This is a genomic window from Salinicola lusitanus, assembly GCF_003206045.1.
Classification (GTDB): domain Bacteria; phylum Pseudomonadota; class Gammaproteobacteria; order Pseudomonadales; family Halomonadaceae; genus Salinicola; species Salinicola lusitanus.
Window position 1 is genome coordinate 113,926 of the sequence record NZ_PZJM01000002.1, and the last position, 57,081, is coordinate 171,006.

54 protein-coding genes (1 of these 54 only partly in view) are annotated in these 57,081 nt (G+C 61.9%); 29 read left to right on the forward strand and 25 right to left on the reverse strand.

What is annotated here, in order from left to right; translation table 11 throughout:
- Window positions 1-315, forward strand: the 3' portion of a protein-coding gene (locus tag DOM45_RS02330; RefSeq protein ID WP_110597913.1) for a winged helix-turn-helix transcriptional regulator. Its footprint begins 114 nt before the window's first position; 315 of the gene's 429 nt are visible here — the last part of the coding sequence; its start codon lies beyond the left edge, outside the window; it ends in the stop codon at window positions 313-315.
- A gap of 69 nt (window positions 316-384) precedes the next feature.
- Here the strand turns inward: DOM45_RS02330 and DOM45_RS02335 are convergent, their stop codons facing one another.
- Both DOM45_RS02335 and DOM45_RS02340 read right to left on the reverse strand, forming a co-directional pair.
- Entirely contained in the window at window positions 385-2,157 is a 1,773-nt protein-coding gene (locus DOM45_RS02335; RefSeq protein WP_110597914.1) for a DUF748 domain-containing protein, read from the reverse strand.
- Window positions 2,158-2,217: 60 nt separating this feature from the next.
- Window positions 2,218-2,742, reverse strand: a complete 525-nt coding sequence (locus tag DOM45_RS02340) for a YgjV family protein (RefSeq protein WP_110597915.1) — start codon at window positions 2,740-2,742, stop codon at window positions 2,218-2,220.
- Window positions 2,743-2,952: 210 nt separating this feature from the next.
- On the opposite strand from DOM45_RS02340, the gene DOM45_RS02345 reads away from it, so the two are divergent.
- The gene (locus tag DOM45_RS02345; RefSeq protein WP_110597916.1) at window positions 2,953-3,678 is read left to right on the forward strand and encodes a dienelactone hydrolase family protein; all 726 of its coding nucleotides are present in this window, start codon (window positions 2,953-2,955) and stop codon (window positions 3,676-3,678) included.
- A gap of 66 nt (window positions 3,679-3,744) precedes the next feature.
- Here the strand turns inward: DOM45_RS02345 and DOM45_RS02350 are convergent, their stop codons facing one another.
- A complete protein-coding gene (locus DOM45_RS02350; protein WP_110597917.1) occupies window positions 3,745-4,698 on the reverse strand; it encodes a TIGR03571 family LLM class oxidoreductase in 954 nt (317 codons plus the stop codon).
- 208 nt (window positions 4,699-4,906) lie between these two features.
- Here DOM45_RS02350 and DOM45_RS02355 point away from each other — a divergent pair, with 208 nt between their 5' ends.
- A complete protein-coding gene (locus DOM45_RS02355) occupies window positions 4,907-5,155 on the forward strand; it encodes a GlsB/YeaQ/YmgE family stress response membrane protein (protein WP_110597918.1) in 249 nt (82 codons plus the stop codon).
- Window positions 5,156-5,267: 112 nt separating this feature from the next.
- Window positions 5,268-5,888, forward strand: a complete 621-nt coding sequence (locus DOM45_RS02360; RefSeq protein WP_110597919.1) for a flavin reductase family protein — start codon at window positions 5,268-5,270, stop codon at window positions 5,886-5,888.
- A gap of 63 nt (window positions 5,889-5,951) precedes the next feature.
- Here DOM45_RS02360 and DOM45_RS02365 read toward each other — a convergent pair whose 3' ends face one another.
- The 3 genes from DOM45_RS02365 to DOM45_RS02375 are packed head-to-tail and all read right to left on the reverse strand — an operon-like array spanning window position 5,952 to window position 9,154.
- Window positions 5,952-7,547: a sensor domain-containing diguanylate cyclase gene (locus tag DOM45_RS02365; protein ID WP_110597920.1), complete on the reverse strand. Its 1,596-nt coding sequence runs from the start codon at window positions 7,545-7,547 to the stop codon at window positions 5,952-5,954.
- Window positions 7,548-7,551: 4 nt separating this feature from the next.
- Window positions 7,552-7,980 carry a hypothetical protein gene (locus tag DOM45_RS02370; RefSeq protein WP_110597921.1) on the reverse strand — a complete coding sequence of 143 codons (429 nt, stop codon included), beginning with the start codon at window positions 7,978-7,980 and terminating at the stop codon, window positions 7,552-7,554.
- A gap of 10 nt (window positions 7,981-7,990) precedes the next feature.
- A complete protein-coding gene (locus DOM45_RS02375) occupies window positions 7,991-9,154 on the reverse strand; it encodes a porin (RefSeq protein ID WP_110597922.1) in 1,164 nt (387 codons plus the stop codon).
- Between the two features lie 242 nt (window positions 9,155-9,396).
- On the opposite strand from DOM45_RS02375, the gene DOM45_RS02380 reads away from it, so the two are divergent.
- The 7 genes from DOM45_RS02380 (at window position 9,397) to DOM45_RS02410 (ending at window position 18,068) form a co-directional block, all read left to right on the forward strand.
- Entirely contained in the window at window positions 9,397-10,959 is a 1,563-nt protein-coding gene (locus tag DOM45_RS02380) for a bifunctional GNAT family N-acetyltransferase/carbon-nitrogen hydrolase family protein (protein WP_110597923.1), read from the forward strand.
- Between the two features lie 3 nt (window positions 10,960-10,962).
- On the forward strand, window positions 10,963-11,808 hold the full coding sequence (locus tag DOM45_RS02385) for a M90 family metallopeptidase (protein ID WP_110597924.1): 846 nt from the start codon (window positions 10,963-10,965) through the stop codon (window positions 11,806-11,808).
- A gap of 425 nt (window positions 11,809-12,233) precedes the next feature.
- Window positions 12,234-14,255: a DNA/RNA helicase domain-containing protein gene (locus DOM45_RS02390; RefSeq protein ID WP_110597925.1), complete on the forward strand. Its 2,022-nt coding sequence runs from the start codon at window positions 12,234-12,236 to the stop codon at window positions 14,253-14,255.
- Window positions 14,256-14,737: 482 nt separating this feature from the next.
- On the forward strand, window positions 14,738-16,030 hold the full coding sequence (locus tag DOM45_RS19950; RefSeq protein ID WP_157958329.1) for a HEPN/Toprim-associated domain-containing protein: 1,293 nt from the start codon (window positions 14,738-14,740) through the stop codon (window positions 16,028-16,030).
- 134 nt (window positions 16,031-16,164) lie between these two features.
- The gene (locus DOM45_RS02400; RefSeq protein WP_110597927.1) at window positions 16,165-16,398 is read left to right on the forward strand and encodes a hypothetical protein; all 234 of its coding nucleotides are present in this window, start codon (window positions 16,165-16,167) and stop codon (window positions 16,396-16,398) included.
- Between the two features lie 102 nt (window positions 16,399-16,500).
- Window positions 16,501-16,914, forward strand: a complete 414-nt coding sequence (locus tag DOM45_RS02405; RefSeq protein WP_157958330.1) for a GNAT family N-acetyltransferase — start codon at window positions 16,501-16,503, stop codon at window positions 16,912-16,914.
- A gap of 287 nt (window positions 16,915-17,201) precedes the next feature.
- Entirely contained in the window at window positions 17,202-18,068 is an 867-nt protein-coding gene (locus tag DOM45_RS02410; protein WP_110597929.1) for a sirohydrochlorin chelatase, read from the forward strand.
- Window positions 18,069-18,297: 229 nt separating this feature from the next.
- On the opposite strand, the gene DOM45_RS02415 is transcribed toward DOM45_RS02410, so the two are convergent.
- Window positions 18,298-19,239, reverse strand: coding sequence for an AraC family transcriptional regulator (locus DOM45_RS02415; protein ID WP_110597930.1), 942 nt, complete (start codon window positions 19,237-19,239; stop codon window positions 18,298-18,300).
- A gap of 100 nt (window positions 19,240-19,339) precedes the next feature.
- Between DOM45_RS02415 and DOM45_RS02420 the strand changes: the two genes are divergently transcribed.
- On the forward strand, window positions 19,340-20,104 hold the full coding sequence (locus DOM45_RS02420) for an SDR family oxidoreductase (RefSeq protein ID WP_110597931.1): 765 nt from the start codon (window positions 19,340-19,342) through the stop codon (window positions 20,102-20,104).
- Here the strand turns inward: DOM45_RS02420 and DOM45_RS02425 are convergent.
- Window positions 20,094-20,438 carry a hypothetical protein gene (locus DOM45_RS02425; protein ID WP_110597932.1) on the reverse strand — a complete coding sequence of 115 codons (345 nt, stop codon included), beginning with the start codon at window positions 20,436-20,438 and terminating at the stop codon, window positions 20,094-20,096. The genes DOM45_RS02420 and DOM45_RS02425 overlap by 11 nt on opposite strands.
- A 5-nt stretch (window positions 20,439-20,443) precedes the next feature.
- Complete coding sequence (locus tag DOM45_RS02430) at window positions 20,444-20,740, reverse strand: YciI family protein (RefSeq protein ID WP_110597933.1); 297 nt, start codon at window positions 20,738-20,740, stop codon at window positions 20,444-20,446.
- A 169-nt stretch (window positions 20,741-20,909) separates the two neighbouring features.
- Between DOM45_RS02430 and ltaE the strand changes: the two genes are divergently transcribed.
- Window positions 20,910-21,923 (forward strand): low-specificity L-threonine aldolase, encoded by a 1,014-nt coding sequence (ltaE, locus tag DOM45_RS02435; protein WP_110597934.1) that lies wholly within the window; start codon window positions 20,910-20,912, stop codon window positions 21,921-21,923.
- A gap of 10 nt (window positions 21,924-21,933) precedes the next feature.
- Here the strand turns inward: ltaE and DOM45_RS02440 are convergent, their stop codons facing one another.
- Window positions 21,934-22,374 (reverse strand): hypothetical protein, encoded by a 441-nt coding sequence (locus DOM45_RS02440; RefSeq protein ID WP_110597935.1) that lies wholly within the window; start codon window positions 22,372-22,374, stop codon window positions 21,934-21,936.
- Between the two features lie 68 nt (window positions 22,375-22,442).
- Window positions 22,443-23,318 (reverse strand): LysR substrate-binding domain-containing protein, encoded by an 876-nt coding sequence (locus DOM45_RS02445; protein ID WP_110597936.1) that lies wholly within the window; start codon window positions 23,316-23,318, stop codon window positions 22,443-22,445.
- Window positions 23,319-23,537: 219 nt separating this feature from the next.
- Here DOM45_RS02445 and DOM45_RS02450 point away from each other — a divergent pair, with 219 nt between their 5' ends.
- Both DOM45_RS02450 and DOM45_RS02455 read left to right on the forward strand, forming a co-directional pair.
- A complete protein-coding gene (locus tag DOM45_RS02450) occupies window positions 23,538-24,779 on the forward strand; it encodes a TauD/TfdA family dioxygenase (protein ID WP_240612265.1) in 1,242 nt (413 codons plus the stop codon).
- A 131-nt stretch (window positions 24,780-24,910) separates the two neighbouring features.
- On the forward strand, window positions 24,911-25,870 hold the full coding sequence (locus tag DOM45_RS02455; protein ID WP_425353322.1) for an ABC transporter substrate-binding protein: 960 nt from the start codon (window positions 24,911-24,913) through the stop codon (window positions 25,868-25,870).
- A gap of 291 nt (window positions 25,871-26,161) precedes the next feature.
- Here the strand turns inward: DOM45_RS02455 and DOM45_RS02460 are convergent, their stop codons facing one another.
- A complete protein-coding gene (locus tag DOM45_RS02460; protein ID WP_110597937.1) occupies window positions 26,162-27,076 on the reverse strand; it encodes a LysR family transcriptional regulator in 915 nt (304 codons plus the stop codon).
- Between the two features lie 114 nt (window positions 27,077-27,190).
- Here DOM45_RS02460 and DOM45_RS02465 point away from each other — a divergent pair, with 114 nt between their 5' ends.
- On the forward strand, window positions 27,191-28,072 hold the full coding sequence (locus tag DOM45_RS02465; protein WP_110597938.1) for an alpha/beta fold hydrolase: 882 nt from the start codon (window positions 27,191-27,193) through the stop codon (window positions 28,070-28,072).
- Window positions 28,073-28,079: 7 nt separating this feature from the next.
- Entirely contained in the window at window positions 28,080-29,174 is a 1,095-nt protein-coding gene (locus DOM45_RS02470; protein WP_110597939.1) for a tartrate dehydrogenase, read from the forward strand.
- A gap of 75 nt (window positions 29,175-29,249) precedes the next feature.
- Here the strand turns inward: DOM45_RS02470 and DOM45_RS02475 are convergent, their stop codons facing one another.
- The 10 genes from DOM45_RS02475 to DOM45_RS02520 all read right to left on the reverse strand — a co-directional run bounded on the left by DOM45_RS02475 (window position 29,250) and on the right by DOM45_RS02520 (window position 41,330).
- Window positions 29,250-30,023 carry a PEP-CTERM/exosortase system-associated acyltransferase gene (locus DOM45_RS02475; protein WP_157958331.1) on the reverse strand — a complete coding sequence of 258 codons (774 nt, stop codon included), beginning with the start codon at window positions 30,021-30,023 and terminating at the stop codon, window positions 29,250-29,252.
- Window positions 30,013-32,859 carry a bifunctional diguanylate cyclase/phosphodiesterase gene (locus tag DOM45_RS02480; RefSeq protein ID WP_110597941.1) on the reverse strand — a complete coding sequence of 949 codons (2,847 nt, stop codon included), beginning with the start codon at window positions 32,857-32,859 and terminating at the stop codon, window positions 30,013-30,015. The genes DOM45_RS02475 and DOM45_RS02480 overlap by 11 nt, the downstream gene beginning before the upstream one ends.
- A 24-nt stretch (window positions 32,860-32,883) precedes the next feature.
- Window positions 32,884-34,077 (reverse strand): hypothetical protein, encoded by a 1,194-nt coding sequence (locus DOM45_RS02485; RefSeq protein WP_240612266.1) that lies wholly within the window; start codon window positions 34,075-34,077, stop codon window positions 32,884-32,886.
- Window positions 34,070-34,498: a type 2 periplasmic-binding domain-containing protein gene (locus tag DOM45_RS02490; RefSeq protein WP_240612267.1), complete on the reverse strand. Its 429-nt coding sequence runs from the start codon at window positions 34,496-34,498 to the stop codon at window positions 34,070-34,072. Before DOM45_RS02490 ends, DOM45_RS02485 begins: the two co-directional genes overlap by 8 nt.
- Window positions 34,499-34,907: 409 nt before the next feature.
- A complete protein-coding gene (locus DOM45_RS02495; protein ID WP_110597943.1) occupies window positions 34,908-36,074 on the reverse strand; it encodes an alpha-hydroxy acid oxidase in 1,167 nt (388 codons plus the stop codon).
- Between the two features lie 62 nt (window positions 36,075-36,136).
- The gene (locus DOM45_RS02500) at window positions 36,137-37,057 is read right to left on the reverse strand and encodes a dihydrodipicolinate synthase family protein (RefSeq protein ID WP_110597944.1); all 921 of its coding nucleotides are present in this window, start codon (window positions 37,055-37,057) and stop codon (window positions 36,137-36,139) included.
- Window positions 37,058-37,119: 62 nt separating this feature from the next.
- Window positions 37,120-38,241, reverse strand: a complete 1,122-nt coding sequence (locus tag DOM45_RS02505; RefSeq protein ID WP_110597945.1) for a mandelate racemase/muconate lactonizing enzyme family protein — start codon at window positions 38,239-38,241, stop codon at window positions 37,120-37,122.
- A 29-nt stretch (window positions 38,242-38,270) separates the two neighbouring features.
- A complete protein-coding gene (locus tag DOM45_RS02510; protein ID WP_110597946.1) occupies window positions 38,271-39,779 on the reverse strand; it encodes a tripartite tricarboxylate transporter permease in 1,509 nt (502 codons plus the stop codon).
- Window positions 39,780-39,837: 58 nt separating this feature from the next.
- Window positions 39,838-40,317 carry a tripartite tricarboxylate transporter TctB family protein gene (locus DOM45_RS02515; RefSeq protein ID WP_110597947.1) on the reverse strand — a complete coding sequence of 160 codons (480 nt, stop codon included), beginning with the start codon at window positions 40,315-40,317 and terminating at the stop codon, window positions 39,838-39,840.
- Window positions 40,318-40,349: 32 nt separating this feature from the next.
- Window positions 40,350-41,330 (reverse strand): tripartite tricarboxylate transporter substrate binding protein, encoded by a 981-nt coding sequence (locus DOM45_RS02520; protein ID WP_110597948.1) that lies wholly within the window; start codon window positions 41,328-41,330, stop codon window positions 40,350-40,352.
- Between the two features lie 333 nt (window positions 41,331-41,663).
- On the opposite strand from DOM45_RS02520, the gene DOM45_RS02525 reads away from it, so the two are divergent.
- The gene (locus DOM45_RS02525; protein ID WP_110597949.1) at window positions 41,664-42,392 is read left to right on the forward strand and encodes a GntR family transcriptional regulator; all 729 of its coding nucleotides are present in this window, start codon (window positions 41,664-41,666) and stop codon (window positions 42,390-42,392) included.
- 28 nt (window positions 42,393-42,420) lie between these two features.
- On the opposite strand, the gene DOM45_RS02530 is transcribed toward DOM45_RS02525, so the two are convergent.
- Window positions 42,421-44,181, reverse strand: a complete 1,761-nt coding sequence (locus DOM45_RS02530; RefSeq protein ID WP_110597950.1) for an IlvD/Edd family dehydratase — start codon at window positions 44,179-44,181, stop codon at window positions 42,421-42,423.
- A 211-nt stretch (window positions 44,182-44,392) separates the two neighbouring features.
- Between DOM45_RS02530 and DOM45_RS02535 the strand changes: the two genes are divergently transcribed.
- From DOM45_RS02535 to DOM45_RS02580, 10 genes are all read left to right on the forward strand, one after another.
- Window positions 44,393-44,833 carry a hemerythrin domain-containing protein gene (locus DOM45_RS02535; protein WP_110597951.1) on the forward strand — a complete coding sequence of 147 codons (441 nt, stop codon included), beginning with the start codon at window positions 44,393-44,395 and terminating at the stop codon, window positions 44,831-44,833.
- A gap of 122 nt (window positions 44,834-44,955) precedes the next feature.
- Window positions 44,956-45,540, forward strand: coding sequence for a lipocalin family protein (locus DOM45_RS02540; RefSeq protein ID WP_110597952.1), 585 nt, complete (start codon window positions 44,956-44,958; stop codon window positions 45,538-45,540).
- Window positions 45,541-45,639: 99 nt separating this feature from the next.
- Complete coding sequence (locus DOM45_RS02545; RefSeq protein WP_110597953.1) at window positions 45,640-46,671, forward strand: SMP-30/gluconolactonase/LRE family protein; 1,032 nt, start codon at window positions 45,640-45,642, stop codon at window positions 46,669-46,671.
- Between the two features lie 229 nt (window positions 46,672-46,900).
- Window positions 46,901-47,896, forward strand: coding sequence for a succinylglutamate desuccinylase (locus DOM45_RS02550; RefSeq protein WP_110597954.1), 996 nt, complete (start codon window positions 46,901-46,903; stop codon window positions 47,894-47,896).
- 318 nt (window positions 47,897-48,214) lie between these two features.
- Window positions 48,215-48,985, forward strand: a complete 771-nt coding sequence (locus tag DOM45_RS02555; protein WP_110597955.1) for an ABC transporter ATP-binding protein — start codon at window positions 48,215-48,217, stop codon at window positions 48,983-48,985.
- A 13-nt stretch (window positions 48,986-48,998) separates the two neighbouring features.
- Window positions 48,999-49,715, forward strand: a complete 717-nt coding sequence (locus DOM45_RS02560) for an ABC transporter permease (RefSeq protein ID WP_110597956.1) — start codon at window positions 48,999-49,001, stop codon at window positions 49,713-49,715.
- Complete coding sequence (locus tag DOM45_RS02565) at window positions 49,703-50,434, forward strand: ABC transporter permease (RefSeq protein WP_110597957.1); 732 nt, start codon at window positions 49,703-49,705, stop codon at window positions 50,432-50,434. Before DOM45_RS02560 ends, DOM45_RS02565 begins: the two co-directional genes overlap by 13 nt.
- A 68-nt stretch (window positions 50,435-50,502) precedes the next feature.
- Window positions 50,503-51,324 (forward strand): transporter substrate-binding domain-containing protein, encoded by an 822-nt coding sequence (locus DOM45_RS02570; protein WP_110597958.1) that lies wholly within the window; start codon window positions 50,503-50,505, stop codon window positions 51,322-51,324.
- 67 nt (window positions 51,325-51,391) lie between these two features.
- Window positions 51,392-52,510 carry a succinylglutamate desuccinylase/aspartoacylase family protein gene (locus DOM45_RS02575; protein ID WP_110597959.1) on the forward strand — a complete coding sequence of 373 codons (1,119 nt, stop codon included), beginning with the start codon at window positions 51,392-51,394 and terminating at the stop codon, window positions 52,508-52,510.
- A gap of 163 nt (window positions 52,511-52,673) precedes the next feature.
- Complete coding sequence (locus tag DOM45_RS02580) at window positions 52,674-53,444, forward strand: ABC transporter substrate-binding protein (RefSeq protein ID WP_110597960.1); 771 nt, start codon at window positions 52,674-52,676, stop codon at window positions 53,442-53,444.
- Between the two features lie 130 nt (window positions 53,445-53,574).
- Here DOM45_RS02580 and DOM45_RS02585 read toward each other — a convergent pair whose 3' ends face one another.
- Window positions 53,575-55,056 (reverse strand): amino acid permease, encoded by a 1,482-nt coding sequence (locus DOM45_RS02585; RefSeq protein WP_110597961.1) that lies wholly within the window; start codon window positions 55,054-55,056, stop codon window positions 53,575-53,577.
- Between the two features lie 412 nt (window positions 55,057-55,468).
- Here DOM45_RS02585 and DOM45_RS02590 point away from each other — a divergent pair, with 412 nt between their 5' ends.
- On the forward strand, window positions 55,469-55,834 hold the full coding sequence (locus DOM45_RS02590) for a hypothetical protein (RefSeq protein ID WP_110597962.1): 366 nt from the start codon (window positions 55,469-55,471) through the stop codon (window positions 55,832-55,834).
- A 123-nt stretch (window positions 55,835-55,957) separates the two neighbouring features.
- On the opposite strand, the gene DOM45_RS02595 is transcribed toward DOM45_RS02590, so the two are convergent.
- Window positions 55,958-57,058, reverse strand: coding sequence for an AbrB family transcriptional regulator (locus DOM45_RS02595; RefSeq protein ID WP_198655691.1), 1,101 nt, complete (start codon window positions 57,056-57,058; stop codon window positions 55,958-55,960).
- Window positions 57,059-57,081 lie beyond the last annotated feature (23 nt).

Here is a 57,081-nt window from a genome sequence, read left to right on the forward strand (position 1 = left end):
CTGCGCTTCAACGCCCTCAAGCGCCGGTTGGAAGGCATCACCCAGAAGGCGCTGAGCCATACGCTGCGGCGACTGGAACGCAATGGTATCGTCGAACGCCGCGTGATCGCGTCGGCGCCGGTGGCCGTGGAGTACCGGATCACACCGCTCGGCCGGACGCTCAAGGCGCCTTTCCAGGCGCTGCATCAGTGGACGCTGCAATACCATCACCAGGTCGAAGCGGCCCGAAGGGATTACGATGCGCGCCAGCAGGCGCCGGAGAGTGAACCCGAAGACGTTGGTGACCGGCGGGTTCTCGGCGCTCGCCGCCGGTAGACGCTGCCAGGGACCCCTCCAGCGACGACATCTTCGAGTGACGATCGTCGGTCGGTGCTTATCACCGATTCAACCGTCACCTCCTATCAGCGCCTGCAGGGAATCGATCGGCGAAGTGACGATGTTGCTGAGCGACTCGGTCAGCGCCTGCCACACCACCTTGCTCATATCCACCTGGGTGTTCCCGTCGATGGTCGTCTCGATGGGAATGTCCAGGTTGATCACTCCCGTCTCGGCCTGCAGCAGCCCGATCAAATTCTTCAGCGGCAGCGAGGTCGCGTCTTCGTCGATCTCCTTGCCCAGGTCCAGCTGCTTGAGAATGATGTGATTCTGCGCGGTCAAGGTACCGCCTTGCAGACGGTAGTTGAGCTCGAGGTCCGCGGTGCCCTGTTCGATGCGATAGCCGGCGAAACGCTGGATATAGGGCGCGAACAGCGAGAGTGCCAAGTGTTGAGTGGTCAGGCGCATGCGACCGCCGGGTGCATCGCCGAGGCTGGCGCTCCCTTCGATCACCACCGGCGTGCCGTCACTCTCCCTGCCATCGAAGCGATAGTGCGCCGGCTCGTCGCTGCGGGTATCTAACCGAGTGAGCTGGCCGTTCAACTCGCCGACATCGAGCGAAACGGTCGGCGACATGCGCCGATCTTCGAAATCGAACGTCCCTCCCTCGACCTCGAGACGATGCAGGGCGACGGCCGGCCCCTTGGCCTGGACCTTCTCTCCGCTCCCATTCTCGCCTTGATCGGAAGAATCGTCGCCTCGGGGGGCGGCCCCAGCATCGCCGCCCTCACGTCGCGAAGCGTGGGTTCCCGACTCTCGCTCGTCGTCGTTGGGGTTGGCCGTCGAGTGACTGTCTTGCCCGCCGGCAAAGGACGCTGCGAGATTGAAACGTCCGTCATCGCCGATCAGCGCTGTCAGTGTCGGGGCGGCGAGATGCGACGAGTCGATCACGAGATGATCGCCGGTGGCGTAATCGACACCCTTGAAGACGCCGCGATCCAGCGAGAATAACGGCTGGTCCTGCTGGCCAACCGTGGAGAGCCCCTCGAGCGTCACCTGCCCCCGGTAGGCGACCGAGGCGCTCGCGGCTGCGCCGAAACGGAGCTGCCCATCGAGGTCGACGCGACCCTCGTCGATCCGCGCCGGCATCGCTGCCGTCAACCAGGGATCGATGGTGGAAGCGGCCAGCCGCTGCGCCGTCACCGCCAAGTCGCCGGTCAACGGCATGATCCCGAAGCGCCCTTCGAGATCGACCTGACCACCGCCGAGCTTGCCGGAGGCTTGGCCCTGCATTGGCGAATCGCCGGAACGCTGATAACCGGTCAGCGTGACGCTCACCTCCGTGGCAGCCAGCGACGGCTCTCCGGAAACCCGACGACCCTGCCAGTCGATCCGGCCGTGGCTCGCCTCGATGCGGTCGATGGTGAGCGATGACCCGTCATGGGACGCGGTATCGCGCGACGACGAACGGCTGCCCAGCGTCGCCAGATTGAGCGGCCCGGATGGTGGTGAAATCAGGTGGAGGCGAGGGGAGTCGAGACGTACCGCCGAGATATGAATGCCGGGGTGCCAGAGCGTCGACCACGAGAACACGACCTCGCCCGAGTCGACCGAGATCATCGGGGTGTCGGAATCGCCGATTCGCAGCGTCGAGAACGCCGCGGTCGCAGTAAACGGGTTGAAACTGACGCGTTCGATCCGGACGGGCTCCCCCAGCGATCGGGTGAAGCGACTTTCCGCCCACTTCGTCAGCGCCCAGGGCCCGACGACGCAGACCGTGAATGCCAGTACGACGACCAGACAGAACACGCCCGCCCTCAGGCCCCGAGTCGAGTTGAACATGGATGCACTCCCTTGCGTTGAGACGGACGGTTTCTGAAAAGCGGGTCTCGCACCTCGTGGTCAGCCTGACTCGGATCGGCGCTTGGCGCGATGGATTCGCCACATGGTGACAAGGTTGGTACCCAGCGCCAGCAACTCGGCGATGAAGCCACCGATCGAACCGATGATCAGCGCGTTGGCGAGCCAGCACAGCGCCACACCCGCCAGCAGCACCCGCATCGGCAGGCCGCGCAGCAGAAACATCGCCAGGGTGCCGAAGACGGCGGCGAGCAGCGGGAAGATGTCGTACCAGGCGTGCCAGGTCGCCACGGCCACGGTCCCCGTCGCGATCAGCACCAGCCACATGAGCGGCTGGCGTCGCGGAAACCGCCGCGCCAGCCAGATCCTGACGACGACCAGGACCGACATGCCGGCCGCGACCGCCTCTCCGAACAGCATAAAATGCACGGCGAAGGCGACGTTGGCGAAGATGAGATAGAGCAGCAGCCGATCGTCCTGGCGGCTGGCGAACGCCGCGATGATGAAGCCGAGGGCGACGAACCCGCCGATTTGAGCGGCGATCCAGGTCGGGCTGTGTGCGTACATGCGACTCCTGACGGCCAAGTTCGGGATAAAGGGCGGAGCGCCTAGCGTAGGCGCAATGGCTGCACGTTTCACGCCGAGACGTTTGGCGTCTCCGCTTCGTCATGTCACGCGTCGGGTTCGCGCGGCAAAGTGTCGTTGCCCTGCTAAACTTCCTCCTTCGGGCTTCACCATTCATCTCAAGTTCAGCCAACCGCCCATCAGGAGAACCCCATGTCTCAGAGCGATTCCCAGACGAACATCAAGACCGAATGGATCGAGATCACCGCCGAAGACGGCAAGACCTTCAAGGCGTACCAGGCCCTTCCACACAAGGGCAAGGGCCCCGGGATCCTGTTGATCCAGGAGATCTTCGGCGTCAATGGCCATATTCGCGGCGTCGCCGAGCAGTACGCCATGGATGGCTATACCGTGATCGCACCGGACATGTTCTGGCGCGACGAGCCGGGCGTGGAACTCGGCTACGACGGTGACGACTGGAAAGCGGCGGTAGCCCACAAGCAGGCGCTGGACTATCCCACGGCGATCAGCGATCTCCGCGCCGCGGTCAAGGCGCTGCGCGCGAGCCCCACCTGCGACGGCCCGATCGCCTCGGTCGGCTACTGCATGGGCGGCGTGCTCTCCTACCTCTGCGGCCTGGATGCCGGCGTCGATGCGGCGATCTGCTACTACGCCGGCGGAGTGACCGAATACCTGCCGCGTGCCGACGAGCTCAAGGTCCCGGCCCAGTTCCACTTCGGCGCCGAGGATGACCACATCCCGCTGGAACACGTCGAACAGACACGCCAGGCCTTTGCCGGCAACACGGATATCGAGGTCCACCTCTACGGCGGTGCGGAACACGGCTTCAACTGCTGGTCGCGGGCCAGCTACAACCAGCATGCGTCCGCGCTGGCCCATGGCCGCACGCTGACGTTCCTGGCCAGCCACTCCGAATAGGGCCGCACCCGGGCGTTCCGGCGCGACGCTTGAACGGTCTGAGGCTGATGAGCCAAGGCCGATGCATCAGGGCCGATGAAAGTGCGGCAGCACGTGAGCGGCCAGCTCTTCGATGATGGCGTCGGCCGGCCGCTCCTCGAGACCTAGATTCAGCGCCACATGGTGAACGCCCATCTCTCTGAGCGCGTCCAGCACCTCGACGAGGGCGTGACGGCCGGCACGGTAGCCCAGCTCGATCGGCGTCGCCGGCGCGCCCGAATCGGCGTCGAGCTCGAGACGCATCGCCTCGCCGAATCCGCGGAACTCGCCAGGCACGCTCCGCTCTACCGCCGCACGCCACATCCGGTAGCGATCGAGCTGCTGGGCCGGTTCACGATGATAGGTCATCCAGCCGATCGCGTGGCGGGCGATCCAGTTGACGCTCTGGCCACCCGAACCGACCGCCAGTAGCGGCACGGGCGCCGGTGGCTGCGGCCGCAGCTGAAATTCGGGAGAATTCGTCTCGCGGCGGTCGGGGACGACTCGCTGCGGCGAGCCCAGCGCTTCCGCCACGACTTGCCAGTGATCCGCGAACAGCCGCCGCCGCTCGCCGACGTCCTCGCCGAAGGCGGCAAACTCGGGCGGCCGATCGCCGGACCCCAACCCCAGGATGAAGCGACCCTCCGAGAGCGTGGCGACCGATGCGGCTGCCTTGGCGATATGCAGGGGGTGCCGCAGCGTGAGCACGATGGCGCCACTGATCAGTGCGACCCGACTCGTTTCCACCGCCAACGCACCCAACCAGCTCCACGGGTCCAGATGGCCGACCGGATCGGGATAGTCGCGACTGTTGAGCGGCACGTCTCGAATCCACAGCGCGCGAAACCCGGCATCGTCGGCGAGTCTGGCCAGACGCCGCTGTTCGACGACATCGACCACTGCCTGGCCGCGCGGCATCAGCGGCAGCGTCAATCCGATCGACAACCGATCCGGCGTCCACACCCGCCGAACGATCGCCTGTTCGACTCCGCCTGCAGACATGACTCCCTCCCCGTCGATTGGCATTTGGAGGTGCCTCCCGCCAGCGCGACCTCTGCACCATGATGCCCGGAAACCGAGCGCAGAACATGATGATAGCCACGATCTCGCTTGTCGTTTCGCCGATCTACGACTAGGTTCCGAGAAGGCATGTCAGGATGGCATGCCGCTGGCATGAAAGACTTACCATGAATCAACAGGGATAGACGCCATGGGAATTATTGCGTGGATCATCTTCGGCCTGATCGCCGGGGCCATTGCCAAACTGATCATGCCGGGCAAGGATCCGGGTGGCTTCATCGTCACGATCATCCTCGGGATCCTGGGTGCGGTCGTCGGCGGCTGGATCGGCACCGCACTCGGTTTCGGTGACGTTTCCGGTTTCAACTTCGGCAGTTTCGTGATCGCCGTGATCGGCGCGATCGTGCTGCTCGGCATCTATCGTATCGTGCGCAAGTGACCGACCTGCGCTCGTGAAACCGAAGTCCGGTCGGTGGCGTTCGTCGCCGCCGACCGTCGTTTGCCTAGACTCGCCCCCTCAATGACAGCCTACCCTCAGTAAAAGACGTCCGATGCCTACCGATGCTCACTTCTACGAACCCGCCCTTGGCCATGGCCTGCCCCACGATCCGTTCAACGCCATCGTCGGCCCCCGTCCCATCGGCTGGATCTCCTCCCGCAGCGCCGCGGGCCACCTGAATCTCGCGCCGTACAGTTTCTTCAACGGTTTCAACTACACGCCGCCGATCGTCGGCTTCGCCAGCGTCGGTTACAAGGACAGCGTGCGCAATATCGAAGCCACCGGCGAGTTCTGCTGGCAGCTGGCGACTCGGGCGCTGGCGGAGCCAATGAACGCCAGCTGCGCGGCGGTGGAACCCGAGGTGGATGAATTCCAACTCGCCGGGCTGACGCCGGCCGAGTCGCGCGTGGTGAGCGTCCCGCACGTGAAGGAAGCCCAGGTCGTGTTCGAGTGCCGCCTGACCCAGACGCTGCAGCTCCAGTCCGCCGCTGGCGACAAGCTGGAAACCTGGATGGTGCTGGGTGAGGTGGTCGGCGTGCATATCGATCCGACACTCCTCGAAGACGGCGTCTATCAAACCGCCGCCGCCCGGCCGATCCTGCGCGGCGGCGGCCCGGCGGACTACTTCGAGATCAGCCAGGAGCAGAACTTCAAGATGTACCGGCCGAGCTGACGGGCAGAGGCCAAGGGAAACGTCGTGAACCCCGGCAGTTGGTGATTCTGGCCAAGGAATGAATCAGGACTGGGTGACGGGCTCGTAGAACCGCCAGGTATTGCGACCGGCACGCTTGGCGGCATACATCGCGATGTCGGAGAATCGAACCGCCTGCTCGGCATCCTCGGTATCCAGCCCCACCATGGCGATACCGATACTGACCCCGATTACGATCTCGATATCGCCCTCCACCTCGAACGGTTTCCGGAGGCGGTCGAGAAAGCGCTCCAGCACCACCTCGACGTCACTGCGCTGGTCGCACCCTTCCAGCAGCACGACGAACTCGTCGCCTCCCAGGCGGGCGACGTAGTCGCGCTGACGCATCAGCCCGGCCAGAATGCCACCGACATGGCAAAGCGCACGATCGCCGACCTGGTGACCGTAGGTATCGTTGATCTGCTTGAAATGATCGAAATCCAGCGTGATCAGCGCATGGCAGCGCTCCGGATACAGCCGATGGTGACGCGCCATCACCGCCAGGCGGTGGTCGAAGCCCCGACGGTTGCCCAAGCCGGTCAAGGGGTCGGTCATCGCCATTTTCTCGGCAGCATCCGCGGCTTTCTTGCGCTCGGTGACGTCGTGCGCCACCCCTTGCAGCCGCCCCGTCTCGAGCGGGCTCAGGATCAGGCTGATCCAGCGCTGCCGCTCGCCGCTGTCCAGCGCCACTTCCCACTGGCGCTCGTAGCCGCCGGCCTCGTCGTCGACCGCGAAAGCGTGCGTGGCACCGTCGCCATCGCCGACCAGCGCGGCAAAAGCGACCGGGTGACGTTCCAGATCGGTGCCGGTCGCCATGTCGAACAGCCGCCGGAACGCGGGGTTGGCCGAGCGGACGAAGCCGGCGCTGTCGAGCTCGAAGATCCCCGCTTCCACATTGTCGAAGATCGCCCGGTAGCGACGCTCCTCGACCTCGCGCTCGAGCCGTAGCCGACGCTCCTCGCCCAGACTCTGGACCAGGTTGTCGATCATGGCGTTGACGCTGATGACGAGTTGGCCGATCTCGTCGTCCCTGTTGCCGCGTGGCGCCTGCAACTGCTGCCCGGTCTCCGCCTCCAGCTCGCTCAGCCGATGCGAGAGACCGGTGATCGGCCGGGTAACGAACCGCACCACCACCAGCACGACACAGAGCCCGATACCGACCAGCTGCAGCAGCAAGGCGCCGCCGATGAAAGTCGAGGCCTGCGACACGAGCTTGTCGATGAAGTCCTGATCCGGCGCCACCGTGATCCGGCAGACCGACGTTTCCGGCTCGAAGGGTGAGAAGATCTCCCGGACGACACTGTCCGCCGGCTCCCCTTCCGGATCGGCGCGACCGCTGGCGAGCGTCGTGCCGTCGCTGGCATCGATACTCACGGCGCTGACGATATTGTTGCTGAGCAGGCCATCCGTCACCTCCTGCGCCAGATGCCGGTCGCCCAGAAAGCAGCCGATCTGCGCGGTTCGCTCCACCGTCGTCAGCAGTTCCTGAATCCGTGACTGCTGCTCCCGCTGAACGCTCTCCGCCCGCAGGTAGACGGCCAGGGCGAGGAACACGACGCCCAGCAGCGTGACGATCATCAGGATGATCGCGGTCGTACGCAGCGCCAGCCGGGTGTGCAGCAGCAGCAACAGGCGAGACATGCGATCACTCGCTCAACATCAGCACGACGTGCATGTCGTCGGGTACCTGGCCACCATCGACGTAGCTCAAGGCATTCATGTTCTGGGTCACCAACTGGTGCACGTCGTCGATGGTGGCGATCTGCTGCGGCGGCGATGCCTCGCCGGAAAACACCAGCCGGGCCCAGTAGGAGTTGATCTCGGCCAGATCCTTGTTGACCAGCGCCCGGTAGAATCGCGCCTTGAGCGTGGTGGAATCCACGGGCAGCGCAACGTTGCCGGTGGGAAGCTTGCGGTAGCGCCCCATGAAGATATTGACCACGTCGCTCTGGGTCAGCCGATCGATGCCGCTGCCGGCGTTGCCCACTACCGCGATGTCGGCGCTGACGGGAACGGCAACGACCAGGGTGGCGGAGAAGGTGGAGGCGATGAGAAGCCTTTGGACTCGGTTCATGGACATTCCCCTAGAAAATGAAGTCCAGACCGAGGCTGAAGACAGAACTCCAGCCCCCGTTCCAGTCACTGTCGTCTTGTCGCCACAGGAAGCCCGGGCTCCGCGTATCGATACGATCGAACTGCGCTTTCAGTGCCATGTTGGTGGTCACGTCGTAACGTGCCCCCAGCGACCAGGTCCGCTGATCGATATCGCTGTTATCGGGGTTGGTGGACGATGTCTCGACGCGGGATGCCACCACATAGGGCGTTACCCGGTCGATGCGATATCCCACCGAGACGAAGCCCGAGTCGATCTGTCCCTCGTGGCGGCTGGTCTGGCTGCGGTTCCACATCACCTGAACCTGCAGCGGGCCGCGATCATAGAGCGTTCCCAGGGAGAATAACCGAATCCGGTCGAAGCCGAAGATATCGCCAAGAACGGTATCCGCATCGAGAGCGAGAAACGGGATCTGCTCGATCTGGTCGGCTACGCTGCCCGAAAAGCCGACATCGGAGTGGACTTCGGTATAGCTGGTCCGGAATCGCCACGGCCCCGTCTCGTAGTCGACATGACCACCGTAGACGCTGTCGACATCGAAATCCGCAGAGAGGTCGTCGATCAGATAGATCTTGCTGCTCGAGCGCCCGGCATAGAGCTTGAGCAGCATCAGGTCGCTGCCGACCGGCTGCTTGAAGGTGACATCGCCGCCATCGATATGGGTCAGTTGCAGGATGCCGAAGTGATCCACCGGCGGCCGCGCCCAAGGGTAGGCGTAACCGACGTAGCGCGAGTCGGCGAGCTGATACACGTCCCACCCCAGCCGCCCGACGCGCAACTGCACGCTGGGGTCCGGCCGGTAACGCAGGAACGCCCAACTCACTTCGGGTCGGTAGTTGCCGTCCTCGCCATAGCGGCTGATGCCCTGCACCACCGCATCCAGCTCATCGGTAAGGCGATAGCCGACCTGGGCGCCGAGCAGTGAGTCGGTGCGCGCGCTCCAGCCCTTGTCAGCACCCTTGGGCTGGCTGATATCGCGAATGAAGCCAGCATCGCCCTGATTGCTGTGTACCAGCCCCAGGGTGCCGAAGCCGCTGAACGTCAGTCGGCCATCGTCCGTCAGCGGCCGAGCCTCGGCGACAACGCTCGTCACCGACAGCATCAGCCCCAGGCAGACCGGAAGTAATCGTCTCATGCAGCATCTCCGGCGGCGCGTTCGACTTGTCGCCGTCGCAAAGAAAAATTAGGTTCGCGGGTAACATTGTCGGCAGACCGGCTTCTTTCTTAAGGGTCCATTAGCCCAGCTTCGATGATTCAGATCCCGATACCGCGGGGGCGCGGGGAGCTCGGCGTGTTAGACTTTGTCATTAAACGCCCGGTGGTCAGAGCCTGGTTGGCGACGCCCTATTTCTTTTCCCGGATGGAGTCAGGCGCTCAATGTCTTTGGAAGAACTGCACCTCAATCTGCGCAACCTCACGCCCGAGGACTACCCGCAGCTCAAGCGACTGATGGATGCCGTCTACGACGACATCGGCGGCGCCTGGTCGAAGCTGACGATCGACAAGCTGATCGGCGAGTTCGCCGACGGCCAGATCATCATCGAGGACGACGGCAAGATCGTCGGTGTCGCGCTCACGGTGCTGGTCGACTACGACCGCTTCTCCAACCCGCACAAGTACGACGAATTGATCGGGCATCGCGAGATCATCCTCAACGACGCCAACGGCGATGCGCTCTACGGCCTCGACGTCTTGATCGATCCGGCCTACCGCGGCTATCGCCTTGGCCGACGCCTCTACGAGGCCCGCAAGGACCTGTGCCGCTCGATGAACCTGCGCGCGATTCTCGCCGGCGGCAGGATTCCCAATTACCACCAGCACGCCGACGAGATGACTCCCGCCGAGTACATCGATCGGGTCGCGCGCAAGGAGTTCTACGACCCGATCCTGTCGTTCCAGCTGGCCAACGATTTCCTGGTCAAGCGCCTGCTGACCAAGTATCTGCCCGAAGACGAGAAGTCGATGGGCTACGCCACCCTGCTCGAATGGAACAACATCCTCTACGAACCGGCCAGCCGGATCATCGAGACCCGCCGCACCCAGGTCCGCATCGGCGCGGTACAGTGGCAGATGCGCGAATTCGACTCGGTGGAGGCGGTGCTGCAGCAGGTCGAGTTCTACGTCGATGCGATCTCCGACTACCAGAGCGACTTCGCGGTCTTCCCGGAGCTGTTCAACACCCCGCTGATGGGGTTGACCGACCAGACCGACCAGGTCGCCGCGATCCAGTTCCTGGCCGGCTTCACCGAGCGCTTCAAGACCGAGATCTCGCGCATGGCGGTCTCCTACAACATCAACATCGTGGCCGGCTCGATGGTCGAGCTGGGCGAGGATGGCAAGCTCTACAACGTTGCCTACCTGTGCCATCGCGATGGCGGGATCGACCGCCAGGCCAAGCTGCACATCACCCCGCAGGAGCGGCGCGACTGGGTGGTCGAGGGCGGCGACGAGCTGCAGGTGTTCGAGACCGATGCCGGCCGTGTCGGCATCCTGATCTGCTACGACGTGGAGTTCCCCGAACTGCCGCGACTGCTGGCCGAGCAGGACATGGACATCCTGATCGTGCCGTTCTGGACCGACACCAAGAACAGCTACCTGCGCGTGCGCCACTGCGCCCAGGCCCGCGCGATCGAGAACGAGTGCTACGTGGTGGTCTGCGGCAGCGTGGGCAACGTGCCCTCGATCGAGAACCTGGACATCCAGTACGCCCAGTCATCGGTCTTCTCGCCGTCGGACTTCGCCTTCCCCCACGATGCGGTGCTGTCGGAAACCACGCCCAACACCGAAATGGTGATGTTCTCGGACCTCGACCTGACCAAGCTCAAGCTGGTGCGCTCGGAAGGCGCGGTGACCAACCTCAAGGATCGCCGTCTCGACCTTTTCGATCTGCGCCTGCGCGACTGGTCGTGGAAATCCGGGGCGCGCCAGGAAGAGAACTGATCGATGGGCTTACGGAGTGGTTCGTGGAAAGCCTGGTTGGGCCTGAGCGGCGATGCCCGCCAACGCTCGCGCCAGCCGTTCGACCCGGAGGCATGGCGGTCGATTCGCCACGGCCTGCCGCTGCTGGCCGACCTCGACGACGCCGATGCCGAGCGTCTCGGTCCGCGCGCCTGGCAACTGCTGCAGAGCAAGCGCTGGGTGGCGGGTGACGGGGTCGAAGTCGACGATACCGCCCTGCTCGCCATCGCCGCCCAGGCCAGCCTGCTCACGCTGGGCTGGTCGGACCGCGACGCCAGCGCCGCCTTCGACAACGTCACCGAGATCATCCTGCTGCCGGACGCCTTTCATCGCCACGTCGAGGAGATGGACGACTTCGGCGTGATGCACGAATACGTCGACGAGCGCGCCGGGGAAACCTCCTGGCGCGGCCCCGTGGTACTGGCAATTCCCGATGTCGCCGAAAGCGGCGACTACACCGGCTACAACGTCATCATTCACGAATTCGCCCACAAGCTCGACCTGGGCAACTCGCAGGATGTGGACGGCTTCCCCCCGCTCGCCGCCAACAGTGATGTCACCGCCCAAGAGTGGCATCGCATCTTCACCGCGGTGTGGGACGACCTGCAGGCCCACCTCGCCCGCGACGAACCCACCCCCATTGACGACTACGCCGCCACCCACCCCGGCGAATGCTTCGCGGTCTGCTGCGAACTCTTCTTCACCGCCCCGGATCAACTGATCGAGGTCTACCCCGAGCTTTACGACCTGCTGAAACGCTACTTCCGACAGGAAACCCTGGCGCGGTTTGAGCGGAACCATCCGTCAGGGATCGATGAGCCGCAGGATTGATCCTTGACTACTCCCCGATGCTCATCGCCCCGTATCAGGTACCTCGTCCTACTGAACATGACGCCCAAGCCAACCCTGACTAGAGAATTGGTCTCAGAGTCGTTACTCGGAGAAAACATTGGTTTACATTAGTGCAGATACTAACTAGGCGTTGCGGAAGAAAACGCGGCTAGGGGGTTGGCATAAGAAGATCAAGGCGGCTTGCGATCCAAAGGAGCCATGGTGGAAAGGCTGCCTGCACGCTCATCGGTGTTATGCAGCTGGCACTATGATTGGTGTTATATGGCCAAGCTATACTTAATATGTCGATTTTTCAGTATGTTTTGGAGAAAACAGTGTGCAACATAACATTGTTGAACTCGCATGCGCGTTCAAGTCAATAAACGAGCGCGCTGTCTAATACCTGTTAGGCATCTAGTGCAGATATGACGGCTTACTATTCATCAACGACCGGTGCATTCGTCCGAATCTCACTAGAGGAAGTCGCTGCTGCACTGCATTCCAAATACGCCGCCGATGGGTTTTCTTCGCAATACACGACGCAAACCGAATCGTGGAATATCACAGTTCCAAAGCTGCAAGAAGAACTGAGGTCATTGCTACGTCTGCATCCAGATGCTGCAAGTTGGCCTGTCCTGCTTGAATATCCTCTCTATCGGTTACGACGCCGCATTGATGTGCTGATCTTGACGCCCGCTGCGATCGTAGTAGTTGAACTCAAAGTTGGAGAATCAACCTTCCGATCTGCTGACCGGCGTCAGGTAGAGGAGTACGGTCTCGATCTACGTGATTTTCATGGAGCTAGTGCTGGAATCAGCATAGTTCCGGTACTTTGGTGTACCGAGGCCAAAACTACTTCCTATGTGTCAACGATTAAAGAGGCCGATGTTGCTGAGGTTCATTGCGTAGGGGGATTAGGGCTAGCAAACGTTCTTGTCCGGGTAGGCACCTCGGTTCCAACGGCGCGATATGAAATACGCGAATGGGAGTCGGGCCAGTATCGACCCGTGCCTACCGTGGTGGATGCGGCAACTACACTTTTCGCTGGCCATGGTGTACGCGAAATAGCTCAAGCCGATGCCTCCAATTTGGATGCATCGGCTAATCGTGTCGTCGAGATTATTCAGGAAACCAAACGGAAGCGAGGTCGGTCATTGGTTTTTCTCGCTGGCGTCCCCGGGTCCGGAAAGACGTTGGCTGGCTTGCAAGTAGTACACAGTGCTGTGGAATCTGGGGTCGAAGACCAGGGAGATATTGTCTACCTCTCTGGAAACACCCCATTGGTTGTTGTTCTCCGAGAGGCTCTCGCTCGTGATGAAGCGTCGCGGCGTAAGGCTCGTGGAGTTAAGCCCGCTCTAGCTGAAGCAAGAAATTCGGTTCGAACCCGAATTCAACATATCATCGATTTTCTGAGAGAGTATCTGACAAATGATGACGGTTCCTCTCCTCATGAGCATGTGATCGTCTTCGATGAAGCCCAGCGGGCCTGGGATGAGGATTACGGACGAAAGAAGTTCGGACGACCATCTTCAGAGCCCAAACTTCTTCTAGACATTATGGGGCGACATCCAGATTGGTGTTCTATCGTTGCACTGGTTGGCGGAGGACAAGAAATCAATGCAGGAGAAAACGGAATCGCCGAGTGGGGTAAAGCGTTGAGAGCTTTGCCGAATACTGAACTAGAGAAATGGTGCGTATACGGCCCGCCAGATTTTACGGTCGGTTCCGATGCAACGGCCAATCTTGGGGTCGGTAGCTTATCCGGAGCAGCGGATATCGTTGTTGAACCGGATCTGGAATTAACCGTGCCGTTGCGGAGTTTTCGCTCGCCTTCGCTCAGTCGGTGGGTTTCGTTGGTCTTGGGCGGCAATGCACCTGAAGCGGCAACCTTGGCCCGCGAACTCGGTGATTATCCAATACTTGTAACTCGATCTATCGATCTTGCGAGGAAATGGCTAAAAGTACATGCGCGTGGAGAGCGTAGATTTGGCCTGGTTGCTAGTTCAGGTGCACGGCGTTTACGAGCAGATGGTCTGGGTGTGACACTAAATGCGACGGACGGGAGTGCGATCGCTCAGTGGTATCTCAACGGTCGAGAGGATGTTCGTTCTTCGTTCGCCTTGGAAGTTCCTGCAAATGAGTACACGACCCAAGGGTTGGAACTGGACTTTGTTGGATTGTGCTGGGGTGGCGACCTGGTTTGGAATGGACGGACTTGGGCGCATCGCCAGTTTCGAGGAAATAGCTGGGCAAATGTCAACGGCGACCGGCAGCGGTTCATCACAAATTCATACCGCGTCCTTATGACTCGGGGGCGCGAGGGCCTGGTTGTCTGGGTGCCTCAAGGATCAACGGAGGATCCCACGCGTAAGCCACAGCAATTCGACGAGACCGCCAATTTTCTGCTCAGTTGCGGAGCCAATAGGCTCGCTGAAGGAGATGCCTAACAATGCGCTGCAGCGGACGTCTGACCCGCCACCCGCTTTGCTGCCGCAAAGCAGGCGTCGCCTTAAACGCCGCTGAGCTTAGGCGTTATGTTTTTGAATCGAAATAGGGCTAGCTATGGAAGCTAAGGTATATCCAGCACACGGGCACCCCGAGGGAACAAGTGGATCGCCTTGGTTCCGTATTAGGGGTGATAAACTGTATCCAGCTCATGGGCACCCTGAAGGAACAAGTGGTTCCCCTTGGTACCGAATCAGGGATGACAAACTGTACCCTGCGCATGGGCACTCTGAAGGAACAAGTGGTTCGCCTTGGTTCCGTATACGAGACGGCAAACTGTACCCTGCTCATGGACATCCTGAAGGAACGAGTGGATCGCCATGTGAAATAAACATAACCAAGCAATGCACGCGACGAGCGCGTGATTGCGGCGTTAGGCAGCACGAGTGCGATTAATTAAGCTAGCAATAAGAAGGTGATTTAAATGGGAACATCGATAGAGCTGTACGCAGGGAACGTTTCTCTGTCGTATTCCAAAAATCACATGGGCATAGATTATGGATTTCTTTTTCAAGATGGTGACTTAATACGCCGAAAGTCTGAGTCAATAGACTACGAATATTATGAAGAAAATCCTGAATTAAAATATGAGGTAGAAAAGGCGGAGGAGGCTTTTGCTAGGGCTTTATATCGGATTATACCACGACTAAACATACTCGGCCATACACTTGACGCGGCACGCGCTGAATACAATTCGTTGATAGCAGAAGCGGAAGAGATCTCAAATGAGATTGATACAGATGAATCAAAAAAGGAATATCTGACGTTTGAAGAGTTTTGCCACTTGGCATGTCGCTATCCGCTGTCTGAGTTAAAAAAAGACTATATAGAATATGACACACAAGATCGAGACACTATTTCTCAAGGTCGTCTCGCAACTGATGTCGAATTATTTGATCGAGTTCCTTGGCCTGGTGGCTCAGATCTCTATTGGTCTGAGGCCAGTTATCTGTCTTCAAGAGTTTGTGTTCTTAGTGCTGAATCTATGCTTCAGGTTTTTGCGCAAAATACAGAAAATTCTGATGTTGAGGTTAATTGGGAATTTGGTCCTATTGTTCATGCTGGATGGGTTCAACGAGAGGCGTTTCGGGCTGGAGCACTCCAAAAGCAAAAGGTTCTGATAGCAACCGAGGGTACATCAGATACACGCATTATTCAGCGAGCTCTACAGATTTTACGTCCGGATGTGGCGGATTTTTTCAATTTTGTGGATGTCGATGAACGACATCCTTATTGGGGAACGGGCAATCTAGTAAAGTTTGCAGAGGGGCTGTTACGAATCGAGGTCTTAAATCAGGTCTTATTTGTTTTCGATAACGACGCAGAGGGCGTTGATGCTTTGCGCAAATTTGAAAATTTGAATTCTCCTACCAACATGAGGGCAATGCTACTACCTGATCTTGATGAATTTAGGGAGTTTGTAACTCTCGGACCTGAAGGGGTTAGTAACTCTGATATAAATGGTAGAGCTGCTGCGATTGAGTGTTATCTTGATCTTCACCTAGATCAATACCCTCCAGCACAGGTCACATGGAGTAATTTCAAAAAGGATATCGATGCATGGCATGGCATTTTAGATTACAAAGAATCCTATTCAAAGAACTTTCACGAGCAGTCCGATAACGACTTGCTTGATGGTAGTTATAACGTGTCTAAGCTATTGAAACTAATAGATACGCTAATCCAGGAAGCTGGATTGGTGACTCCGATTATTTGAGGAGCTTCTTCACGTTTTACATTTTGGAAAACTTGAGCACCTTGCCTAACAAGGCGCTGTTGTCGGACAAATTTTACGCTGCGCTTCAAATTTGCCGCAGAGCGCGGCGTTAGATAACCAATGGAGATCGAGCATTGAAAGATAGAGTTAAGTTGAATCCAGGCGAAACCTTAAAGCAAGAAAGCCATCGTTCAAAAGGCACTATGGCTGAGACTGATATCTGGACATATGCAGTTTTGGATTTAAGCGGGAATAAAGTAGGTTCTGTAGTTCATACGGATCACACTTCAATTAAAGGCTTCAATCGCACCCAATCAGTTGAACAGCGCGATGCGAATGGAAAAATCGTAGTAGATGTAACGTGGTAAGGTTTTCTAATAAGGTGCTGTTGTCACCGCTATCGCGGCTGGGATGGCTTACGCAGCGCTTCAGCTGCCCCAAAGCTTGGCATTAGATCACACGACATGAGCATGTTAGTTATCTCAGCAATCAACGCCCCGGAAGATCTTCATAACGAAACTCTTCGCGAGCGTGCTTTAAGAGGTCATGCCAGAAGGTCATGTGAGTTCGCGGCGCTAGTCAATGGACAAGAGGCGGGGCTTCTATCTTACGAAGATTGGAAAGAGAAAAATCTTGGGTTCATATATGAAGTATACGTGCTTCCTCAATTTCGGAGGCAAGGCATCGGAAAATCCCTGATTGAGTACGGAGAGAAGCACGCACTTCAGCTCGGTTGCAGATTGCTGCAGATAAAGCCATATGCACTAAACCAAGAGCCAGATACCGATCAACTTGTTGATTGGTATCTTAGTATTGGCTACCTGAGAGCCAAAGAATCGAGCGAAATGTTGGAGAAGCACATTGGCAGTCTCGGTGCGCTCTAACAATTCATTCAAGCCGATGCCGCTTCGCGGCTCGGCTTAACTCATCCGCTATACCTGCTTTGGCTAAATGTCCGCTTTTGGCCGAAAGCGGAACAACTCGCTATTTCACCTGATCAGACCATTCAAAATGGCTACCCACTTTCCCGATAGGGAAAACCAGAGCGCCATCGGCCCGCCGCTTTGCTATTTTTTCCTATCGGGAAAACCCGGTTATGCTGGTTTCGCGTCGGCTCGTTTTGCGGCGAAAGACTTGATTTGACACCCATCTGCGCCAGCTTTGAGGCCCCATGCGAAAGATACTGCTCGTCGACAACGGTTCCCTGCGCCCTGCCGCGACGCTCAACCTGCGTCGCCTCGCCGACGCCTTGAGCCAGGCCACGGGTGACGCGGTCGAGGCCGCATCGCTACTGCACTCGTTCAAGATTCCGCCCGAGCAGCTCGGTTGTCGCAAGGCGGATTCCCTGGGGCCGCTGGCCGAACGATATGCGGCCGAGGGCGTGACCGAACTGCTGATCCTGCCCTTCTTCTTCGGGCCCAGCCAGGCGTTGACCCGCTACCTGCCGGAGCGTCTGGCCGAGGTGCAGGCCAACTACCCGCAGCTGTCGGTGAGGGTCGCCCCGCCGCTGGTCGATACGCTGCTGGCGCCTGACCTGCGCTTGGCGCAACTTCTCGCCGATAACGTGCGCGAGCGCATTAGCGGCCAGTCCCGGCCCAAGGTCGTGCTGGTCGATCACGGCAGCCCGATCCCGGAGGTTACGGCGGTACGCAACTACCTGACCGGGCAACTGAGTGCACTGCTGGCCGATGAGGCCGAGTGTGTGACCTTTGCCTCCATGGAGCGCCGCGAGGGCGATGCCTATCGCTTCAACGAGCCGCTGCTGGAGACGTTGCTGGCCTCGCCGGAGCTGGCCGAAGGCGACGTGATCCTCTCGATGCTGTTTCTTTCGCCGGGCCGGCACGCCGGTGAAGGCGGCGATATCGCCGAGATCTGCGCCCAGGCGATGTCTCGCGCCCCTGGCCTGAATGTCGTAACGACCCGGCTGGTGGGCGAGAACGACGCCATCCTGGAACTTCTCGTCACTCGCCTGCAGCAGGCGCTGGCCGGCGGGCCGCTATTGATGGAATTGCCGGCGACCGGCGCCAAGGACGACTGACCCGCGCTTCGGCTGGGGTCGGAGTGTTTGTCGCAGTCCTCTACTCATAGCCACCAGCACACGCTCGAACTCCTGCCACCAGGCCTTGGTATATTGCGCCGGATCGGCGGGGAACCGCCCTAGCTCTACCGCGAAATCGAAGAAGCGCCGAGCCGGCAGTGTTTTTGCGAGTCATTGGGTGGCGCCCGATGTACGCATCCAACTTTTGTCCGTAAGCAGTCCAAGGTCGTCACTGACCCTGATCATGTGACGACTGATCTGATTTCGCTTCTAGCGGCTTTCTGTCATTGGCGTACCGCGTCGGCGGCGTGCCAACGTGGCGCGTGAAGGCAACGCTGAAGGTACTCGCCGAACTGTAGCCGACCCGCTCGGCAACATCGGCGATACGACTCTGATCGTTTCTCAACATTCGCTTGGCTAGCGCCATGCGCCAGGCGAGCAGATACGCCATCGGCGCAAGACCGACCGTCTGCTTGAAGCGCTCGAAGAAAGCCGACCGTGACAACGCCGCCTGCCGCGCCAATTCTGCCACCGTCCACGCGTGTGTCGGCTCGGCGTGCATGGCACGTATCGCGTTCGCCAGGCGATTATCGGCGAGCCCGAGCACCAGGCCGGGCGAGGCCGCTGTTTCTCCGGTGACTCGCAGCGCTTCGATCATCAGTACTTCCAGCAGCCGCGACAGCACCATATCGCGCGCCGGCCGATCGGCGCGCGACTCTTCGCTGACAAGCTTGACCAGCATCGCCAGTCGCCGCTGATCGCGAATATGCACGCGTTGCGGCAACAGCGAGACCAGCAACGCCGCGTCGGGCGATTCGAAATGACAATGGCCGATCAGCATGCGCACATCGGGCGCCGCATCCGCCGCGCCGAGCCGGAATACGCCGTCGCCGATGGCGACAGGCCAGTTCTCGACATCGAGTGGCGGTGGCGGATGACTGGACGCGACGATGTCCTGCGCCGATGGAGCCAGCAGGAAATCACCGGCAGTGAGATGGATCGGTTCCCCGGCACCGGGGGAGGAGAGGCACTCGCCTTCCAGCACGACGCAATAGAACAAGTCGCCCGGATCGCTGCGGCGCACGCGCCAGGGCCCGCCACCAACGATCAGCTTGGAAAACCGCATGCTGGGCTGTAGCAGGGAAACCACCTCGGCCAGCGGATCGATCATGATCGGACTCTCGCCAATGAAATTTGGATTATGGATTGTAGTGAGTGCGGTCAGTGACGCCTATCGTGTGTAGCTCAATGTTCGGATCACAGGAGTTCCCATGAAGACGGTTCTGATCACGGGTTGTTCGTCCGGCTTCGGCTTGGCGATCGCGCGGTATTTTCTTGAGCGCGAATGGCATGTCATCGCCACCATGCGCACGCCGCGCGCGGATGTATTACCGACCTCCGATCGTCTACGCGTGCTTGCACTCGACGTGACCGATCCCGCCAGCATAGCCGCGGCCGTCGACGCCGCCGGCCCGATCGACGTACTGGTCAACAATGCTGGCGTGGGCGCGGCCGCACCGTTCGAGCTCACCGCCCCGGACCTGGCACGTGCGCTGTTCGAGACCAACACCATCGGTACCATGGCGATGACCCAAGCCTTCCTGCCGCAATTTCGTGCTCGGGGCGCCGGCACCATCATCAATGTGACCTCGACCGTCACGCTCAAGGCATTGCCGCTGCTATCGATGTATACGGCCAGCAAGGCCGCGGTGAATGCGTTCTCGGCGTCATTGGCCATTGAGCTTGCACCGTTCGGCATCGATGTGCGCGTCGTGCTGCCCGGCCGTTCGCCCGAGACGCAGTTCGGTGACAACGCGCATCGTCACGGGCTGGAGAGTGCTGACTACGCGGATCTGATTCAGCAGACGATCGCCCGGATCAGCGACGAATCGGGCCCGGTCACCTATGCGCGGGATGTAGCCGAGGCGGTCTGGCGTGCGGCAACCGATCCGGCCGCGCCGATGCGCATTCCCGCAGGTGCAGACGCCCAGGAATGGGCGCGGGAAGCCGGCTTCACAACGACTCCTACGCCATAGCCGCCAGCACGCGTTCGACCTCCTCCCGCCAGGCCTCGGCCTGCCGTGACGGCTCGGCGGGAAACCGCCCCAGTTCCACCGCCAGATCGAAGAAGCCTTGCGCCGGCTGTCCATCCCCGCGGCGGCTGACGACCAGTGCCGCGACAAAGGGCCGGCCATGCTGGGCATCCTCGCGCATCGTGCTCTCCAGTGCCTGGGCGACACGCTGGATGGTGCGCGGCGGTTGCAGGGCCAATGCATCGGCGAGTTGCTGGTAGGTCAGCGGCAGAGTCTGGCGAGGCGCCGTCTCTAGCAGCTGGCGCACCTGCGCGGGCAGGAGTTGAGCGTCGGTCATGGTTCTCAGGCGTTCGGATCGAAGAGTTTCACTTCGCGAATGTCGACGCGCTCCCAAACCCGCCCGGTCATGTAGGGCTCGCTCTCGAGCCAGGCGTCCAACGCCTGCCGGTCGCTGAAGCAGAAGTGGGCATTGGAGCCGATCATCCTGCCTTCATCGTTCAGGATCGCACCGCCGCTGAGGAACTTCCCCTGTTTGGCCAGTTCACGAACCCCTGTCAGGTGCGCATCGCGATTGGCCATCCGGCGATCGAGCGCCTCGGCGTCGGTGTAGTCATAGGCCACCACGGCGTACTGTTTCATGCGCCTCTCCTGTCGTTTAGACGTTCTCGAAGATGATCTGCATCATGCGTCAGCCCTCCTGACGAGACAAATCGGCACTGGCGATGACAATCCTGGGTTCCGCAACGCGCCATCATTGCCGCTACAATCCTTCAACCACTCAAGTTCCCCGCGCAAAAGGCCAAATGCCATGATCGATCTCCGCAGCGATACCGTCACCCGCCCCAGCAAGGCGATGCGCCAGGTGATGTTCGACGCCCCGCTGGGTGACGACGTCTGGGGCGACGACCCGAGCGTGGCGCGCCTGGAAGCTTATACCGCCGAGCGCACCGGCAAGGCGGCAGCACTGTTCTTCCCTTCCGGCACCCAGAGCAATCTGGTGGCGCTGTTGAGCCACTGCCAGCGCGGCGACGAGTACATCGTCGGCCAGCAGGCGCACACCTATCGCATGGAGGGCGGGGGCGCCGCGGTGCTGGGCGGTATCCAGCCGCAGCCGATCGAGAACGAGGCCGACGGCACCTTGCCGCTGAAGAAGATCGAGGCCGCCGTCAAACCGATCGATCCACACTTCGCGCGCACGCGCCTGCTGACGCTGGAGAACACCTTCCACGGCCAGGTCCTGGACGCCGGCTATGTCGAAGCGGCCACGACCCTGGCACGGCGCTTCGGCCTGGCCACCCATCTGGACGGCGCGCGAATCGGCAATGCGGCGGCGACGACCGGTGCCAGCCTCAAGGCGCTGTGCAAGCCGTTCGATACCATCTCGATCTGCTGCTCGAAAGGGTTGGGGGCACCGGCGGGATCGGTGCTGGTCGGCGCTGCCGACTTCATCGAGACGGCCCGGCGCTGGCGCAAGGTGGTCGGCGGCGGCATGCGCCAGGTCGGCATGCTGGCGGCGGCATGTGAATACGCGCTGGCGCATCAGCTCGCGCCGCTGGTGGAGGATCACGCCAAGGCCGAGCGCCTGGCGGCGGGACTGGCGGAGATCGACGGCATCACGGTGACGGCGCAGGCCACCAACATGGTGTTCGTCGAGTTCACTCGCCCGGCGCTCGATCCCGCCGATCTGCACGCCTGGCTGAAAGCGCGCGGTATCCTGGTCGGCGCGCTCTACGCGCCGCGCTTCGTCACCCACCGCGATGTCTCGATGGCCGATATCGACCGCGTCGTCGACGTGGTTGGCGAGTATTTCAGACGCGGCTGAAGCGGCTCGCTCAGTTGAGCTGAGTCGACGAGGAGGAGCTGGGGCGAGTCGGTGTCGACGGCGAGTTCGTGGCAGAGCCGGGGGCATCCTGAGCGCCACCATCGCCGGCCGGGGCAGTGGGATCGCAGTTCCGCCGTGCGGTGGAGAGGGTCGAGCCGCCATCGTTGCCGTGGCAGATCGAACCGCCACCGCTGGGCCGCTGCTCTCGTGTTTCCCGCGGATAGGTCAGTCCGGGGCTGACGTGGACATCCAGGCGCTTGGGCACGTAGTCGGCGCGTCCGTCACGGTCGTTGTCCGGCAGCCTGACGCGGTGGCCGGTCTGGGGGTCGACGACGGAGACGCCATCGGCGATGGCGGGAGCGCTGACCAGCGTCGCGCTGGCCACGATCAGCGCGAGACAGGTCGCGATCAGCGTGTTGCGGCGTCTGGCGGGCGTGAAGAGCGTGCGCATGGTCCACCTCCGGTGAGAATCTGCTGCGTCAGCATAGTGTAGCGCCCACCGCGATTCCGGGCGCGGATTCACGGCGGGGACTCGCTGGTCTGGGAGAGCCACTCCCACAGCGCCGCCGCCGCCGGCCGCAGCTGCCGACGGCTGGGCCGGACCAGCCAGAAGGCTTCGTCGGTCGGCATGTCGAGTTCGAACGGTGCCACCAGATCGCGGCTGGCCTCGAGCAGGCGGCGATGCGACAGCGCGATACCGCCGCCGTAGGAGGCCAGGGCCAGCGTGGTCACGTGGGTGTCGCAGATCATCGCCTGGCAACGGTGCTCGAGGCCGGCGAATCCCGCTTCCACCAGCCAGCGCGGCCAACCGGCGGCGAATCCCGCCGCGTGCAGCAGCGTCTTGCCGGCGAGATCCTCGGGCGTCTCGAGTTCCGCCGCCAGCGCGGCCGAGCAGACCGGTAGCAGCCGCTCTTCCCCCAGGCACTCCGCCGTCACGTCGCTCCAGTCGCCATGGCCGTAGCGAATCTCCAGATCCGCTCCTTCGGCGCCGAAATCGTCCGCCCAGATCGCGCTGACCAGGCGCAGGGTGATCTCGGGGTGCATCCGCTGGAAATGGATCAGCCGAGGCGCCAGCCAGGTCTGCTGCATGGCCGGCGTGGCGCGCAGCGTGACCGGTGCCCCCGGGCTGGGGCCGAAGACTTCCGAGGTGCCCTCGGCGAGACGGGTGAAAGCGCCCTGCACGCTGGGCAACCACGCCTGCCCGGCAGGGGTCAGCGCCAGGCTGCGGGGATAGCGCACGAACAGCGACTGCCCGACGCGATCCTCCAGCAGCCGGATGCGCTGGCTGATCGCCGACTGGGTGACACCGAGCTCCCGCCCCGCCTCGGTGAAGCTCAACGTTCGCGCTGCCGCCTCGAACGCCTGCAGCCACAGTACCGGGGGAAGTTCGGACATCTCGTTTCCTGAAAGCGTCTCGCAGAGAGGGGCCGGCTGAAATCGCATTAGCCGAAATCAGCCGTTGGGCGAATAGACAAAGCCGGTCATTAGCCAAGCTTGGCCTTAGCGTCCAGATTAATCGTTTGTCATGGCCTGAAGCAATCCGCATCCTAGTGAAACGCAATAACACACGTTACTAACGAAGATGGCCGCGATAGCCATCGAGGAAGTGCCCTTTTGTCATCCGCTCTTTTGTCATCCGGAGGCGCCTTCAACGACGCTCTGACTGCTCGTCAGGGCCAGACGCCCATCGATATGGCCGAACTGCGCCGCTATCGCCAGGGCAGTGGCGCGCCGGCCGCCACGCTGGAGAGCGTGACGCGCCAGGCACGCCGCCTGACGCTGCACTGGTCCGACGGCCGTACCGGCCAGTTTCCGATGATGTGGCTGCGAGACCATTGCGCCTGCGACCAGTGCCGCCACCCGCTGACCCGTGAGCGCCTTTACAAGCTGCTGGATGACCCCCTGTGGGAGCGCTTCGACGGCGACGACGCGCTGGCCTCGTTCGAGTTCGATGCCAACGCATTGACGCTGACCTGGCAGGATGGCCACGTGTCGCGCTTCGATGCCGGCTGGCTCTACCAGCGCTGCCCCGGACAGGAACTCGCCACGCTGCTGCCGACACCGACGCCGTGGCCGACGCACTTCACGCCGAGCCATGTCAGCCACGCCGACTTCGTCGATGGCAGCGACGGCCGCAGCCGCTGGGCCAACGCTTTGCTGCGTGACGGTCTGGTCATGCTCGACCAGGGGCCGTGCGAGCTGGAGGAGGTCTCACGCATCGCCGAGAGCATCGGTCCGATGCGCTCGACCAACTTCGGCGGCCGATTCGACGTGCGTTCGGTCCCCAATCCGAACAATGCCGCCTATACGGCGATCGGCCTCGAACTGCACACCGACCTGCCCAACTGGCGCCAACCGCCGGATATCCAGCTGCTCTACTGCCTGGAGAACGACGCCGAGGGCGGCGAGTCCAGCTTTGCCGACGGGTTCGCCGCCGCCGAGACCCTGCGGGCGGAAAATCCCGAGGCCTTCCGGGTACTGTCGGAAACGCCCATCGACTTCCGCTTCCAGGACGACGGCCACGATATCGCCGTGCGCGAGCCGGTGATCGATCTGGATGGCGAAGGCCGCCCCCGCGAGATCCGCTTCAACAACTGGATTCGCGACACCTTGAGCCTGCCGTCGGATCAAATCGAGGCGTGGTACGACGCCTATCGTGCGTTGTGGCAGATCCTGCGTCGGCCCGAGGGCCGGGTGGAACTGACGCTGGAACCCGGCCAGATGGTCGCCTTCGACAACCGCCGCGTGCTGCACGGCCGCAACGCCTTCGACCCCAATACCGGCAAGCGCCATCTCCAGGGCACCTATCTCGACCTGGACATGCTGCAATCACATCTGCGCGTGCTGTCGAGATGAACCCCACGGCACGGCGTTGATACGAGCCGCCCGACGTCATCACTGCATGACCGGGCGGCTCTTCCGCGTGTATTCCCGGCACATTCTGGCCAGGGGACATACGCCCACTAGGGAACGACAGGAGACAACAAATGAAACGACCGCAGACGATTTCCGCCCTGACGCTGACCACCGGTTTGATGATGAGTGCCGGCGTGATGCTGGCCGGCACGGGTTCGGCAGTGGCGGCTGACGAAGCCATCAACTTCGGCGTCCCGTCCTGGCCCGGGATCACCGTGAAGACCGAGATCGCCCGCCAGTTGCTGGCGCCGCTGGGCTATCAGGGCAAGGCCCAGGAGATCGGTCTGCAGGTGATCTATCAGGGGCTGGACTCCGGCGACGTGGATGTCTTCCTGGGCGCCTGGCTGCCGGCCCAGAACCCGATGCTGGAGCCACTGGAAGCCGATGGCAGTATCACCCGCCTGGCCACCAACGTGACCGGCGCACAGATGACGCTGGCGGTGCCGGACTATGTCTACGACAGCGGGGTCACCTCCTTCGCCGATCTCGACGCCCATCGCGACGAGTTCAACGGCGAGATCTACGGGTTCGGTGCCGGCTCCGCCGCCAGCGAAATCCTCAACAAGGCGATCGAGGAAGATACCTGGGGCCTGGGGGACTGGACCCTGGTCGACACCAGCACCGTCGGCATGCTGAGCGCCGCCAAGAGCCACATCGCCAACCAGGAACCCATCGTCTGGGTAGGCTGGACGCCGCACTGGATGAACCTCGAACTGCCGATGCACTACCTCAGCGACTCGAAGAACCTGTTCGGCGAGGGCAACGGCGCCAGCGACGTGCGCACGCTGATGGCAAGCGACTACGCCGAGGCCAACCCGAATCTGGTGACCTTCTTCGATCAGTTCTCGTTTTCCGCCGAGGAGCAGAGCTGGATGATCAAGCAGTACGGTCAGGAGGAGAAGCCGATGGAAGAGGTCGCCACGACCTGGATCGAGGAGCATCCGGATCGCATCGAAGCCATGATGGAAGGCGTCACGACCCGCGAAGGCGAGCCCGCGTGGGACGCGGTGCGGGAAAAATTCTCGTTGTAGATCAAGGTATCGGGAGCCACCGCCGGGGCACGGCTTGACGTAGCAAAAAACCGTTACAAATTCGTGGCGATTTTTTTGTCTTCGCCCGGAACTAATGGAACAGGGCCGACTCTGAGTAGGTGTTCCCTTGAATGATCCCTTACTTGCCCACCATCCCCTGGTGGGCATTTTTTTGCCCTGCCATCCCTGGCGGCCACTCCTCGGGTCGTCGCTGGTCGGCGTCAAAAATCTCTCCCCGGAAGTTTTTGTCCAGCTCTCTGGCATTCCGCGTCTGGCGACGTGTCTTGCCGGTCAAGGCAGCGGCGGCACTCGCCCTGCCATCTCGGCCATCATGAAATCGACGAACTGCCGGATTCGGGCACTGTCCCTTGCCCGTTCGGCATAGAGCAGGTGGAAATCCGCCCGGATCCCCCGCCACTGCGGCAGCAACGGCACTAGCTCACCGCTGGCCAGATGCTCGTGGACGTCCCACCAGGAACGAAGCAATACGCCATGGCCATCGAGTGCCATGCGTGTCATCGCCTCGGCATCGTTGCTCGCCAGCCGTCCATGCACGCGAATGGCGCGTCGGGCGCGGGTATCGTCGGCGGCCTCGAACCGCCATAGCGAGTAGTCGGTATCGTTCTCCCGCACGATCAGGCAGCGGTGGTGAGCCAGATCCTCCAGCCGCTCGAGCCTGGGCGCGTTCACCAGATAACCGGGTGCGGCACAGAGTATCCGGCGATTGGCAAGCAACCGCCTGGCGATCCAGCGCGACGCCGGGGGCTCACCCACGCGGATGTTGATGTCGAATCCCTGTTCGTCGAGGCCGACCGGAAAGCTGGTCAGCTCCAGCAGCAGTTCCAGTTGTGGATGAGATGCGGCGAAGCGCGAGATCAGCGGTGCCACATGACGCCGGCCAAAGCCGAAGGTGGCGTTGATTCTCAGCCGCCCCGAGAGCATGGCGCCCTGGTCCCGCAGCGAGTTTTCCAGATCGCCCAGGTCGTCGAGGATCATCGCTCCGCGCTGCAGGTAGCGCTCCCCCTCCGCCGTCAGCGACAACCGGCGCGTCGTTCTCGCCGCCAGCGACACGCCGAGGCGCCGCTCGAGTTGCTGCAGCCGCTTGCTGACCGCCGAGAGTGACAGTCCCAGCTCCCGGGCCGCGCCGGTCAAGCTGCCGGCCTGGGCGACCCGCTGAAAGAAGGCCAGATCGTCGACCGCGGACATCGGATTCTCCACTTCAACGCAATAGTGGTTTCGATCTTAACCGGATTATCCCGAATCCGGCAGCGACTACACTGATCCTGGCGACCCCACGAACCCAGGAGCGAGGCCAGACCGATGTTCGACGGATTTCGCGAATTCGATATCGAGGTGGAACCGAACATCGCCATTCATGGCGTGATCGGGGGCGCAGGCCCGGCGCTGCTGTTGCTTCACGGCCATCCGCAGACCCATGTCATCTGGCATCTTCTCGCCCCCAGGCTCGCCGAGCACTACACCGTGGTCGCGACCGACCTGCGCGGCTATGGCGACTCCAGCAAGCCGGAGGGAGACGAACAGCACCTCAACTACAGCAAGCGCCGGATGGCCACCGACCAGGTAACGGTCATGCGGGCGCTCGGTTTCGCTAGTTTCTTCCTCTGCGGGCACGATCGTGGCGGACGGGTCGCACACCGGCTTGCACTCGATCATCCCGAGCGAGTGGACAAGCTGATGGTGCTGGACATCGCACCGACGCTGGCAATGTACGAGGCCACCGACCTCGCTTTCGCCACCGCCTACTGGCACTGGTTCTTCCTGATTCAACCCAGACCGCTGCCGGAATCCTGGATCGAAGCGGCACCCGCCGACTATGTCACCCGGATCATGGGTGGCCGCCATGCCGGGCTAGGCCCGTTCTCCCCACGCGCGATCGCCGAGTATCAACGCTGCCTGGCGCTCCCGGGCGCAGCCCACGGCCTGTGCGAGGACTATCGGGCCTCCCGCACCATCGATCTGGAGCACGACCGCGCCGACCGCGATGCCGGCCGGCATCTTCAGGTTCCGCTGGCGGTGTGGTGGGGCGAGCACGGCGTGATCGAGCGCTGCTTCGATGCCCTCGGCGAATGGCGGGCGGTTTCCAGGCACGGCGTCGAAGGCGGCGCCCTGCCCTGCGGTCACTACCTTCCCGAGGAAGCGCCGGATGCGCTCTTCCAGCAACTCACTCACTTCATGAGGTAAGCCAGCCATGGCTAACGACCCCGCTCAAGACAAGACGCACAAGATCGCCGTCATCGCCGGCGACGGCATCGGTACCGAGGTGGTGCCAGAGGGGCTACGCGCGCTGGAGGCAGCCGCCAGGCGCTTCGACATCCGCCTCGAGTTCGAGCATTTCGAATTCGGTAGCTGCGACTACTATCTCGAGCACGGCAAGATGCTGCCGGACGACTGGTTCGAGACGCTCTCCGGCTTCGATGCCATCTTCTACGGCGCGGTCGGCTGGCCGGACAAGGTGCCGGACCACATCTCGCTGTGGGGCTCCCTGCTGCAGTTCCGGCGCCACTTCGACCAGTACATCAACCTCCGGCCCTGTCGCCTGATGCCCGGAATCAAGAGCCCGTTGGCCGACCGAGAGCCCGGTGACATCGACTTCTACGTGGTGCGGGAAAACACCGAGGGCGAGTATTCGAGCATAGGCGGCAAGATCTTCGAGGGTACCGAGCGCGAAACGGTGATGCAGGAGACAGTGATGACCCGCACCGGGGTCGACCGGGTGCTGAAATACGCTTTCGAGCTGGCGCAGAGTCGGCCGCGCCGGAAACTCACCTCCGCGACCAAGTCCAATGGCATCTCGATCACCATGCCCTACTGGGACGAGCGGGTGAAAGCGATGGCCGGGAAGTATCCGGACGTCAGCGTCGACCAGTTCCACATCGACATCCTGACCGCCAATTTCGTGCTCCATCCGGACTGGTTCGATGTCGTCGTCGCCAGCAACCTGTTCGGCGACATTCTCTCCGACCTCGGCCCCGCCTGCACCGGCACCATCGGCGTCGCGCCCTCGGCGAACATCAACCCGGAGGGCAAGTTCCCGAGCCTGTTCGAACCGGTTCACGGCAGCGCTCCGGACATTGCCGGCAAGGGTATCGCCAACCCGATCGGCCAGATCTGGTGTGGCGCGATGATGCTAGAGCATCTCGGCTATCAGGAAGCGGGTGAGGCGATGGTCAGCGCAATCGAGCGAGTTCTGGCAGATGACGACAAGTCAGCGCTGACCCCGGACCTGAAAGGCCAGGGAACGACACAGAGCCTGGGCGAGAAGATCGCCGCAGCGATTGGCTGATGCGAGACTGGCGACGGCGACTCGGGTCGTCGTCGCTTTCAATGATGACATCGTTGTGACCGACTTCCGTAAGCATCAATTCAATATCTTGCACAGCGTCTCGGTGCCCAGAATGCTAGGGACGTTACCTTTTTCCATGATCTGTCGTGACAAGTCCTTCTGGATCGAGCGATACAAGGGAAGAATCGAGTCTCGCATACCACTCTCGGCATATCGCTGGTCGATATAAAATGCCGCACGCTCACCACGAAAGTGAATCGGCTGAGACACCTGGGAAAATCGAATACCCGACCTCGCCAGTAACCTCTGAAAACGATTTTCCATCATCGCAAGAACGTGAAAGCGTTCTATCAGCCCGGTAAACGCCGTGGCGCATAAAAAAAGACTAACCCCGATCATCGGGAAAAAGCGTCTCTCCTGCTGTGAAAAAACGAACTCACCGAAACCATCCACCGCCGTATCTTCAACCCTGCCGGACCGAAAATAGCTCGGGATCGCCACACGAGATATCTCGCAAAGTTCCGCGGATCGAACACTGGAATCGAGCTTGATCTCGACACCATGTTCACGACAATGCTCCACGATTGGCAGACCATAACCATTCTGGTTCCGGTCATCGGGAAACACGATTCTCATGCAACCTGCGGAAAGTCCCGTTGCCCGATGCTCTACCAGGCAGTGGAGAGACCGACCGTCGAACTCGTCTCTTTCGATCCGATTCTTCGCGTCAATAGGTTCATAACCTAGCTCTTCACAATAAACTTTGTGTCTAAGGGAAAAAACCCGCGAGCGATCGCTTTCGGAAGCAGCAAAAACGACATTAAAAAGGTCAAAAAATTCATTCTCCACCCCTGCCCCCTTGTACCTTATAAAATTCTGTATCCGCTATCGCCGCAGGCTTCCCCAGATAAAACCCCTGAGCATAATCAACACCATACCCCCGGAGATATGGCAACAGCTCTGACCTATCGACGAACTCCGCGACAGTCTTCTTACCCATTCCCTTGGCGATATCCACGATGGCCTTGACTATCAACTGACTCTCTTCACTCTCGGGGAGCTTTTGAATAAACGAACCATCTATTTTTATATAATCGGCAGGAAACTGTCCCAGGTAATGAAAACTGCTAAAACCAACACCAAAATCATCCAGCGCTACTTTACAGCCCAAGGCCCGGATACTCTCCAACACGCATCTCGCTGAGGCAAAATCTGTCACGGCTGCAGTCTCGGTGACCTCTACGATGATTCGTGCAGGATCAACCGCATGACGCACGAACTCATTTTTCATGAAATTAGTCAAGTCACCGTCATGCAAAGACTGGCCTGATAAATTGATAGCCAAATTGGCGGTAGTATCAGCCAGCGTAGACATCAGACGAATGCCATTCGATAACACCCACCTGTCGACCGCAACGATTTGCCCACTCTGCTCGGCGACCGGTATAAAAACGCCGGGAGACAAGTTTTCACCGTTGGTATCTTTCAGCCGGAGCAGCACCTCATAGTGTTGGACATCGAAATCGACCAACCGAAAAATTGGCTGGACCATGAGTTCAAAACTGTCATTGAGTAGCGCATTACGGATCATCTCTACCCAATAAACGCGCTGCTTTATCTCTTCCCGTCCCTGCTGCTCAGGAGAGAGAAGATACCACCGCTGCGCTGCATCGACTTTCGCCTGGTACATCGCGTAATCGGCATTGGCCATCAGTTCGTCGGGAAAAGCCCCGTTAGCCGGATAGAGTGCGATGCCAATGCTCGCACTGGCGCGATGGATACGACCCTCGACGTGCAGTGTCTTCTGTTCCAGATGGTTCGCGATTCGTTGAGCCATATCGACAGCACTCTGTTGGGACGCATGTTCGAGGAGAATGGCGAACTCGTCCCCTCCCAAGCGCGCCACGACATTACCCTGGCCCAGCTCCGACAACGCCGTTGCAACCAACCGCAGCAGTTGATCGCCTGATTGATGGCCGCTAGTCTCGTTAACTTCCTTGAAGCGGTCCAGATCAAGATAAAGAACCGCGCCAAACGAGCTGGGCGTGACGGCGCGAGACAAGGCTTCTTCAAAAAACCGTCGATTGTAAAGTTCGGTCAGTGAATCTCGGCTGGCCAGCCAGAGCAGTCTCGTCTCTGCCAGCTTTCGCTCGGTAATATCCACCCCTACAGAGATGAGCTCCTGATGGGAACCACGATCTTCCGTTTCCAGAGGAGTGTGATACCAGACAATGGTTCTGATCTCACCGTCCCCCGAGACTAACTTGCTTTCCTGTTGACCACCACCATCAAAAAATTCATCAATATTAACCAGTTCTGCCGCAAAGACGTCCTGAAATTTATTATCAGACAGCTGATCACCCGATAGGCCTGTCAGCCATTCGCAAAACCGGTTGGTCAAGGTGATGTGACCATTTCGATTATGAATCACGATTAGAACCTGGGCTGTGTTGAAAAGGCCTGACACGAAGTCACGTTCTCTTGCCAGCTCCTTCACACGATTTTCCAGCTCGACTCCCCGAAGGTTTATCTCCTTCTCCATACCCTCAAGCTTGGTTTCCAATTCGATTGCCGTCCCCTCCAGAGTGTCGAGCTCATCCAGAAAGAAGACCTTCGCCGGCGGCATCGAATCTCGCATCACGTCGTATCGCCGCTGTGCCAACAAGGGAAGCTTTCGACTAATGATTCTTAGTCTATCCATTCGATTTTTCAGCATACTGAACAGAATCACTTCCGAAGCCAACCACCCCAGCAGTGCAATCAGAAGAACCATACGCGTAGTGCTGGATATCGAGTTTATCTGAGCCGTAATATCCGACACCAGCAGGAAGTATCCGGATTTCCCGCCCACCTGCTGATTGTCTTTATCTATGGAAATCGCAATGACTTCAAAAATCTTATCACCCTCAGTATATCTGGCGACTTTTCCATTGACATCGGAGAATGCTATTCTGCTAGCGATAGACTCAAATAATGGCCAACTAGTATCCTCATGCGTCAAAGCAATCAAATTCGCATTCCAACCATCCAAAAACCTGTCATTGGCAAAGCTGGTCAACCCCGAGGCAGTGACTAGCAGCGCCACTTCGCTACCGGAACTTTTTTGCATGTAGCGAGTTACATCGGCAAGCGAACGAGAAACCATGATGACGCCCGCGTCCGTACCTTCCGCCAAAACAGGAACAGCCACATACTGGCGACACTCGCGGTAGCAGGCTAGCCTCTTCATTGGCCTTTCTTCTTTGATCACCTGCCTCAACCACTCGGCATCTACAGCTGCCTGATTGTCAGACTGTTCTTGCCCTAGTGTTATTACACTTTTAGTATCGCTATCGTAGACACTGACGTCATCGAGTCCGGCATCCAGCTGGAGCGTAGGCCACTGCGGTGATAGAGCCGATTCTATGTCCGCGGCATCGCCCTCAAGTAAAGCATGACTCAGGCTGGGGGAAGATGCCAATAGGCTCGCTATTTGCCGCATGGCATCCGCCGAACTTTGTAGGGTCAGGGACACTTCATACCGCTGACGATCATAGAACGATTTTTGAGACTGACTAAATTGTTGCACCAAGGCGTGATTGCTCACCCATGCAACAAGGCTTGCCAACGCCAACAGCAAAAGGCTAGTAAATACCAACGCCCTCCATTTTAGGCTAATCCGAAAAACGTTCTTTCTATTTTGCATTTAATCGGCCTTGAATTGGCGCCATTAGAAAAAATAGGAAGCCTGGAATAGCAACATATTCCAATACTTACTCTGGTTTTCAGACGCCCCCCCACCAACTACAGGCACCCATCCCGTACCTTCAACATGATGCAGTTCGGACGACAGAAGAAAGCGGGGGTAAACTTGCCACTGAAGACCGGTCGTCCAATCCTTGGCATATCGAGAGAACGCAGGCCGGTTGGACTGTGCCGCGAAACTACTCCCCCTTCTATCATCACGATCGACGACGTACGAGTCATACCTCACGATCCAGTCCAAGTCAGCACTCAGCCTTCTTGAGTATTGGGCATACCAGCTCTCACCGGTAATGTTGTAGTTATAGGGATCGACAAAATTATCAGTTTTCAGATTTCTCAGCGCATATTCGGTCGTAAAGGACCAACTCTCTTGATTGTATTGAAAGGAAAAAATCCATGGCTCAAAGAGGAAATCGCCATTACCCGGCGCCTCTTCCGTGGATTCGAACTTAGCTTTGACTCTAGCGTTTGTCAGTGCCAGAACGACGGCACCGCCACCGTACTCGTATCTTATCTGGCCAATGTAGGAAGTTTCTCCAGAAAAGTCGCCCAAGCCGTTACTGCCTAACAACGATCCGGCCACTTGACTATCGAACCTGGGGTTTCCAACGCCGACCTGCAACCTTACCACGCTGTTGTCCATGCGCCGTTCAACGTATCCCATCACGCCGTCAGAACTCAGCGCCGGCTTTCTAGTGCGATCAAAGTAGATAGACTGCGGCAACAATATGCTGGGGCGAGTGACCGCTACATCTCGGGCCTGATTGTATAATCCAAACGGGTTCTTGAATCGCCCAAACTGCACGCCAACGGTATTCTCGTTGTTCGTCAAAAACTGATAGTCCACCACACCGTAATCAAGCTCGGGGTCATTCAGTTCGCCATCGTCTCCGGCTTGCCTGGCGAGCAGTTGCCCCGCCACCAGTACGTTACTTAGCGGTCGAAAAGAGGCGTTCAAGCCCAGCTCGGTGTATTCCCAGCTTCCGCCACCCTCGCTACTGGGCCCGAAGAAATCATTATGGTCGGTCACGATGAGTGCTTGACTCATGAAACCGTGCACCTGGAAGGTATCCGACATTCCCACGGCATGAGCGTTGGCCGCGAGCATCAGAGATATCGCCGCTTGGGCTGCGATCGAGAGCGGTTTCAGTTTATTCAATGTCGAGCACCCGAACCTGATCCGTCAGGCTTGATTGTTTGATGTATCCGACACTGCCGGGCGTGGAGGCGACCTCCTCGATCATTTCAGCTTCGCTGGCGACCTCGTTGGGGGCCTGCCCGGTGCCGGAGAACACGGCACGGTCCCAGGCGAGTCGAAGTTGATGCGGGTAGACCCCCAGGATTTTCTTGGAAAAATCCTCGTGAACCGGGTTGTCGTCCGGCAGGACGAAGACATGCACGGCCTGCCCATCGGGGAAGGTTCTCTGTCGCATCGCGAAAATCGCCCTCAGCGTCTCAAGCGGCAGGGAAGCCTGCTGTACCGTCTTGTTGACGATGACGACGATGGCAGGTCCGTCTCCGAAACTGTTCACGGATAACAGGGAGAGCAGCAGCGCGCAGCCTGTCAGTGTCCGCCGCATGCGTCACGACTCCCCGACAAGTTTGCGTCCGCCATGATGTTTGTCAAAGACACACCCCGACCCGAAATCGATTGCATTTCAGAGATATCTACGACCCGGTCTTGTTCATCGCCAAGCATCGCAGGTCAGGGTGGCTGATATTCTCGGAATAACTCTGGGAACGGCGGCTATCTCATGGATTGGGCTACCGGCTTTCTCTTTCAGCATCGTGGCTGTCCCCTACTACTGCATTATTATGCGCTGCCCTGGATACTATCTGGTCGAGCCAGGAAGGCAGCCTTGGCTTAGCTCGCCAATTCGCAGAGCTTACATCACAGCATACTCATATTGCCGTGGCTCGCCCAGTGACCAGGCCGATCGTGGAGAGTCGTGAAACGCTGTCGGGGGGTGACGCTCGATGTCGGAAATATCAGGGAACCTCGCGTAGCCGGCTCATATTCATCTGGCGAATGTCCGTAATGCCAAGTAGCGCCATGTTCCGCGCGATCTCCTCCTGCATCAGATGGATCGCATGGCTGACACCCGCCTCTCCGGCGTAGGCGGCGGCATAATTGAAAGGACGGCCGAAAAAGACGAAGCGGGCTCCCAGCGCCAGTGCCTTCAGCACATCGGTACCGCGTCGGAAGCCGCTATCGATCATGACAGGAAAGTCGCCCACGGCCTCGATCACCTCGGGGAGCGCGCGCAAGGGTGCGATGGTGCCGTCCAGTTGTCTGCCGCCGTGGTTGGAAACGATGATGGCATCGACGCCCTGCGCCTTGGCACGCTGGGCATCCTCGGGATGCAGGATACCCTTGACGATCAGGTTCCCCGGCCATCGCTCTCGCACCAGGGCAAGATAGTTCCAGTCGAGGTGCGAGCGCCCCGAGAAGTCGCGATCGACGTGACGCGAAATGACCGGGATGCCCCGAGTTGCATGATTGTTCTCGAAGTGTGGAATGCCGTGGTGGCGGAGCGTCTTGTAGAACGTCTCGTAGAGCCAGCGTGGCTTGACCAAGCCATCCAGGGCCAGACGGAGGGTCGGGCGAATCGGGGACGAGAAGCCGCTGCACCGGTTGTTGTCGGGATTGGGCGGAACGGGGTAGTCCACGGTGATGACCAGATTGCGAAACCCGGCGCGCTCGACCCGAGCGATCAGCGCCTCGATGCCAGGCTCGTCTCCCGGCAGATAGGCCTGGAACCAGTCGCACCCCTCGACCGCAGCCACCTCTTCCATGGGAATCAGTGACGAACCGCTCATGATCATCGGAACGTTGGCCCCCGCCGCGGCGCGAGCCAACGCCAGGTCTCCCCGGTAGGCGGAGAGCGCACTGATCCCCATGGGCGCGATACCGAACGGCGCCGCGTAGCGTCGCCCCAGCAGCTCCGTCTCGAGGGAGACGCGCGAGACATCGATCAGCGCCCGTGGCAGGAAACAGTAATCGTCGAAGGCCGCACGGTTGGCGGCCAGGCTCTTGCCCTCCTCCGCGGCGTTGGCGACGTATCCGTGGATCGGCCGGGGAAGATGGCGCTTGCCGGCACGTTCGAGGTCCAGGAAGTTGCGAATACGGGACAGGCGGCGTTGTTGACGCGTCACGAAGGATCCTTACGCGTTGAGAAGAGAGTTCGAGATTACGGCGGCGACGCCGATAGCGATCGTCACCCGGCCAGCCCCGGCATCGCGAAATCGACCCGCTTCAGGGCCGTCAGCAGTTTGTCGCGCTGGCTCTCGTCGAGCGAGACCAGCGGCGGTCGCAGCCGCTCCCAGCCGGAATCGTCGCTGAAATGGGCGGTGGCGGCCTTGAGCGCCGGGATCATCGGCACGCTTTCGAAGATATCGCGAATCTCGTTCAGCGCCTGCTGGCGCGCATCGGCATCGTCGCCCTGCCAACTGCCGCCCAGCGCCGAGATCGCGCGAGGATTGACGTTGGCAGTGGCACTGATGCAACCAACGCCGCCAGCTCGCAGCGTGGGCAGTAGGAAGCGCTCGCTGCCCGCGTAGACTCTAAATCCTTGGGTTCCGAAGGCATCGATGACGGCCTGGGTGTTGGCCCAGTCCCCGGAGCTATCCTTGATCCCTGCCACGACCTCGGGGTAGCGCTTCAGCAGTCGCTCGATCAGACCCAACCCGATCGGCACCTGCGCCACCGGCGGGATATGGTAGAGGTAGAGACGAAGCCGCTCGTCGCCGACGCGTTCGATCACCTCGCAATAGAACCGGAACAGCCCCTCTTCCGAGACGCCCTTGTAGTAGAACGGCGGCAGCATCAGCACACCCCCCACTCCTTGGCTCACCGCATGTCGCGTCAGGGTCACGCTATCGGGTATCGAGCAGCAGCCGGTACCCGGCATCAGTCGGGTCGTGTCGATCCCCGCCGCGACCAGGTGATCGAGCAGCTCGAGTCGCTCCTGGACCGACAGCGAGTTGGCCTCGGAGTTGGTGCCGAAGATCGCCAGGCCGACATCGTTGCTCAACAGCCAGCGGCAATGCTCGACGAAGCGCGCCGCATCCGGAGAGAGATCATCGCGAAACGGGGTGATGACCGGCGAGAGTACGGTACCGCAGGGCGCATTCGGCATGAGCGCAGACCTCTGGCAGACAGGGTGATTGGCGAATGGTGGCGACGATGGGCCGGGTCGACTCAGGACCAGGGGTCGACGGCGTAACGCGACAAGGCGGCTTCGTCGAAATCGAATCCCAGCCCCGGCTTCCGCGGCAGGTGCAGGCGCCCGTCGCTGAAGGTCAACTGCGTATCGATTAGTCTACGGAAGTTAAGCACTTGATCGTCGGCAAAGAATTCGACGAAAGGCGCATTCGGTGTCGAGCCGACCAGGTGGACGTGAAGATCGTGGAACCAGTGGGGGCAGATCTCGACGCCGTAACTGGCCGCCGTGGCCGCGATACGACGGAATTCCGTGACCCCGCCACAGACCGCCGCATCGGTCTGCAGGATCATCGCCGCCTCCTTGTCCAGCAGCTCCTTGAAGCGCCAGCGTCCGGCTTCGATCTCGCCCGTCGCCACCGGAATCGGCGTGCGCTCGGCCAGGCGGCGATGGTTGTCGATGTCGTCCGGGCTGAACGGCTCCTCGATCCAGTAGGGAGAGTAGGGCTCGGCCATTCGCGCAAATGCCAGGGCCGAGGGGAGATCCTGCCAGGCGTTGTTGGCGTCCATCATCAGCAGCACGTCGGGGCCGATGGCTTCGCGAACGGCGGCCAGACGCGCCTCCTCGCCAGCCAGGTCTTCGCGCCCCACCTTCATCTTGACCGCCCGGAAGCCCATCCCGACGTAGCCGGTCATCTCCTCCGCCAGCTTGGCCGGCGTCTTGCCATCGAGGTAATAACCGCCGCTGGCGTAGGCCGCCACGCTCTCTTCGTCACTGGCGCCGAGAAACTTGTAGAGCGGCAGGTTGGCGGCGCGGGCGTTCCGGTCCCACAACGCCACATCGAGGATGCTCAGCGCCCGCATCACCGAGCCGGCGCGGCCATGCAGCAGACTCTCCTGATACATCTCCTGCCATAGCCCCTCGACACGGTGAGCGTCCTGCCCCATCAATATCGGCTTGAGCAGATCGCGTACCGCCTGGGTCACCAGATGGCCGGCATTGTTGCCGCCATAGCAGAAGCCGATGCCACTGATACCGTCGTCCCCGGTCACCTTGACCAGGGCGTAGTCCCGCTTGAGGACTTGCCGGTTGGAGAAGCTGGTCGGGTTGTCCAGCGCGACATTGACCGTTCGCGCCTGTACCTCCGTAATTCTGGTCATCGGTCACTCTCCGAGTGGTTGGCATCGCATCAATCGGGTTTCAGGCGACGCTTGAACGGCGCGCGCAGCCAGCGGAAGAAAGGTGTCGCCTGCAGGATCGACAGCAGCGCGAGGATCAGCAGGACGGTGGCGATCGGACTCTCCAGGAACACGCCGAAACTGTCGTTGCCGATCAGCATCGACTGCTGAAAGCTGGTCTCCATCACCGGCCCCAGGATCAGCCCTATCACCATCGGGGCCGGCGAGACGCCCGCCTTGCTCATCCAGTAGCCGAACAGGCCGAAGCCCAGCATCAACCCGACATCGAACAGACTGTTGTTGATGGCGAAGGCACCGATGATGCAGAGCGTCAGAATGGCGCAGGCGATGAAACCATCGGGAATCCGGGTCACCGACACGCTCATCTTGGTGAACGCCAGCCCCACCACCAGCAGCGCGATATTGGCGAGGATCACCGCCCAGATCAGGGTGTAGGTGACATCGCCGTAATCGGTGAGCAGGTTGGGGCCTGGCAGAATGCCCTGCACCATCAGCGCCCCCAGCAGGATTGCGGTGGAGGAACTTCCCGGGATGCCGAGGGCGATGGTGGGAATCAGCGCGCCACCGACGACCGCGTTGTTGGCAGCCTCCGGCGCGGCCACCCCGGCGATCTCGCCCTTGCCGAAACGGCTCTTGTCCTTGGCGAAGCGCTTGGCCTCGTTGTAGGCGAACCAGCTCGCGGTATCGCCGCCGGTCCCCGGAATCAGGCCCACGACGATGCCGATGCCGCTGGAGCGCAGGATGTTGGGCATCAGTTGCTTGATGGTGCACCAGCGCGGCATCAACCGGTCGGTGATACGGCTCGCGACCTTGCCGCCCCGATGGGAATTCTCGATCAGCGTCAACGCCTGGGGCACCGAGAACAGGCCGATCAATGCCACCGTGAAGTCGATTCCGGCAAACAGATTGATCTGGCCAAACGTCATGCGTGGCGTTCCGGTCGTCAGGTCCATCCCGACCGTACTGAGCAGCAGCCCCAGCCCGCCGGAAAGCAGACCGCTGATCACCGATCCCTGAGCCAGCGAGCCGATGATGGTAATGCCCAGCACGGCGATGGCGAACAGCTCCACCGGGCCGAACTCGAGCACCAGGGTGCCGAGCAGCGGGGCTGCGGTCAGCAGCGCAATGCCGCTCATCAGCCCGCCGAAGAAGGAGGCGAACAGCGAGATCCCCAGCGCCTGTCCGGCCTTGCCCTGCTGCGACAGCGGGAAGCCGTCGAGCACGGTCGCCGCCGCCGATGGCGTGCCCGGCGTACGTAGCAGGATCGCGGCGATGGAACCACCGTAGGAGGCCCCGACGTAGAGCGAGGCCAGCATGCTCAGCCCGGTCGCCGGATCGAAGCTGAACGTCAGCGGCAGCAGCAGGGCCAGCGCCATCGTTGCCGATAGCCCAGGCATCGCCCCGACGAATAGCCCCAGCAGGGTGCCACCCAAAATGCAGGCAATGTTGTTGACGCTGAGCACGTTGGTCAGCCCGATCATCACCAGTGAGGAATCCATGCGCGTCTACTCTCCTGTGCCCGAACCGAGCGTCGTGGCCACCCGCATCGGCCAGGGTTTAGAGGAAGCTCGGCAGCAGCGGAATCGGCAGCCCCAGGAACTGCACGAACACCAGACAGACCATCGCGATCAACAGCGCCCCGGCGATCACCGCGAAGGTCCACTTCACGGTGCGCAGAATCGACAGCGACAGGGCCAAGAACAGCGCCGTGGCCAGCACGTAGCCCAGCGTCGTCATCATGGCGACATATCCCACCGCCAGCAGGAAGATGACAGCGACCGCCATCCAGCGCCGAGGCGGCGACGGCGCGTCGTCCGGCGCCATGGCGGATGCCTCGGTGGCGGGCTCGCGAAGGGCCGGTCCCCGGCGTCGCAGGCGCAGCTCACTGGCCACCATCGCCAGCGACATGAGCGCCACGGCCACGGCGTAGATCATCGGCATCTCGGCGGCGGCGCGGGGGTATTGGCTGGCGTCGAGGAAGAAGACGCCAGCCACGACGAGGCCGAATACTCCCAGCAGCAGACGACTGACGTTCATGGCGCCCTCCTCCTCGGCAACTCGCCGGTCGCTCAACGGCCGACCTGATCCTTGACCGAATCCCAGATTTCCCGATAGTCGCTCTCCATCTTGTCGATCATGGCGCGGTAGTCGTCACCGGTGACGACATCGAGATTCATGGCGCGCTTTTCCGCCTGGGCCTGGAAGTCGGGGTCCTTGGCCAGGGTCTGGAACGCTTCGATCAGTTGCTGCCGGGCCTCTTCCGGGATATCGGCCGGCGCGCTGTAACCGCGCGAGGAGCCCGCCACCACATCGACGCCCTTCTCCTTCATGGTGGGAACGTCGGGCAGACTGGTCAGACGCTTCTCGGCGAACACCGCCAGCGCCCTCAGATTGCCGGATTCGACCTGGCCGTAGACGTTGCCCACGTTGTTGAAGCTGGCATCGATCTTGCCGCCCATGGCCGCCGTTGCGGAGGGGCCGTCGCCCTGGAACGGCACCTTCTTGAACGACAGCCCCTTGGCCTGCTCGAGCAGGATGGTGGTGAAGAAATCATCGCCGCCGACGCCGGAGTTGCCGATGGTCACGGTACCCGGGCTCTGCTCGGCGGCCGCGAACAGATCCTCGATGGTCTGATAGGGGCTGTCCGCACTGACGACGACGATGCCCGGATCGGTCACCACGTTGGCGATCGGGGTCATCTCATCGGTCTTGTAGGTGATGGCATCGTTCATGATGTAGTTGGTCATCAGCATCGGCGTGTTGGTGATGCTGATGGTGCTGCCGTCGTTGGGCGACTGCTTGGCCAGCCGCGTCCACGCGACGGCCCCGGTGGCACCAGGCATGTATTCGTTGACGAAATCGACACCGAGGATCTCGCTCAGCCGCGGCTGTACCAGCTGAGCCAGGGCGTCACTGCCGCCCCCTGGCTTGAATCCCTGCAATACGGTGATCTCGTCGCCTCCCACGTAATCGGCGGCTTGCGCCAGGGGAGAGAGGCTGATGGCCACGGCGGCGATCGTCAGCCAATGGCGAAGGGGTTTGGCGTGCATGGTCGATTCCTCTCTGGCGGAGTCAGTTTGTCGTTGTCGTACCTACGCTTTGTGTTGCCGGCTTGTCGTGCCAGAAAGAACGTATTAATTTATCGATCAAATTGTCAATAATATTGACGCCAATAACGACTAAAGCAGTAACGTCCTGCAAAATGACATCAAAGGGCGAAAAAGCAGGGTCATCCTCGAAGTCGGCATGGCAGAATCGATTCCGCAGCCGGCCGTGGAGCGATACCGCTGCCTAGGCAACGGGTAGCGCTTGCCCCACCCCCAGGCCGCTGCGGACAATGGCCGACCGAGTGACGCGAACTTCATCGTGACGGGAACACATTCATGCCAAAGCGAGACACCGCCAAACCGACCTCCGCCGCTACCGGCCATCGTCTCGCCGACGAACACGCGGAACCCCAGGTCGAGGGGGTGCGCGTCGCCGATATCGTCTCGGCCATCGAAGAGGATATCGTGCTGAATCGCGCGCACCCGAAGGAGAGACTGGTCGAGGAAGACCTGATGCAGCGCTTCGCCGGCAAGCGCCACGTGGTGCGCCAGGCGCTGTTTCAGCTCGAGAACGCCGGCCTGGTGGAGCGGATCAAGAATCGCGGGGCCTTCGTCAAGTCCTACACGCCCGAAGAGGTGGAGGGAATCTACGTCATGCGCGAGCTCCTGGAGGAGGCCGCCGCGGACCGTATCCCGATGCCGGCGCCGCCTTCGCTGATCGAGGCCCTGACCGACATACAGGCCCGGCACAGCGCCGCGGTGGAGAGCGGCGACCTGCGCGCGGTGTTCCACCACAACATCGCCTTCCACCGCACCCTGTTCGCGGCCTGCGGCAACGACTACCTCGCCGACACGATCAACGAGTTCGCCCAGAAGGCCCACGCCATCCGCTTCATCGGCACCACCGACCGTGAAGCCATCCTGCTGGCCCGGGACGAGCATCTGGCCATGATCGACGCGCTCGAGCGCCAGGATCGCGCCGAGCTACACCGGCTCTGCTACCGGCATCTCCAGCCCTCCAAGGAGCGTTACCTGCATCTCTATCGGATTCGGGAAGGCGGCTGACAAGAGTGACCGGCCTCGAGGCCCGCCATCACTTCGGCACCCGGCGCTGGATGGTCGGCGGCCGCAGGAAGGTGAAATCACAGCCCTGGTCCGCTTGGGTGATCTGCTCGAGAAACAGCTTGCGATAGCCCCGCTCGGCGGTCAGCGCGACCGGCCGCCAGCCTTCCCGGCGCCGAGCCAGTTCCGCCTCGTCGACCAGCAGCTCGAGGCGCCGTTCACTGACGCTCAGGCGAATCCGGTCGCCGTTCTCGACCAGCGCCAGCGGCCCGCCGAGGGCGGCTTCCGGCGTCACGTGCAACACGATCGAGCCCGCCGCCGTGCCGCTCATGCGACCGTCGGAGATTCGCAGCATGTCGCGCACGCCCTGCCGGGCCAGCTTGCGCGGAATCGGCAGATACCCGGCTTCGGGCATTCCCGGCGCGCCCACCGGGCCGATACGCTTGAGCACGAGAACATCCTCCGCCGTCACGTCCAGCGCCGGATCGTCGATTCGCGCCGCCATGTCCTCGGCATCCTCGAACACCACCGCACGCCCCTCATGCTCCATCAGTCGGGCATCGGCGGCCGACTGCTTGATGATCGCGCCACCGGGCGCCAGGTTGCCACGCACGAACGCGATCCCGCCGGCAGGGTAGAGCGGCGCGTCGAAGCGATGCACCACCTGCTGCTCGAACGCCGGCGCGGCGTCGATCTCCTCCCCCAGCGTGCGACCGGTCACGGTCATGGCATCCAGATGCAGCAGCGGCTTCAACTCGCGCAGCACGGTGGGCAGTCCGCCGGCACGATGCAGATCTTCCATGTAGTGCTGGCCCGACGGCTTGAGATCGACCAGCACCGGCGTCTCGCGGCTCATGCGGTCGAAGGCGGCCAGGTCGATATCGATGCCCATGCGCCCGGCGATCGCGGTCAGGTGGATGATGCCGTTGGTCGAACCACCGATCGCCAGCAGCACGCGCAGCGCATTCTCGAACGCCTTCTCGGTCAGTATCTTGTCCGGCGTCACGCCCGCCCGTGCATTGATCACGGCCTGGCGACCGGTCGCCTCGGCGACACGCATGCGATCCGCGGTCACCGCCGGCGGCGAGGCGCTGCCGGGCAGGGCGACCCCCAGCGCCTCGCTGATGCACGCCATGGTGCTGGCCGTCCCCATGACCGAGCAGGTGCCGACGCTGCCGACCAGCTTGGCATTGACCTCTTCGATCTCCTGGTCGTCGATCTCCTGGCCGCGATACATGCCCCAGTAGCGACGACAGTCGGTGCAGGCCCCCACCCGGACGCCGCGATGGCCGCTGGTCAGCATGGCGCCGGTGACCAGCTCGAGCATCGGCAGGTTGGCGGAAGCCGCTCCCATCAACTGGGCGGGGACGGTCTTGTCGCACCCGCCGATGAGGACCACCGAGTCCATTGGCTGGGCACGAATCATCTCTTCCGTGTCCATCGACATCAGGTTGCGCAGGTACATGCTGGTCGGCGTGGAAAAGCTCTCGGCGATCGAGATGGTCGGAAATTCGATCGGCAACCCGCCCTCCAGCATTACCCCGCGCTTGACCGCCTCGATCAGTTGCGGGGCATTGCCATGACAGGGGTTGTAGCCGCTGCCGGTATTGACGATGCCGACGATGGTGCGATTGAGTGCATCGTCGCTGTACCCGGCGCCCTTGATGAACGCCTTGCGCAGGAATAGCGAGAAACCGGCATCGCCGTAGTTCACCAGGCCCTGGTTGAGCCCTGTCTGGCGCTCCTCGTCCGGTTTGTCGTGCCGCTCGTCGCTGGGGGAGTGGGTCGTCATGGCATCCTCATCGTCAATATTATTAATAATATTATTGACGCAAGTAACCACAGTTGGCGCGGCAAGGACATCCGACTTAAGCCGTAGCCTCACCCGTGAAGAGGTGCGAAGCGGATTTAGCAGCAATAGTCCTTATCGCCTAACCTTGTGGCGAGCGGCGGCCACGAACCGCTGCCGATACCCGCAAGGACCGCGACAAAGGATGAAGACGATGACGCTTTTCGAAGACCTGCGTGAGAGCCACGACAAGCAGCGCCGCCTGCTGGACCTGCTGGTCAAGACCCACGGCGACAGTGAAGGCCGCGACGAGCTGTTCAAACGGCTGCGCGCCGAACTCGAGAACCACGCCGCCGCCGAAGAGCGGGCGCTCTATATTCCGATGATGGAATACGACATGACCCAGGAGAAGGCACGGCACAGCGTCGCCGAACATCACGAGATCGACGAGCTGCTGGAAACCCTGGAAGCCACCGAATACGACTCGCCGGGCTGGCTGGCCAGTGCCAAGAAACTCCAGCACCTGGTAACGCACCATCTCGACGAAGAGGAACAGGAAGTGTTCCAGTTGGCGGGCCGGGCGCTGGACGACTCGAAGAAGGCCGATCTCGCCAAGACCTACCGCCACGAGATGGAGAGCCGGGAAGCCAGCTGAATGGCGACCATCCGACGACCGCTCCGGCCGGAGCGGTCGCCGGGATCCGGCGGCGCCAGCGGCGGGTGCAACTTTTTCCTGTCGGAAAACTCTCAGCAACAGCCATAAAAGGAAGGATCCTCATGTTGCTGCCCTCGAGACTCCCGCGATATCCGCGACTGACCTGGCTCGCCCCTTTCACTCTGCTCGCGGGTTGCACGGGCGTCCCCGAAGGCACGCAACCGGTCGGTGACTTCCAGATCGACCAGTATCTGGGCCAGTGGTACGAAATCGCCCGGCTCGACCACGGCTTCGAGGAGGGCCTGGAGTGCGTCACCGCGGAGTACACTCGCCGCGCCGACGGCGACATCCGCGTCGTCAATCGTGGCTACGACCCTGCCAAGGGCAGTTGGGAAAGCGCCGAGGGGCACGCCAGCTTCGCCGGGGACCCCAGCGTCGGCCATCTGAAGGTCAGCTTCTTCGGTCCTTTCTACGCAGGCTACAGCGTGCTGGCACTGGACGAGAGTTATCAACATGCTCTCGTCGCCGGCCCGGACCGGGACTACCTGTGGATACTTTCACGGGATCCGACGCTGGACGAGCCCACCTATACGGCGCTGATCTCGCAGGCCCGCCAGCTCGAGTTTCCGGTCGACGAACTGATCCAGGTCACCCAGGATCCGGATGCCTGCCCGCGAGCCGGCGGTTCGGGAAAACCACGGGCTTGAGGCTGCCGCTCGTGCTTTGGTCGACATCCCGGCGCCTCCGGCGGTCATTGCCGAAAGACGTTCTATAGTGGGTACAGCCATTTTTACCTGGAGCCCGCCATGACCCTCGATCGTCGACAGCTTCTGCGCAACTCTGCCCTGATCGGCGTCTCCGCCGCGTTCTCGCCCGGCCTGCTGGCCCAGACCACCGAGGCCCCGCCCACTCGCTATCCCGACGAGGCATGGCAGGTGCTGGACGACCGCTTCAAGCCTTATTACCTGTTCAATACCCCGCTCGAGCGCCACTGGTCCGGCGGGCTATGGCTCGAAGGCCCCGCCTGGAACGCGGTCGGCCGCTACGCTGTGTTCAGCGATATCCCCCGCGCCCGGCAGATGCGTTGGGACGAGATGACCGGCCAGGTCAGCGTGTTGCGCGAAGGCGTGGGTCACTCCAACGGCAATGCGTTCGATCACCACGGCCGCCTGGTCGCCTGCGAGCACTCACCGGCGAGGGTGGTGCGCTACGAATGGGATGGCTCCACCACCGTGCTGGCGAGCCGTTACCAGGGCAAGCGGCTGAACGCCCCCAACGACCTGGTGATCCTGCCCAACGACGGGGTGATCTTCACCGATCCCGGCTACGGCGCCCACGTCGACTACGAGGGCGAGAAGCGCGCGCTGGAGATCAAGCCGGCGATCTACTATGTCGACGACACGCTGGACACCCCCAAGCTGCTGAGCGACGAGCTCGGCAAGCCCAACGGTATCGCCCTGTCCGGCGACGGCCGGACGCTCTATGCCAGCGACACCGCCCCCTCCCACTTTCCCGACCGCCCGGCAACGGTGTCGCGCTGGACGCTCTCTCAGGATGGCCAGTCGCTCAGCAACCGCGAGACCCTGGTGTCGAGCAAGGACGCCGAGACCTACGATGGCATCACCCTGGATCAGGACGACAATCTGTGGGCGGCGACCTCCGGCGGCGAGGGCCATGACGGCGTCTCGATCTTCTCTCCCGACGGGGACCGGATCGGCCGGATCCTGCTGCCGGAGGTGTGTGCCAATCTCTGCTTCGTCGGTGAACACCGCAACCGGCTGCTGATGGCGGCGAGCCGTTCGATCTATACCCTCTACACCGGAACTCGCGGCGTATGACCGTCAGCGCCGTCGCTGGATCCGGTGCCGCCGGCTTTCAAGATGAGGCCGCGTTTTTTCAGCGTGTCGACGAGGCCGCTTGCCGGGACCCACGATCGGGGTAAGCTGGACGCTCACTGACAGCAGCCGAGAATCGGCATGAACCCGATCCACCCCTTGTTCGCGCCGATCTCCTCCTCTCCCGGGTTCCGAGAGAGTTCGATCAGCGCCTCGATGCCCCGAGATCTCCATGCTCGATGACTGGCTCTCGGCAACGTTAGACGGCAGCGTCGCCGGTCGACCCGCCAGTGGCCCGCTCCCAGGCGGGCGTTACCGGCTCCACGGCGAGGGGATTCTCGAGCTGACACCGGATGTCGCCGCTTCCGATGCGCGTAGCGTGGTGATTTCCGCGGGTATCCACGGCAACGAGACCGCTCCCATCGAGCTGGTCGGCGAGCTGCTCGCCGCGCTGGAGGCCGGGCGTCTCGCGCTGGGGGCGCCGCTACTGGTCATCCTCGGCAACATTCCCTCGATTCGCGCGCAGACGCGTTTCGTCACCACCAATCTCAACCGCCTGTTCCGGCGCGGGCTCGACCAGGAGGGAGAGGAGCCAGAACGGGCGCGGACGTTGATGCATGCGGTCGACGACTTCTTCGCGCGTCACCGCCATCGCCCGCTGCATCTCGACCTGCACACCGCCATACGCGACAGCCGCTATCCGCGCTTCGCCGTGGTGCCCTATACGGACGGAGAGGCAGAGACCCAGCCTCGCTCGGCATGGCCCGATCTAGCCGCGGCCGGCATGCAGGCCGTACTGCTCCAGCATCGACACAGCTGGACCTTCTCCCACTACTCCCGCCACTACCACGCCGCCGAAGCCTACACGCTGGAACTCGGCAAGGTACGCCCGTTCGGCGCCAACGACCTCGACGCCCTGGACGGCATGCGGGGGTGGCTCGCCACGCTGGCGCAGGGCGTCGCGCCGGCCAGTGGCGACGTGGCCGACCTCCGATTCTTCCAGGTAGCCTTCGAGCTGATGCGTACGAGCGACGCCTTCCGGCTCACGTTCGCCGAGGATGTCGCCAATTTCAGCGAGTTCGCGGTGGGGGAAAAGTTGGCCGAGGACGAGACGGAAGGCCCGTTCGTGGTGGAAGAGGCGCCACTGTCGGTGGTCTTTCCCAACGCCCAGGTCGAGCTCGGTGCGCGCGCGGCGCTGCTGGTGCGGCCCTGCGACGTTCCCGGCTAGGCCTGGCGGCGGCATCGACGATCGCGATCGCCGATTCGCCCAAGACGATTTTCGATTCGCTGAACAATGACAACACCATTCAGGAGTTTTCCAAAATGAACAAAGAGTTACCCTTCGATCACCTGCCCCTGCCCCGTCCCCGTCGACGCTCCGACCTGGCGTTATCTGGAACCTAACGGCGAAACTGCTAGAATCGCCGCATTTTTCGCCGGGGAGTCGGCGTCGCCAACGCCATCGACGATGGCTCGGTCGACAGCAAGACGGGCCATCTGACGCCGTGCCGCTTCCCGCCAGCCAACCCACTCGGTGGACAACATCATGGCCGCGACCCCCATTCCCCTGGAAGCGAAGGGCATCAAGAAGCGCTTCGGCGATCACGAGGTACTCAAGGGGATCTCTCTCCAGGCACAGAAAGGCGACGTCATCACGCTGATCGGTGCTTCCGGTTCCGGGAAAAGCACGTTCCTGCGCTGCATGAACCTGCTGGAACAGCCCGACGAAGGCGAACTGATCGTTCACAACGAGACCATCGGTTTCCGCGCCACCAAGCACGGCCGCGAGCCTGCCGACTGGAAGCAGGTCGAGCGCATTCGCGCCAAGCTCTCGATGGTGTTTCAGAACTTCAACCTCTGGTCGCACATGACCCTGCTCGAGAACGTCATCGAGGCGCCGGTCAACGTGCTGAAGAAACCCAAGAAGCAGGCGATCGAAGAGGCCCGCGCCCTGCTCGACCGCGTCGGCCTGCTGGATCGCGCCGACTACTTCCCGACCCAGATGTCCGGCGGTCAGCAGCAGCGCGGCGCCATCGCCCGGGCACTGGCGATGGACCCGGAGGTCATGCTGTTCGACGAGCCGACCTCGGCGCTCGATCCGGAACTGGTCGGTGACGTCCTCAAGGTCATGCGCGACCTCGCCGACGAGGGCCGCACCATGATTCTGGTGACCCACGAGATCGCCTTCGCCCGGGATGTCTCCAGCCAGGTGATCTACCTGCACCAGGGCGTGGTCGAAGAGGTCGGCGCACCGGCCGACGTCCTCGACAACCCGCGCTCCGAGCGCCTGCGCCAGTTCCTGGCGCCCAAGCACTGAGGCGGAAACCATCATGATCGACCTGCAAGGCTACGGCCCGCGGCTGCTCGAGGGGGCGCTGGTCACCGTCGAACTGGCGGTGCTATCGCTGATACTGGCAGTCATCCTGGGACTGTTGACCGCCAGCGCCAAGCTGTCGCGCAACCGGCTGATCCACGGCATCGGCACGCTCTACACCACGCTGGTGCGCGGCGTTCCGGATCTGGTGCTGATGATGCTGCTGTTCTACGGCGGGCAGATCGGGATCAACATGCTCACCGACCAGCTCTACTACGCCTTCGACATCGACATCTTCATCAACGTCGACGCCTTCGTGGCGGGCGTCATCACCATTGGCCTGATCTTCGGGGCCTACATGGGCGAAACCTTCCGCGGCGCCTTTCAGTCGGTGGAAGAGGGACAGATGGAAGCCGCGCGAGCCTACGGCATGAGTCCGCTGCTCGCCTTCCGGCGTGTCCGCTTCCCGCTGATGATGCGACATGCCCTGCCGGGGATCGGCAACAACTGGATGGTGCTGCTCAAGACCACTGCGCTGGTCTCGATCATCGGCTTGACCGACATGGTCCGAGTGGCCGCCGAGGCGACCAAGGCAACCCACGAGCCCTTCCTGTTCATGATCCCGGTGGCACTGATCTACCTGCTGATCGCCACGCTTTCCGAGTGGGGCTTCGCCAAATTGACCAAGCGCTATAACACCGGCTTCGGGGAGTCCAGCGAATGGAACAATTGAACGGCTGGTTCACCGAACTGCTGTCCGGCAACGCCATCTTCACCGCCAATACGCTCAGCTTCTACTGGGACGGGCTCGTCACCACGGTGCAGCTGGTCTTCCTGTCGCTGCTGATCGGCGTGATCCTGGCGGTGCCGCTGGCCATCGGCCGCGGCTCGAAGCGGCGCTGGATCAAGCTGCCGATCTACGCCTATACCTATGTCTTCCGCGGTACGCCGCTTTTGATCCAGCTCTATCTGGTCTACTACGGCGTGGTCTTCTTCGACGGCATCCAGGACAGCATCTTCTGGGTGGTGTTCAAGCAGGCGTTCTTCCCGGCGCTGATCGCGTTCACGCTCAATACCGCGGCCTATACCACCGAGATCTTCCATGGCGCGATCAAGAATACCGCCAAGGGCGAAATCGAGGCCGCCCGCGCCTACGGCATGTCGCGCAAGCTGATGATGCGCCGCATCATCCTGCCCAGCGCCTTCCGTCGCGCCCTGCCGGCCTACGGCAACGAGGTGATCTTCATGCTCCACGCCAGCGCCGTGGCCAGCGTGGTGACGATCATGGATCTGACCGGGGCGGCGTACTACGTCTACGCCCGCTTCTATGCGCCGTTCCAGGCGTTCATCTTCGTGGCGCTGATCTATCTCTGCCTCACCTTCAGCATCATGTTCCTGTTCCGCAGGCTGGAAAAACGATTGCTGGCGCACCTGCGCCCACGGGGCGCCTGACGGCCGGCGATTCGGTCACGACGGCGTCGCTTCCCGATCATCAACCACCAATCACAAGAGAGTCGAACATGAACAAGTGGATCACCAGCGCCCTGCTCGCCGGCGCACTCGTCTCCGGCCAGTTCCTCGGCCAGGCCATGGCGCAGGACGCCAAGGAGACCGTTCGCCTGGGCATCGACGTCCCCTACGAGCCGTTCGTCATGCGCGATGCCGACGGCAAGCTCGAGGGCTTCGAGATCGACCTCGGCAACGAGCTGTGCGCTCGCGCCAACCTCGAGTGCAGCTGGGTCGAGCAGAGCTGGGACGGCATCATTCCCGGCCTGCTGGCGCGCAAGTACGACGCCATCCTCTCGTCGATGGCGATCACCCCGGAGCGCGAGCGCCAGGTGATGTTCTCGCTGCCCTACTACAACACGCCGAGCGTCTGGATCACCGCCCGGGATCGCGACATCGACATCGACGACAAGGCGTCGCTCAAGGGTCTTTCGGTGGGCGTGCAGCGCGGCACCATTCGCGACGTCTACGTCACCCAGGAGTACGGTGACGTTCTCGACATCCACCGCTACGGCTCCTCCCAGGAAGTGGTCAACGATCTCAAGTCCGGCCGGCTCGACCTGACCTTCGAGGATTTCCCGATCGCCAACGACGCCATCGACTTCCGCCAGGAAGACAGCCCTTACAAGCAGCTCGGCGACAGCATCAAGACGCCGACGTCGATCTTCGGCAAGGGTGCCGCCATGGCGTTCCGCCAGCGCGACAAGGCGCTGGCCGCCAAGTTCGACGAGGCGATCTGCGAGGTGTACGCCGACGGTACCTTCGACAAGCTGATGGATCAGTACTTCGACTACGACCTGTCGGTCCGCCCCAGCGAAGCCGACTGCGCCCAGTAATCCAGTCCCTTCCGGTCGCTGCCGCGCCAGCGACCGGACCTATCGATTCTCGAGCCGAGGAAGCGTCGTGGAACATCGGAGACACCCATTGATCAGCCCGGTGCCGGGCACCGAGCGACAGATCGACAGCTTTCACTACGGCCCGGCGGACGCCGAGCGCCACCTGTACATCCAGGGTGCCCTGCACGCCGACGAGCTGCCCGGCATGCTGGTGGCCTGGACCCTGAAGCAGCGCCTGGCCGAACTCGAAGCCCAGGGCCTGCTGGCCTGCCGCGTCACCCTCGTTCCGGTGGCCAACCCGGTCGGCCTGGACCAGCAACTGATGGACACGCCGCTGGGCCGCTATGACTTCGAGAGCCTGACCAACTTCAACCGCCGTTACGCCAACGTCGCCGACGAGATCGCCGCTGGCCTGGACGCCGCGTTGAACGACGACGTCGCCCACAACCGCGACCTGATCCGCGACCGGTTCGAGGCAGCGCTCGATGCAATGACGCCGACGACGACGCTGGAGTCGATGCGTCTGACCCTGCAGCGCCTGGCCTGCCGTGCCGACTTCGTGCTCGACCTGCACTGCGATTTCGATGCGGTGGAGCATCTCTACACCACCCCGGCGGCATGGCCGGTATTCGAGCCGCTGGCACGCTACTTCGGCGCCAAGGCGAGCATGCTGGCGACCGACTCCGGCGGCCAGTCGTTCGACGAGTGCTTCACGCTGGTGTGGGAGCGGCTTCGGCAGACCTTCGGCGACCGTTTCCCGCTCGATTACGGCTGTCAGTCGGTGACCCTGGAGCTGCGCGGGCAGCGCGACGTCGATCACGACCTCGCCGCTCACGACGCCCAGGCGATCATCGACTGGCTCCGCCACCTGGGACTCGTCGCCGGCGAGGCGCCGCCCCTGCCCGAGCTCGCCTATCCCGCCACCGAACTGGCGGCGATGGACTTCCTGCATGCGCCGATCGGCGGGCTGCTGGTGTTCCATGCCAGGCCGGGAACGGTCGTCGAGGCGGGGCAGCTCATCGCCGAGATCATCGACCCGATCAGCGATCGCGTCGAGCCGGTCCGCGCGCCGCAGGCAGGCATGTTCTACGCCCGCAGCCAGCGCCGCATGGCCACGGCCGGCATGATCGTCGCCGATATCGCCGGCCACCACAGTCACCGCAGCGGCTACCTGCTGGCGCCGTGAACCAGGCGTTGATCGAGGTGATATTCAACCGTGTAAGCTTTGGTTATGCTGCGGTTGTCATCCATCGGATGTCGTGGATCGTTCGCCGCCCACGAAGCGCCGGACGAACCGGGACCGAGTCGCAACACACAAGAACACACGCATCACGAGAGAGAAGCGATCCATGAAAAAACTGCTGACCACCAGCCTGCTTGGCGCCGCGCTGATCGCGGGCGTCGTCCAGGCCCAGGACACCGAACAGCTGCGTATCGGCGTCGACGTTCCCTACGAGCCGATGGAATATCGCACTCCGGATGGTGAACTGACCGGCTTCGACATCGAGCTCGGCAACGCCATGTGCGCGCAGATCAACGCCGACTGCGAATGGGTCGTGCAGGCGTGGGATGGCATCATTCCGGGCCTGCTGGCGCGCAAGTACGACGCCATCATGTCGTCGATGACGATCAATGACGAGCGCCGCCAGACCGTGCTCTTCTCCGATCCGTACATCAAGCCGCCCTCCGCCTGGTTCGCAGCTGCCGACAGCGGCATCGAGACCACCTACCCCGAGTCGCTCAAGGGCAAAACCATCGGCGTCCAGCGCGGCACGCTGCAGGACAACTACGTCACCGACATGTACGGCGACGTGGCCAACATCAGCCGCTACACCACCGCCGACGACCTGGTGCTGGACATGGATGCCGGACGCGTCGACATCGCCTTCCTCGATTTCCCGGTGGGCAAGTCCACGCTGCTGGATAGCAAGGATGGCGACTACGTCACCGTCGGCGACATGATCAGCGAGCCGGAAAAATACTTCGGCGAAGGCTTCGGTATCGCCTTCCGTCCCCGCGACAAGGAGCTCGCCGAGCGCTTCGACGATGCCCTCGCCACGCTGAAGGACAACGGCACCTACCAGAAGATCTACGACAAGTACTTCAAGACCCAGCAGTAGAGGTCGACGGCGGGCTTCCCACGCCCTGCCTCTCGAACGCAAGGCCCCGGTCCCAGGATCGGGGCCTTGTCGTTTCCGCCAGCCGGGGCGATCGGCGCCCCTGCCGTATCGCGGCCGCCGCCTCGGCGCTCTAGCTCGCCGCCTCGCGTTGCGCCATCGCGAACTCCTCCTCCGGCGACAGGATCAGCCGATGACGACCGACCAGCGCGAAATAGGCGATCGCGACAGCGAACCATACGATGACGCCGAGGATGCCGACCCGATAGGTGGGATCGCTCAGCTGGAAGAACAGCGTCACCAGCGCGATGACGATGGTGATCCAGGCGCCGGGCACCCCGAAAGGACTGCGATAGGGGCGCGGGATGTCGGCGCGGTTCCTGCGCAGCAGGATGAACGATGCCGCCTGGGCGATGTAGGAGCACATGGCGCCGAACACCGCCATGTTGAGCAGGGTTCCGCCGATCACCGCCGATCCCTGGTCGATCCCCAGGCCGGTGAACAGTATCAGCATGATGACCAGCCCCAGGCAGGCACCGGCGATCATCGCCACGTGCGGCGTCTTGCGGGTACCGTGGGTGACCGACAGCCAGGTCGGGAAGTAGCCGGCCCGCGACAGCGAGTAGATCTGACGCCCCTGGGCGAAGATGATGGTATGGAAGCTGGAGATCAGCCCGATGATCGCCACCAGAGCCAGGACCTTGGCCAGGCCGCTGCCGTAGATGGCGGCAAAGCCGTCCAGCAGTGGCTCACCGCTCTGGCCAAGGGCGTAGGCCCCGACGCCGACCAGTGAAGGGTTGAGGAACAGCACCATCGAGGCGGAGACGATCAGGGTGATCATCCCCAGGATGATGCCCTTGGGCATGTCTCGCTTGGGATCGACCGACTCCTCCGCCGCCAGTGGCAACTGCTCGATCGCCAGGAACAGCCACACCGCGAAAGGCATCGCCGCCAGCGCGCCACCAATGCCCATCGGCAGCAACGGCCCGCCGCCGCCCTCCAGCAATTCACCGCCACTGCCGATATTGAGCGCCCAGGTGGAGAAGTCGATGTTGGGAATCGCCGATACCCAGAACACGATCAGCACCGCCAGCGCCATCAGCGTCACCGTCAAGGTGACCTTGAACGATAGCTCTACGCCCACGATATTGAGTCCCACGAACAGGATATAGCCTATCACCCACCATAGCGGCTGCATCGCCGCTGGCGTCTCGAAGATGCTGCCCAGGTAGGAACCGATGAAAAAGACGATGACCGCCGGGGTCAGGATGTACTCGACGTTCTCGCACAGGCCGGTAATGAAGCCACCCCAGGGCCCCATCGAAGAGCGCGCGAAGGAGTATGCCGCTCCCGTGTGGGGTAACGCCGGGGACATCTCGGCGATACAGAATGTCAGCCCCAGATACATGATCGCAATCAACGCGGTCGCGATCGCCATGCCGCCCCAGCCGCCGATGGAGAGCCCCAGATTCCAGCCGGAGTAGTGGCCGGAAATGACCGCGCCGACGCCCAGCGCCCATAGCGACCAGGGGCCGGCATATCGGCTCAGGCCACGCTGTTCGAAGTAACTGGCGTCTTCCTGCCGGTATTGAATGTTGGAGGGTTGCTGTTTCATATCCGCCTCTCGCCACTGTCGTTGTCCTTGTTGTCGTCGGTGCAGGGCGGTGAGACCAGCCGCTGCATCCCGCATCCCGTTTCCCCTCGAGGTGCGAGGAGACCTTGCGCTTTCAGAAATACTGCAGACCCCACGGGTCCGCAAACCCCTTGGCGCGGATGGGACAGTGTCCAGAAGAGAGTCACGAGGAAAACCGTCTCGCGCGGTGGGAAATCACCGCAACAATCACCGGGAACCGCTACGTAAGACAGCAATTGTTTACCGTTCTGGTGTGGAGAGCGGCACTCGCTATCCGTATCGTGCTGGGTAACGCTGGATCTATCGAAGACAGACGACGCCCCCGAAGGCGTCGCATAAAAAGGACGATGGCCCATTACTGGAAGCTATCGCCACCGAGTCGCAGGGGGATTCCATGGAGTCATGGTTCAGTACAACGCCGGGAGAGATCGTCTTTTGGCTGGCGCTCTGCTCGCTCGCCATGATCCTCCGGCACCGCATGCCGGGCTGGTGGGCGCTGTCGCTTCGACCGGACAGCGGCGGCGGCGCGGAGGCCGCCGTCCAGGTGGCCGCTCACCCCGTCACCGGCAAGCTCCAGGTCTATCATCTCTCACGCTGGTTCGACGCGGTCCTGATCGATCCGGCCAACCCTCCGCTACGCGATGGCGAGACCGTCTACCTGATACGCTGGGAGTCGCGCCAGGCCTGGGTCAGCCGCGTCCGCAGCCACACGCCGGCCCCGCGTCACAAGCACAAGCGCTGGCAATGGAGCCTTCATTAGGCGCTACCCGAGGCCCCGGTGCCAAGCCGTCCGGCGTCGATCAGCCGGTGACCCGTCGAACGCTCCACGCTAGCCCAGCCTTCGCCTGGCTACGGTCAAAGAGACTCACCCTCGAGGTCCCTGTCAGGTCGCCGATGGCTTGGCGAACCGCGCGACCAGCCTCGCCATCCCCGGCCCCACCAGCACGACCGTGAATAGCCTGAGCGTCTGCAACGCGACCACCAACCCCACATCCGCATGGGTATCGATCGCGATGATCGTCATCGAATCGAGGCCGCCAGGACTCGTGCCCAGATAGGCAGTAATGAAAGTGGTGTGCATCAACAGCGTCATCAGCCAGGCGGAGACGGCACAGAGCGCAATCAGCACCAGCGAGGCGAAAATCATCTTGCCGAGCGCGCGCGCGATGTTGTGGACCGTCTCCCGGTCGAAGCGGAGTCCCACGTAGGCGCCGATCACGCCGTAAGCGAGCTCGAGTAGCGGCTGGGGCAGCACGATGGTGATGAGTCCGCTCAGGCTCAATACGCTGCCCAGCACCACCGGCCCGAGCAACGCGCCCGCGGGCAACCGGCGGTCGAATAACCACACGCCGCCGACGACGACCGCTAACGTGGCAACGAAGCTGCCCAGCTCTGCCAGACTGGCGGGCAGGTTGGCAGCGTGCCCCTGGCCGGCGCTGTCCGTCACGCCAAGGTAGTGGCTGACCAGGGCCCCCACCAGCACCACGCAGACCACGCGCACGTACTGCATCGCCGCCACGATCCGCGGATCGGCATCGCTCTCCTCGGCCATCGCGACCATCGCCGCGGCGGCGCCCGGCGTCGTGCCCCAGGCCGCTGTCGAGCCAGGCAAGCCGCCGTAGCGCACCAGGCCTATGCCCACCCCCAGGCTCAGCAGCAGGGTGATCGCCGTGGCGATCAGCATCACCGGCCAGGCATCGAGGATCTTGAACAGCACCGACAGGGTCAGCGTCTGGGCGATCAGCACGCCGATCACCCCCTGGCTGAGCTTGAAACCGATACGAGGCAACTTCAGGCCACCGACCAGCACCCCGTAGGCGATCGATACCGCCATCGGGCCGATGAACCCGCCGGCCGGCATATGCACCGCGTTCAACGACCGGTTGGCAACGACGCAGCCGAGCACGAGCAGCAGCCATCGCAACCACGTCGGGGGGCGGAAGCGCGATGATGGCTGGCTGGGCACGGAGGGGTCAGTGGGCAAGTTCGAACTCCGATAAAAGGCTA

Bases quoted from the DNA above. Each gene is read 5' to 3' on its own strand.
- DOM45_RS02335 (WP_110597914.1), bottom strand. From the start codon at position 2,157: ATGTTCAACTCGACTCGGGGCCTGAGGGCGGGCGTGTTCTGTCTGGTC.
- DOM45_RS02340 (WP_110597915.1), bottom strand. From the start codon at position 2,742: ATGTACGCACACAGCCCGACCTGGATCGCCGCTCAAATCGGCGGGTTC.
- DOM45_RS02345 (WP_110597916.1), top strand. From the start codon at position 2,953: ATGTCTCAGAGCGATTCCCAGACGAACATCAAGACCGAATGGATCGAG.
- DOM45_RS02350 (WP_110597917.1), bottom strand. From the start codon at position 4,698: ATGTCTGCAGGCGGAGTCGAACAGGCGATCGTTCGGCGGGTGTGGACG.
- DOM45_RS02355 (WP_110597918.1), top strand. From the start codon at position 4,907: ATGGGAATTATTGCGTGGATCATCTTCGGCCTGATCGCCGGGGCCATT.
- DOM45_RS02360 (WP_110597919.1), top strand. From the start codon at position 5,268: ATGCCTACCGATGCTCACTTCTACGAACCCGCCCTTGGCCATGGCCTG.
- DOM45_RS02365 (WP_110597920.1), bottom strand. From the start codon at position 7,547: ATGTCTCGCCTGTTGCTGCTGCTGCACACCCGGCTGGCGCTGCGTACG.
- DOM45_RS02370 (WP_110597921.1), bottom strand. From the start codon at position 7,980: ATGAACCGAGTCCAAAGGCTTCTCATCGCCTCCACCTTCTCCGCCACC.
- DOM45_RS02375 (WP_110597922.1), bottom strand. From the start codon at position 9,154: ATGAGACGATTACTTCCGGTCTGCCTGGGGCTGATGCTGTCGGTGACG.
- DOM45_RS02380 (WP_110597923.1), top strand. From the start codon at position 9,397: ATGTCTTTGGAAGAACTGCACCTCAATCTGCGCAACCTCACGCCCGAG.
- DOM45_RS02385 (WP_110597924.1), top strand. From the start codon at position 10,963: ATGGGCTTACGGAGTGGTTCGTGGAAAGCCTGGTTGGGCCTGAGCGGC.
- DOM45_RS02390 (WP_110597925.1), top strand. From the start codon at position 12,234: ATGACGGCTTACTATTCATCAACGACCGGTGCATTCGTCCGAATCTCA.
- DOM45_RS19950 (WP_157958329.1), top strand. From the start codon at position 14,738: ATGGGAACATCGATAGAGCTGTACGCAGGGAACGTTTCTCTGTCGTAT.
- DOM45_RS02405 (WP_157958330.1), top strand. From the start codon at position 16,501: ATGTTAGTTATCTCAGCAATCAACGCCCCGGAAGATCTTCATAACGAA.
- DOM45_RS02410 (WP_110597929.1), top strand. From the start codon at position 17,202: ATGCGAAAGATACTGCTCGTCGACAACGGTTCCCTGCGCCCTGCCGCG.
- DOM45_RS02415 (WP_110597930.1), bottom strand. From the start codon at position 19,239: ATGATCGATCCGCTGGCCGAGGTGGTTTCCCTGCTACAGCCCAGCATG.
- DOM45_RS02420 (WP_110597931.1), top strand. From the start codon at position 19,340: ATGAAGACGGTTCTGATCACGGGTTGTTCGTCCGGCTTCGGCTTGGCG.
- DOM45_RS02425 (WP_110597932.1), bottom strand. From the start codon at position 20,438: ATGACCGACGCTCAACTCCTGCCCGCGCAGGTGCGCCAGCTGCTAGAG.
- DOM45_RS02430 (WP_110597933.1), bottom strand. From the start codon at position 20,740: ATGAAACAGTACGCCGTGGTGGCCTATGACTACACCGACGCCGAGGCG.
- ltaE (WP_110597934.1), top strand. From the start codon at position 20,910: ATGATCGATCTCCGCAGCGATACCGTCACCCGCCCCAGCAAGGCGATG.
- DOM45_RS02440 (WP_110597935.1), bottom strand. From the start codon at position 22,374: ATGCGCACGCTCTTCACGCCCGCCAGACGCCGCAACACGCTGATCGCG.
- DOM45_RS02445 (WP_110597936.1), bottom strand. From the start codon at position 23,318: ATGTCCGAACTTCCCCCGGTACTGTGGCTGCAGGCGTTCGAGGCGGCA.
- DOM45_RS02455 (WP_425353322.1), top strand. From the start codon at position 24,911: ATGAAACGACCGCAGACGATTTCCGCCCTGACGCTGACCACCGGTTTG.
- DOM45_RS02460 (WP_110597937.1), bottom strand. From the start codon at position 27,076: ATGTCCGCGGTCGACGATCTGGCCTTCTTTCAGCGGGTCGCCCAGGCC.
- DOM45_RS02465 (WP_110597938.1), top strand. From the start codon at position 27,191: ATGTTCGACGGATTTCGCGAATTCGATATCGAGGTGGAACCGAACATC.
- DOM45_RS02470 (WP_110597939.1), top strand. From the start codon at position 28,080: ATGGCTAACGACCCCGCTCAAGACAAGACGCACAAGATCGCCGTCATC.
- DOM45_RS02480 (WP_110597941.1), bottom strand. From the start codon at position 32,859: ATGCAAAATAGAAAGAACGTTTTTCGGATTAGCCTAAAATGGAGGGCG.
- DOM45_RS02490 (WP_240612267.1), bottom strand. From the start codon at position 34,498: ATGCGGCGGACACTGACAGGCTGCGCGCTGCTGCTCTCCCTGTTATCC.
- DOM45_RS02500 (WP_110597944.1), bottom strand. From the start codon at position 37,057: ATGCCGAATGCGCCCTGCGGTACCGTACTCTCGCCGGTCATCACCCCG.
- DOM45_RS02505 (WP_110597945.1), bottom strand. From the start codon at position 38,241: ATGACCAGAATTACGGAGGTACAGGCGCGAACGGTCAATGTCGCGCTG.
- DOM45_RS02510 (WP_110597946.1), bottom strand. From the start codon at position 39,779: ATGGATTCCTCACTGGTGATGATCGGGCTGACCAACGTGCTCAGCGTC.
- DOM45_RS02515 (WP_110597947.1), bottom strand. From the start codon at position 40,317: ATGAACGTCAGTCGTCTGCTGCTGGGAGTATTCGGCCTCGTCGTGGCT.
- DOM45_RS02520 (WP_110597948.1), bottom strand. From the start codon at position 41,330: ATGCACGCCAAACCCCTTCGCCATTGGCTGACGATCGCCGCCGTGGCC.
- DOM45_RS02525 (WP_110597949.1), top strand. From the start codon at position 41,664: ATGCCAAAGCGAGACACCGCCAAACCGACCTCCGCCGCTACCGGCCAT.
- DOM45_RS02530 (WP_110597950.1), bottom strand. From the start codon at position 44,181: ATGACGACCCACTCCCCCAGCGACGAGCGGCACGACAAACCGGACGAG.
- DOM45_RS02535 (WP_110597951.1), top strand. From the start codon at position 44,393: ATGACGCTTTTCGAAGACCTGCGTGAGAGCCACGACAAGCAGCGCCGC.
- DOM45_RS02540 (WP_110597952.1), top strand. From the start codon at position 44,956: ATGTTGCTGCCCTCGAGACTCCCGCGATATCCGCGACTGACCTGGCTC.
- DOM45_RS02545 (WP_110597953.1), top strand. From the start codon at position 45,640: ATGACCCTCGATCGTCGACAGCTTCTGCGCAACTCTGCCCTGATCGGC.
- DOM45_RS02550 (WP_110597954.1), top strand. From the start codon at position 46,901: ATGCTCGATGACTGGCTCTCGGCAACGTTAGACGGCAGCGTCGCCGGT.
- DOM45_RS02555 (WP_110597955.1), top strand. From the start codon at position 48,215: ATGGCCGCGACCCCCATTCCCCTGGAAGCGAAGGGCATCAAGAAGCGC.
- DOM45_RS02560 (WP_110597956.1), top strand. From the start codon at position 48,999: ATGATCGACCTGCAAGGCTACGGCCCGCGGCTGCTCGAGGGGGCGCTG.
- DOM45_RS02565 (WP_110597957.1), top strand. From the start codon at position 49,703: ATGGAACAATTGAACGGCTGGTTCACCGAACTGCTGTCCGGCAACGCC.
- DOM45_RS02570 (WP_110597958.1), top strand. From the start codon at position 50,503: ATGAACAAGTGGATCACCAGCGCCCTGCTCGCCGGCGCACTCGTCTCC.
- DOM45_RS02580 (WP_110597960.1), top strand. From the start codon at position 52,674: ATGAAAAAACTGCTGACCACCAGCCTGCTTGGCGCCGCGCTGATCGCG.
- DOM45_RS02585 (WP_110597961.1), bottom strand. From the start codon at position 55,056: ATGAAACAGCAACCCTCCAACATTCAATACCGGCAGGAAGACGCCAGT.
- DOM45_RS02590 (WP_110597962.1), top strand. From the start codon at position 55,469: ATGGAGTCATGGTTCAGTACAACGCCGGGAGAGATCGTCTTTTGGCTG.